This is a genomic window from Dyella sp. 01L423, assembly GCF_056399945.1.
Genome location: NZ_JBFTSI010000004.1, coordinates 225,068 through 282,738 on the forward strand (window position 1 = coordinate 225,068; position 57,671 = coordinate 282,738).

General features: G+C 65.4%; 44 protein-coding genes (1 of these 44 cut by a window edge). 28 read left to right on the top strand and 16 right to left on the bottom strand.

The window, feature by feature from the left end:
- The 3 genes from AC1DMY_RS13640 to AC1DMY_RS13650 form a co-directional block, all read left to right on the top strand.
- Nucleotides 1-307, top strand: the final stretch of a protein-coding gene (locus AC1DMY_RS13640; protein ID WP_477165472.1) for a xanthine dehydrogenase family protein molybdopterin-binding subunit. The gene continues 1,958 nt to the left of window position 1, outside the view; the window shows 307 of its 2,265 coding nt (coding positions 1,959-2,265); its start codon lies off the left edge, out of view; its stop codon occupies nt 305-307.
- A gap of 301 nt (nt 308-608) precedes the next feature.
- Nucleotides 609-2,777, top strand: a complete 2,169-nt coding sequence (locus AC1DMY_RS13645) for a patatin-like phospholipase family protein (protein WP_477165473.1) — start codon at nt 609-611, stop codon at nt 2,775-2,777.
- A 93-nt stretch (nt 2,778-2,870) separates the two neighbouring features.
- The gene (locus AC1DMY_RS13650; protein WP_477165474.1) at nt 2,871-3,452 is read left to right on the top strand and encodes a hypothetical protein; all 582 of its coding nucleotides are present in this window, start codon (nt 2,871-2,873) and stop codon (nt 3,450-3,452) included.
- 83 nt (nt 3,453-3,535) lie between these two features.
- On the opposite strand, the gene AC1DMY_RS13655 is transcribed toward AC1DMY_RS13650, so the two are convergent.
- Both AC1DMY_RS13655 and AC1DMY_RS13660 read right to left on the bottom strand, forming a co-directional pair.
- Nucleotides 3,536-5,455 (bottom strand): hypothetical protein, encoded by a 1,920-nt coding sequence (locus AC1DMY_RS13655; protein ID WP_477165475.1) that lies wholly within the window; start codon nt 5,453-5,455, stop codon nt 3,536-3,538.
- 46 nt (nt 5,456-5,501) lie between these two features.
- Nucleotides 5,502-6,425 (bottom strand): hypothetical protein, encoded by a 924-nt coding sequence (locus AC1DMY_RS13660; protein ID WP_477165476.1) that lies wholly within the window; start codon nt 6,423-6,425, stop codon nt 5,502-5,504.
- A gap of 418 nt (nt 6,426-6,843) precedes the next feature.
- Between AC1DMY_RS13660 and fusA the strand changes: the two genes are divergently transcribed.
- Both fusA and AC1DMY_RS13670 read left to right on the top strand, forming a co-directional pair.
- Nucleotides 6,844-8,883, top strand: coding sequence for an elongation factor G (fusA, locus tag AC1DMY_RS13665; RefSeq protein WP_477165564.1), 2,040 nt, complete (start codon nt 6,844-6,846; stop codon nt 8,881-8,883).
- Between the two features lie 128 nt (nt 8,884-9,011).
- Nucleotides 9,012-9,515, top strand: coding sequence for a GreA/GreB family elongation factor (locus AC1DMY_RS13670; protein WP_477165477.1), 504 nt, complete (start codon nt 9,012-9,014; stop codon nt 9,513-9,515).
- Between the two features lie 172 nt (nt 9,516-9,687).
- On the opposite strand, the gene AC1DMY_RS13675 is transcribed toward AC1DMY_RS13670, so the two are convergent.
- The gene (locus AC1DMY_RS13675; RefSeq protein ID WP_477165478.1) at nt 9,688-10,155 is read right to left on the bottom strand and encodes an SET domain-containing protein; all 468 of its coding nucleotides are present in this window, start codon (nt 10,153-10,155) and stop codon (nt 9,688-9,690) included.
- 185 nt (nt 10,156-10,340) lie between these two features.
- On the opposite strand from AC1DMY_RS13675, the gene AC1DMY_RS13680 reads away from it, so the two are divergent.
- The 4 genes from AC1DMY_RS13680 to AC1DMY_RS13695 all read left to right on the top strand — a co-directional run bounded on the left by AC1DMY_RS13680 (nt 10,341) and on the right by AC1DMY_RS13695 (nt 14,037).
- Nucleotides 10,341-10,823 (top strand): hypothetical protein, encoded by a 483-nt coding sequence (locus AC1DMY_RS13680; RefSeq protein ID WP_477165479.1) that lies wholly within the window; start codon nt 10,341-10,343, stop codon nt 10,821-10,823.
- Between the two features lie 36 nt (nt 10,824-10,859).
- On the top strand, nt 10,860-12,635 hold the full coding sequence (locus AC1DMY_RS13685) for an acyl-CoA dehydrogenase C-terminal domain-containing protein (RefSeq protein ID WP_477165480.1): 1,776 nt from the start codon (nt 10,860-10,862) through the stop codon (nt 12,633-12,635).
- A 175-nt stretch (nt 12,636-12,810) separates the two neighbouring features.
- Entirely contained in the window at nt 12,811-13,284 is a 474-nt protein-coding gene (locus tag AC1DMY_RS13690) for a GNAT family N-acetyltransferase (protein ID WP_477165481.1), read from the top strand.
- 45 nt (nt 13,285-13,329) lie between these two features.
- Nucleotides 13,330-14,037 (top strand): DUF899 family protein, encoded by a 708-nt coding sequence (locus AC1DMY_RS13695; protein ID WP_477165482.1) that lies wholly within the window; start codon nt 13,330-13,332, stop codon nt 14,035-14,037.
- A 9-nt stretch (nt 14,038-14,046) separates the two neighbouring features.
- Here AC1DMY_RS13695 and AC1DMY_RS13700 read toward each other — a convergent pair whose 3' ends face one another.
- Both AC1DMY_RS13700 and AC1DMY_RS13705 read right to left on the bottom strand, forming a co-directional pair.
- Nucleotides 14,047-14,448, bottom strand: a complete 402-nt coding sequence (locus tag AC1DMY_RS13700; RefSeq protein ID WP_477165483.1) for an ester cyclase — start codon at nt 14,446-14,448, stop codon at nt 14,047-14,049.
- Nucleotides 14,449-14,636: 188 nt separating this feature from the next.
- On the bottom strand, nt 14,637-15,401 hold the full coding sequence (locus AC1DMY_RS13705) for a SapC family protein (protein ID WP_477165484.1): 765 nt from the start codon (nt 15,399-15,401) through the stop codon (nt 14,637-14,639).
- Between the two features lie 252 nt (nt 15,402-15,653).
- On the opposite strand from AC1DMY_RS13705, the gene AC1DMY_RS13710 reads away from it, so the two are divergent.
- The gene (locus tag AC1DMY_RS13710) at nt 15,654-16,256 is read left to right on the top strand and encodes an HNH endonuclease (protein ID WP_477165485.1); all 603 of its coding nucleotides are present in this window, start codon (nt 15,654-15,656) and stop codon (nt 16,254-16,256) included.
- A 76-nt stretch (nt 16,257-16,332) separates the two neighbouring features.
- On the opposite strand, the gene AC1DMY_RS13715 is transcribed toward AC1DMY_RS13710, so the two are convergent.
- Nucleotides 16,333-16,755: a low affinity iron permease family protein gene (locus AC1DMY_RS13715; protein ID WP_477165486.1), complete on the bottom strand. Its 423-nt coding sequence runs from the start codon at nt 16,753-16,755 to the stop codon at nt 16,333-16,335.
- Between the two features lie 130 nt (nt 16,756-16,885).
- Here AC1DMY_RS13715 and dxs point away from each other — a divergent pair, with 130 nt between their 5' ends.
- A complete protein-coding gene (dxs, locus tag AC1DMY_RS13720; RefSeq protein WP_477165487.1) occupies nt 16,886-18,775 on the top strand; it encodes a 1-deoxy-D-xylulose-5-phosphate synthase in 1,890 nt (629 codons plus the stop codon).
- A 66-nt stretch (nt 18,776-18,841) separates the two neighbouring features.
- Here the strand turns inward: dxs and prmC are convergent, their stop codons facing one another.
- The 3 genes from prmC to AC1DMY_RS13735 form a co-directional block, all read right to left on the bottom strand.
- Nucleotides 18,842-19,666, bottom strand: coding sequence for a peptide chain release factor N(5)-glutamine methyltransferase (gene prmC, locus AC1DMY_RS13725; protein ID WP_477165488.1), 825 nt, complete (start codon nt 19,664-19,666; stop codon nt 18,842-18,844).
- Between the two features lie 103 nt (nt 19,667-19,769).
- The gene (locus AC1DMY_RS13730) at nt 19,770-21,446 is read right to left on the bottom strand and encodes an FAD-dependent oxidoreductase (RefSeq protein WP_477165489.1); all 1,677 of its coding nucleotides are present in this window, start codon (nt 21,444-21,446) and stop codon (nt 19,770-19,772) included.
- 136 nt (nt 21,447-21,582) lie between these two features.
- The gene (locus tag AC1DMY_RS13735) at nt 21,583-22,500 is read right to left on the bottom strand and encodes a LysR family transcriptional regulator (protein WP_477165490.1); all 918 of its coding nucleotides are present in this window, start codon (nt 22,498-22,500) and stop codon (nt 21,583-21,585) included.
- A gap of 102 nt (nt 22,501-22,602) precedes the next feature.
- Here AC1DMY_RS13735 and AC1DMY_RS13740 point away from each other — a divergent pair, with 102 nt between their 5' ends.
- The 6 genes from AC1DMY_RS13740 to AC1DMY_RS13765 all read left to right on the top strand — a co-directional run bounded on the left by AC1DMY_RS13740 (nt 22,603) and on the right by AC1DMY_RS13765 (nt 28,281).
- A complete protein-coding gene (locus tag AC1DMY_RS13740) occupies nt 22,603-23,832 on the top strand; it encodes an acyl-CoA dehydrogenase family protein (protein WP_477165491.1) in 1,230 nt (409 codons plus the stop codon).
- Complete coding sequence (locus tag AC1DMY_RS13745; RefSeq protein WP_477165492.1) at nt 23,829-24,896, top strand: phosphotransferase family protein; 1,068 nt, start codon at nt 23,829-23,831, stop codon at nt 24,894-24,896. The genes AC1DMY_RS13740 and AC1DMY_RS13745 overlap by 4 nt, the downstream gene beginning before the upstream one ends.
- 3 nt (nt 24,897-24,899) lie before the next feature.
- Nucleotides 24,900-25,589 carry a histidine phosphatase family protein gene (locus tag AC1DMY_RS13750; protein WP_477165493.1) on the top strand — a complete coding sequence of 230 codons (690 nt, stop codon included), beginning with the start codon at nt 24,900-24,902 and terminating at the stop codon, nt 25,587-25,589.
- A gap of 88 nt (nt 25,590-25,677) precedes the next feature.
- On the top strand, nt 25,678-26,448 hold the full coding sequence (locus AC1DMY_RS13755) for an SDR family oxidoreductase (RefSeq protein ID WP_477165494.1): 771 nt from the start codon (nt 25,678-25,680) through the stop codon (nt 26,446-26,448).
- 14 nt (nt 26,449-26,462) lie between these two features.
- A complete protein-coding gene (locus AC1DMY_RS13760) occupies nt 26,463-27,251 on the top strand; it encodes an SDR family oxidoreductase (protein ID WP_477165495.1) in 789 nt (262 codons plus the stop codon).
- Between the two features lie 13 nt (nt 27,252-27,264).
- Complete coding sequence (locus AC1DMY_RS13765; RefSeq protein ID WP_477165496.1) at nt 27,265-28,281, top strand: NADP-dependent oxidoreductase; 1,017 nt, start codon at nt 27,265-27,267, stop codon at nt 28,279-28,281.
- 128 nt (nt 28,282-28,409) lie between these two features.
- Here AC1DMY_RS13765 and AC1DMY_RS13770 read toward each other — a convergent pair whose 3' ends face one another.
- On the bottom strand, nt 28,410-32,537 hold the full coding sequence (locus tag AC1DMY_RS13770) for a hypothetical protein (protein WP_477165497.1): 4,128 nt from the start codon (nt 32,535-32,537) through the stop codon (nt 28,410-28,412).
- A gap of 177 nt (nt 32,538-32,714) precedes the next feature.
- Complete coding sequence (locus AC1DMY_RS13775; protein ID WP_477165498.1) at nt 32,715-35,399, bottom strand: M1 family metallopeptidase; 2,685 nt, start codon at nt 35,397-35,399, stop codon at nt 32,715-32,717.
- A 185-nt stretch (nt 35,400-35,584) separates the two neighbouring features.
- Here AC1DMY_RS13775 and AC1DMY_RS13780 point away from each other — a divergent pair, with 185 nt between their 5' ends.
- Nucleotides 35,585-36,334 carry a response regulator transcription factor gene (locus AC1DMY_RS13780; protein WP_477165499.1) on the top strand — a complete coding sequence of 250 codons (750 nt, stop codon included), beginning with the start codon at nt 35,585-35,587 and terminating at the stop codon, nt 36,332-36,334.
- Between the two features lie 8 nt (nt 36,335-36,342).
- On the opposite strand, the gene AC1DMY_RS13785 is transcribed toward AC1DMY_RS13780, so the two are convergent.
- The gene (locus tag AC1DMY_RS13785; protein WP_477165500.1) at nt 36,343-37,734 is read right to left on the bottom strand and encodes a sensor histidine kinase; all 1,392 of its coding nucleotides are present in this window, start codon (nt 37,732-37,734) and stop codon (nt 36,343-36,345) included.
- 292 nt (nt 37,735-38,026) lie between these two features.
- On the opposite strand from AC1DMY_RS13785, the gene AC1DMY_RS13790 reads away from it, so the two are divergent.
- The 4 genes from AC1DMY_RS13790 to AC1DMY_RS13805 all read left to right on the top strand — a co-directional run bounded on the left by AC1DMY_RS13790 (nt 38,027) and on the right by AC1DMY_RS13805 (nt 46,634).
- Complete coding sequence (locus AC1DMY_RS13790) at nt 38,027-42,973, top strand: ESPR-type extended signal peptide-containing protein (RefSeq protein ID WP_477165501.1); 4,947 nt, start codon at nt 38,027-38,029, stop codon at nt 42,971-42,973.
- Between the two features lie 79 nt (nt 42,974-43,052).
- Entirely contained in the window at nt 43,053-44,942 is a 1,890-nt protein-coding gene (locus AC1DMY_RS13795) for a S8 family serine peptidase (RefSeq protein ID WP_477165502.1), read from the top strand.
- A gap of 141 nt (nt 44,943-45,083) precedes the next feature.
- Nucleotides 45,084-46,028: a DNA-binding transcriptional regulator OxyR gene (oxyR, locus tag AC1DMY_RS13800; RefSeq protein ID WP_477165503.1), complete on the top strand. Its 945-nt coding sequence runs from the start codon at nt 45,084-45,086 to the stop codon at nt 46,026-46,028.
- Between the two features lie 6 nt (nt 46,029-46,034).
- Complete coding sequence (locus tag AC1DMY_RS13805; RefSeq protein WP_477165504.1) at nt 46,035-46,634, top strand: hypothetical protein; 600 nt, start codon at nt 46,035-46,037, stop codon at nt 46,632-46,634.
- An 86-nt stretch (nt 46,635-46,720) separates the two neighbouring features.
- On the opposite strand, the gene AC1DMY_RS13810 is transcribed toward AC1DMY_RS13805, so the two are convergent.
- Entirely contained in the window at nt 46,721-47,254 is a 534-nt protein-coding gene (locus tag AC1DMY_RS13810) for an adenine phosphoribosyltransferase (protein WP_477165505.1), read from the bottom strand.
- A 118-nt stretch (nt 47,255-47,372) separates the two neighbouring features.
- Nucleotides 47,373-47,651, bottom strand: coding sequence for a putative signal transducing protein (locus AC1DMY_RS13815; protein WP_477165506.1), 279 nt, complete (start codon nt 47,649-47,651; stop codon nt 47,373-47,375).
- A gap of 198 nt (nt 47,652-47,849) precedes the next feature.
- On the opposite strand from AC1DMY_RS13815, the gene AC1DMY_RS13820 reads away from it, so the two are divergent.
- From AC1DMY_RS13820 to AC1DMY_RS13835, 4 genes are all read left to right on the top strand, one after another.
- The gene (locus tag AC1DMY_RS13820; RefSeq protein WP_477165507.1) at nt 47,850-49,619 is read left to right on the top strand and encodes a glutamine--tRNA ligase/YqeY domain fusion protein; all 1,770 of its coding nucleotides are present in this window, start codon (nt 47,850-47,852) and stop codon (nt 49,617-49,619) included.
- 24 nt (nt 49,620-49,643) lie between these two features.
- The gene (locus AC1DMY_RS13825) at nt 49,644-50,201 is read left to right on the top strand and encodes a nucleoside deaminase (protein ID WP_477165508.1); all 558 of its coding nucleotides are present in this window, start codon (nt 49,644-49,646) and stop codon (nt 50,199-50,201) included.
- Nucleotides 50,198-50,935: a TVP38/TMEM64 family protein gene (locus AC1DMY_RS13830; protein ID WP_477165509.1), complete on the top strand. Its 738-nt coding sequence runs from the start codon at nt 50,198-50,200 to the stop codon at nt 50,933-50,935. Before AC1DMY_RS13825 ends, AC1DMY_RS13830 begins: the two co-directional genes overlap by 4 nt.
- 165 nt (nt 50,936-51,100) lie before the next feature.
- The gene (locus AC1DMY_RS13835; RefSeq protein ID WP_477165510.1) at nt 51,101-52,945 is read left to right on the top strand and encodes an ATP-binding response regulator; all 1,845 of its coding nucleotides are present in this window, start codon (nt 51,101-51,103) and stop codon (nt 52,943-52,945) included.
- Nucleotides 52,946-52,950: 5 nt separating this feature from the next.
- On the opposite strand, the gene AC1DMY_RS13840 is transcribed toward AC1DMY_RS13835, so the two are convergent.
- Nucleotides 52,951-54,714, bottom strand: a complete 1,764-nt coding sequence (locus AC1DMY_RS13840) for a type VI secretion protein IcmF/TssM N-terminal domain-containing protein (RefSeq protein WP_477165511.1) — start codon at nt 54,712-54,714, stop codon at nt 52,951-52,953.
- Nucleotides 54,715-55,262: 548 nt separating this feature from the next.
- On the opposite strand from AC1DMY_RS13840, the gene AC1DMY_RS13845 reads away from it, so the two are divergent.
- Complete coding sequence (locus AC1DMY_RS13845) at nt 55,263-55,943, top strand: LuxR C-terminal-related transcriptional regulator (protein ID WP_477165512.1); 681 nt, start codon at nt 55,263-55,265, stop codon at nt 55,941-55,943.
- A gap of 167 nt (nt 55,944-56,110) precedes the next feature.
- A complete protein-coding gene (phnD, locus tag AC1DMY_RS13850; RefSeq protein ID WP_477165513.1) occupies nt 56,111-57,118 on the top strand; it encodes a phosphate/phosphite/phosphonate ABC transporter substrate-binding protein in 1,008 nt (335 codons plus the stop codon).
- Nucleotides 57,119-57,129: 11 nt separating this feature from the next.
- On the opposite strand, the gene AC1DMY_RS13855 is transcribed toward phnD, so the two are convergent.
- On the bottom strand, nt 57,130-57,651 hold the full coding sequence (locus tag AC1DMY_RS13855; RefSeq protein ID WP_477165514.1) for a DUF3617 domain-containing protein: 522 nt from the start codon (nt 57,649-57,651) through the stop codon (nt 57,130-57,132).
- Nucleotides 57,652-57,671: the final 20 nt, after the last annotated feature.

Here is a 57,671-nt window from a genome sequence, read left to right on the forward strand (position 1 = left end):
GACCGGACTGGAAGGCCAGGTCGCGGGCGCCACGCTCGATGCGCTGTCCACCGCGCTGAACCTGTCGATCAGCTACAAGGACAGCCAGGTGCAGCAGCGCAACTGGAAGGACTACCCGCTGGCGAACATGGCCCAGTTGCCGGACACCACCGAGGTGATCATCGTGCCGGGCGATCGCGATCCCACCGGCGCCAGCTTCCTGGGCATGCCCACCGCCGCACCGGCCCTGGCCAATGCCGTGTTCCGCGTCAGTGCGGTGCGCGTGCGTCGCTTGCCGCTGCTGAAGGAAATGCTGCGCATGCTGTGACGGCCAGGGAGCCGCCCGGCTCCCGCATGCGTACTGACGAGCAGCCTCACGCGAGATCGGAAGCTCCTCGACACAGAAAGCTTTGTGACGAAACCGTGCACGAAAACATGCAAGATGACAGGCGCATTTGAGTAATTTCACGGACGCGCGGCACGAAATTCTGCCCTAGGATGCCTTCACTTCGGCGCTACTCAAGGTAACGCCGTTTGCGTGCCTGGGGGTAAGAATGCGTCGACGCGCTGGCTGGTTCCTCTTGCTCTGCCTATGTGCCGTGGCGCCTCTCTGGGCGCAGTCCGCACCCATGCCGACGTCGGGCCGATGCATCGGCCTGGTGCTGGGCGGTGGCGGTGCGCGCGGCGCGGCGCACATCGGCGTGCTCGAAGTACTCGAGCGCGAGCACATTCCCGTTTGCCGCATCTCCGGCACCAGCATGGGCTCCATCGTAGGCGGCATGTACGCGGCCGGTTATTCGCCGCAGGAAATGCACGAGATCATCACCTCGCTCGACTGGGATGACTTGTTCTCCGACAACCCCGCGCGCGGCGAACTGCCGATGCGCCGCAAGGATGCCGATTACCGGTATCTGCTCAATTTCGAAGTGGGCTACAAGAACGGCCACATCATCACGCCGGCCGGCGTGGTGCAGGGTCAGAAGCTGCTGCTTTTGCTGCGCCGCCTGCTGATTTCCACCTGGGACGTGCACGACTTCGATCAATTGCCCATACCGTTCCGGGCTATCGCGACGGACATCGTGGCAGGCAAGGCGGTGGTGTTCGGTTCGGGCGATCTGGCCCTGTCGATCCGCTCGAGCATGTCCGTGCCTGGTGCCTTCGCGCCCACCAATGTCGATGATCTGCTGCTGGTCGATGGCGGCCTGATGGATAACGTGCCCATCGACGTCGCGCGCAGCATGGGCGCCACGCAGCTGATCGTGGTCAACGTCGGCTCGCCGCTGGCCAAGCGCGAACAGTTGAGCAATCCCCTGGCCGTGCTCAACCAGATGGTGAGCGCGTTGATGGAAGACAAAACCCGGCAGCAGCTCGCGACGCTAGGCAGCAACGACATCCTGATCACGCCGGCGCTCGGCGACATGAGTGCCGCGGAATTCAATCGCGGCACCCAGGCGATCGCGATTGGCCGCGCCGCGGCCGAAGCGGCCCTGCCCCGGCTGAAGGCGCTGTCCGTGGGTCCGGATGAGTGGGCACAGTTCAACGCGGAGCATCGCCAACGGCAGTTCGACCCGGGGCTGGTCGCCTTCCTGAAAGTGGACGCCTCGCACACCGACACGGCCCAGTTCGTCGACGAGCGCCTCAGCAAGGACGTCGGCCAGACGTTCGATCCGAACAAGCTGGAAGAACAGATTGGCAGCATCTACGGTCGCGGCAACTACCAGCAGATCGATTACCGCCTGCAGCAGCAGGGCAACGATCGCGGACTGCTGATCATTCCACGCGACAAACCGTGGGGGCCGCTGTACGGCAAGGTCGGCTTCGAACTCGACGACGACTTTGCGGGACGCAGCGAATACCTCATTTCCGCCGAAATCACCGCGACCAACCTCAACAGTCTTGGCGCGGAATGGCGCAACACGCTGTGGGCAGGCCGTATCGGCGGTATCGCCTCGGAGTTCTACCAGCCGTTCTGGCAAGGTGCCGGTGGTTACGTCATGCCGTATGGCTTGCTGCGCAATGAGGACTATCCGGTATTCACCAGCGACGGCGACCGACAGCTGGCCGAATACCGCATCAAGCGCCGCTATCTGGGCGTGGAGACGGGCTGGTCGCCATCGACGTACTGGCGGGTACTTGCCGCCTTCCAACGCGGGCGTGACAGCGGCGACCTGCGCATCGGCAGTCCCACCGAGTTTCCGCCCAGCCAGACCGCCGAATACGCGATGACCAAGGTGGGCATCGACTGGGACAGTCTCGACAACGCGCAATTTCCGTCGCACGGCGCCCACGTCAACCTCGACTACGAGTGGTATCGACCCTGGCTCGGCGGCAACGTGAGTGCTGACGTCGTGAAGATCAATGCAGACTGGGTGCCCGACTTCGGCATGGCCGAAAGTCGCTACCACCTGCTGCTTGGTTTGCGCGCATCCAGCACGCTCAACAACGAGAATTTCTTCGAGACCCAGGGCTTCCTTGGGGGCTTCCTCGACCTGTCCGGTTATCCGGAGCGGTCGTTGAACGGCAACCAGTCGGCCATTGCCCGCGCCGTGCTTTACCGGCGCACCGGCCGGATGGATGCCTTGTTCTCCACGCCCATTTACATCGGCGCCAGCCTGGAGGCCGGTAATACCTGGCAAAGCAAGAGCCAGGTGCGGCTCGATTCGCTGATCTACGCAAGCAGCCTGTTCCTGGGCGTGCAAACGCCCCTCGGGCCGCTGTTCCTCGGCTACGGCTACGCCCAGGGCGGCCACAATTCGGTCTATCTCACCTTCGGTTCGCTGCTGCGGCCATCGCCGTGAGCGCCAGCGGCGCAATCGCGGAGTCTCCACGAACCCCACCGCACAATCGGTTTGCCACCCGCCCGTAGGACGGGCCTTCCAGGAGCCATCGCCATGAAAGCGTTGCGTCTGATCGTGATCGTTGCCGGCCTTGTGCTGAGCGCGTGTTCCAACGTCAGCATCACCAACCAGTGGCGCGATCCGTCGTGGCCGGGACCGCCCGCGACCAACGTGGTGGTCGTGGGCATTTCGCGCAGCGATACCATGCGCCACATCTTTGAAGACACCTTCTCGCAACAGCTGCAGGCTGCAGGCATCCAGGCGGCGCCGAGCTATACGCAGATCCCCGCTGGCACCACCGGTGCGATCGGACTGCGCGACCTGGTCAAGTCCAGCGGCGCCCAGGCCGTGCTGGTGACGCGCGTGCAGCGAGTGGAGCAGAAGATCAGCGTCACGCCGACGGGCCCGATGTATGGCGGCTTCTATGGCTGGTACGGCGGCGCGTGGGCCTCGACCCCCGACGTGCAGCAGTACGACCTGGTGACGCTGGAAACCAGCGTGTGGGATCCGCGTTCGGAGAAACTGATCTGGACGGTCACCACGCAAGGCATCGGCATCAACGACATTCCCAAGGCGACCACGCAGCTCGCGCAAGCGCTGATTCCCAAGCTGAAAACCGACGGCATCCTGCGCTGAGCACGCAATGCAGGGGTGGGCTCCGGCGCCAAGCCTGCGCCCACCACGCTAAGCAGGCGCCACCCTCGTGAGGACCGCAGCGATCAGTGGAACTGGTCGCTCGCGGGAACCCACGTCGTGCTGCTGCGCGCAGGACCCACGGGCAGCGTCACTTCGGTCGGACAACCTGGCGGCATGGGGCCACCGGCCACGCGTGCCGCGGCGCATTGGGCGCTGTTGTCGAGCTTCACGGTCGCCATCGTTGGCGCGGCAGCGCCAGGTGCAGGCGGAACCAGAGGATTGGTCGGCGCCAATTTCATCTTGTCGTAGACCACGTCGTCCACCGGTTGTGGCGGTGGATTGCCGTCGCCGCAACCGAACAGCGCCATCGGGAACAGCGGCATCACCACGCATTCCACGCGCACGCCGCGCGGTAGATGGAAGGTGTGGCGCATGGTGGTTTTCTCGACGGCACGGCGCAGTGCCGTGTCGATCGAGCTTTCCCCTTCGGGCGTCCAATCCTTTTCGAAGCGCGTGGGCGTGTAGCCGATGCTAGGCGTGCCGTGCGACATGATTTCGGTATTGCCATGCGGCTTGAGCTGCACATAGGTGCCCACGGCGCCTTCCTGCTCGCCCTGCCCTTTGCCGCCCTGGCCGTTGCTGGTTCCGTTGCCCTTGCCGGGCGGCAAGCCGAGATTGAGCCCCTTGCCACCAGCCACATTGGGCGCCTGGTTCACGCCATTGGCCTGGCCTGGCGTACCCGTGCGGCTGCCCTGCGGCGTCGCGTTGGGCGCGCTGCTCTCGCCGCTTTCGCTGGAGGAACGGCTCGATTCGTTGCTGGCGGTGTTGGACTGTGCGCTGGAGGCGCTTTGCGTCGATGCGTTGGCAGCCGACGTCGGCGCGGCATTCTGCGTCGGCGCGGCCTCCGCAGGCGTCTCCGATAGCTGCGGTCGCTCGATCGTCGGCGGGTTGTCCAGCGCGATGGCCTTGGGTGCCGCCACATCCACGTGCGGCGCCTGCGGATGTTCCAGCGAGGGCTGCGGATTGGGCGGCAACGGCACGGCTTCCAGCTGCGGTTCTTCCGCCACGCGGATCGCTGGCGATTCGATCGTCGGTTGTTCGCGTGGCACGACCGGCGCCACCGGGTTTGGCTGCGGCTGCAGATTCACCGTAGGCGCCGCCTGCGCCGGCAGCGGCACGGCCTGCAGCTCGGGTTCGGGCGGCGACGCCGGAGCTTCGGGACGGGGCACGGCCGCGATGCTCGGCGGCGTGGTAACCGGCACCGCCTTTTCCAGCGCGACGGTCGGTGGCGTAACCACCGGCGCCGATTGCGGTGGCACTTCGGGTAGCGCCAGCGAGGCCGGCGGCTGCACCGGCTGGTTGCCTTCGGCCTGCGGTTTGCGAATCGGCTCGGGCTGGAATTTCGGCGGCACCGGTTTCTCTACCGCCGGCGTTTCCAGCGCGACCTGCGGTGGCTCCGGCGCCGTGGGCACCGGTTGCAACTGTTCGGCAGGCGCCGGCTTGGGCAGGGTCACCGGCGGCAGTGGGGCAGCGGTGATTTCCGGCTTGGGTGCGGTGGCCTTGGGCACGTCGGTGACCACCGGCGTCTGCATGGCCGGCACTGGCACGGGCGAAAGATCGTTGTTGGTGCGCGTGGACGAACTGCTGCGGCGCGCCGTGTGCGGCGCATTGCTCGCGTTGCCCCGATGCACCGGACCCACCTGCTTGGGCGGCGTGCCGCGTACGGGCGGTGGCGGTGGCGGTTCTTCCTTGGGTTTCTCGATCAGGCGCACGACCAGTGGCGGCGTCTCGTCGTTGAGTTCATCCAGTTCGTAGGCAGGTCCCAGGATGATCCCGACCAGAAAAGCCAGATGGACGAACAGCGCGCCAACGAAGGCGATGATGCGCAACCAGCGGTCGCGCGGGCGCTCCGCGCGGCGCCTGCGATAGACGCCCGCGCTCTCCGCCGCCGACTTGGGCGATGGAAGCGTCACTGTCAGCCGGCCCGCGGATTCCCTGTCCATGGGCGAAGTGTAATGGGCAGTGGCGAGGTTCTGAGAAGTCCCTCGATCAACCGCCGTCCTGCGCCGAAGGATGGGATGCCCGTTCCTGCATTTCGGCATCGACCGCGCGCGTCGGCGTGTCGACCGGACAGCCCTGCGGCAGCGGTTTCTCGGCACGATAGATGGCAATGCATTCGGCCACGCTCACCGTCTTGGGTGGCGGCGAACCGGGCGCCAGCTGGCTGGCCGGCGCCATGTTCATGCGCATGTCGCCGTCGTTGGATGGCGGAGGCGGCGGTGGATCGCCACCACAGCCGCCACCCAAGGCCAGCAGCGACACCGAACAGTGGATGCGCACGCCGGGTGCGATGTGGAAGGTGTGCGAGACAGTGCTCTTGTCCACGCCTTTTTTCAGCGCGTCATCGACCGAGCTGCCACCGCCTTTTTGCCAGTCCTTCTCGAAGCGGGTGGCCTTGTACGGCACGGTGGTCGTGTGCTGCATGATCTTCGCATCGCCCTGCGGCATCTGCCGCACATAGTCGCCCTCGGGCGCGGGCGCGGCCGTGCTCGCCGTGGCAGGCAGCGCGGCTTGCCCGGTGGCGTTGTAAAGATCCGGCTGCGGCGACGGCGGGCTGGAGCTGGCAGGCGCCGGCGGCTCGGGCGGCAGACTTACTGTCATGGCGTTCTTCGCCGGCGGCTCGTGCACCAGGGGCCGGTTGACCGGGCGCGGCGGTGGCGCTGGTTCCGGCGGTGGCGGCGGCACCAGTTCGGGCGCGGCGGCCGGGCCAGGCGGCGTGGCCGCGCGGGGTATCAGCCGCACCAGCAACGCACCGGTGCGTTCTTGCTGGGCCCGCGCCGCCGCCTTGCCCAACTGCATTTCGTGCCAGGTCAGCCAGCCGAACAGGACGTGCAGCACCAGCACGATGCCCAGCGCCAGCCAGCGACGCCCGCGGTTGGGCGGAGCCTTTCGCCAGCGCAGCTGATGCAGCATCGCGCGCGTGGGTCCGTCGAGAGGCGCCAGCCCACGCGATGGCGGGCCCGGGGGCGTCCAGCGATGGTGTTCGACCTGCTCGGTGTGCTCGATGGGGAATCTCTTCTGTACTGCGGGGACCGCCGCCGGTCGTCCGGGTCGGCCATGCGGGGATGGGGACTTCTGCTGACCCGCGCAAGCGCCGAGGGTTCCCGGTTGCCCCGTTTGGCGGGTTCATCGCACTGCAACTTGACCCGGAAGGCCATTGGCGAAAATCTACACAAACGGCCAACCCGGCCGTACCCGCCATGACCGCCCCCGCGTCCCGAACGCCTGGACGACCATGACGGCCCGCCATCGTCAGCCGCTCGCGCGGCTTCGTGCGGCGCCGCAGGTCACGTCGGCACGAACCCGCGCCCAGCCATGGGAGGGTCGCATCGTGTCGTACAACACGGAAAACATCCGCAATATCGCGCTCGCCGGACACGCCGGCGCCGGCAAGACCACGCTATTCGAAGCCCTGCTGCACGCCGGCGGCGTGATCCAGAACCAAGGTTCGGTGGAGCGCGGCACCACGCAGTCCGATACGGACGAACAGGAGAAGGCGCGCGGGCATTCGATCGATACCGCCATCGCCAGCATCCCGTTCGGACAGAGCCATATCAACCTGATCGACACGGCGGGCTACGCCGATTTTCGCGGCCCTACGCTGTCGGCTTTCGCCGCGGTGGAGACCGTGGCCGTCGTGGTCAATGCCTCCAACGGCATCGAATACGGCACGCGCCGCATCATGGAGCGGGCGGGCGAACGCAAGCTGGCGCGCGTGCTGGTGATCAACAAGATCGATTGCGACGTGGCAAAGCTCGCGCCGCTGGTCGATGCGCTGCGCGAGGAATTCGGCACGCAATGCCTGCCGGTGAATCTTCCTGCCGAAGGCGGCACCAAGGTGCTCGACTGCTTTTTCCACAGCGACGGCGCCACTGACTTCTCCTCGCTGGCCGAGGCGCACCAGCGCATTCTCGACCAGGTGGTGGAAGTCAACGAAACCGTGATGGGCCATTATCTCGATGCGGGTGAAGGCGACCTCACGCCGCAGGAATTGCACGACGCGTTCGAGCAATGCCTGCGCGAAGGACACCTGGTTCCGATCTGCTTCGTGAGCACGCGCACCGGCGCCGGGCTCAAGGAATTCCTGGAACTGGCCGAACGCTTGCTGCCCAATCCGGCCGAAGGCAATCCGCCGCCGTTCCTCAACGGCGAGGACGAAACGATTGCCGTCAACGCCGATCCCAAGGCACACGTGATCGCCGACGTGTTCAAGATCGTCAACGATCCCTTTGTCGGCAAACTCGGCGTCTTTCGCGTATGGCAGGGCACGGTCAAGCGCGACACGCAGCTGTTCATCGACGACAGCAAGAAGCCCTTCAAGGTGGGACACCTGTTCCGCTTGCGCGGCAAGTCGCACGAGGAGATCGATCAGGCGATCCCCGGCGACATCGTGGCCGTGGCAAAAATCGAGGAAATCCATTTCGATGCGGTGCTGCACGATTCCCACGACGAAGACCGCATCCATCTCGCGCCCATGCGCTTTCCGCAACCCATGTTCGGGCTCGCGCTGGAACCCAAGCACAAGGGGCAGGAACAGAAACTGTCGCAGGCCATCAGCCGGCTGGCGGAAGAAGATCCCTGCTTCCGCGTGGAGCATCACAAGGAACTCAACGAGACCGTGGTGCGCGGACTGTCCGACCTGCATCTGAAGGTGATGCTGGAGCGCATGAAGGAGCGTTACAGCGTCGAAGTCACCACGCACCCGCCACGCATCGCCTACCGCGAAACCATTGCAGGTCGTGCGGAAGGCCATCATCGGCACAAGAAGCAAACCGGTGGCGCCGGCCAGTTCGGCGAGGTGTTTCTTCGCGTGGAGCCACTGGATCGCGGTGCCGGTTTCGAGTTCGTCGATGCGATCAAGGGCGGCGTGATTCCGGGTCAATTTCTCCCAGCCATCGAGAAAGGCGTACGCCAGGCGCTGGAAACCGGCGCCATCGCCGGCTATCCGATCCAGGACGTGCGGGTCACCGTCTACGACGGCAAATACCACGCAGTGGACTCCAAGGAAGTGGCGTTTATCAGTGCGGGCAAAAAGGCCTTCCTCGATGCGATCGGCAAAGCCTGGCCCATCGTGCTCGAACCTATCGTGGACGTGGAAGTGGCCATTCCGGAAGCCAACGTGGGCGACGTCACCGGCGGACTCGCCGGCAAGCGCGCGCGCATCATGGGCACCGATTCGCTGCGTGGCGGCGAGCTGGTGATCAAGGCGCAGGCACCGCTGGCCGAACTCACCGACTACCCCACCGAGCTGAAGGCGATGACGGGTGGCCGTGGCCGCTACAGCCTGGATCTCAGTCACTACGAACCGGTGCCGATGCCGGTGCAGAAGCAACTGGCCGAGGCGTGGAAGCCGCACGTGGACGACGACTGACGCCATGGCCTCGCCTGAACGGGCGCGACCGGCGTCGCGTCCGTGCGTCTCGTTCGCTTGAGGCGCTGAAAATACGCCGCATGTGTTTAATGGAGACGCGCCGAAACACACGGCGCTGGAGGCATGCGATGAGCCGCTCCTTCGTGAAGGATGCGGACGAGTCCGTCGGCGAACGGCTGCCGGATATCCCGCTGAGCGAACACCCCAACGTCGTGACGCCGCGCGGTCTGGCGCAGCTGCGCGCGCGGCTGGTCGCCATGCGCGAACGACGCGATGCGCTGCGCGCCGCCGCGGACACCCTGCCGCAGCAACGCGAGCTGGCCGAGGTGGAGCGTGAACTGCGCTGGCTCAATACGCGGGTCGGCAGCGCGATCGAAATCGACCTGGCGCAACAGCCACGCGATCGCGTGGCGTTCGGTGCGCTGGTGACGGTAGACAGCGATGAAGGCGAGGCGCGCTACCGCATCGTCGGCGAAGACGAGGCCGACGTGGAACACGGCCTGGTAAGCCACGTGTCTCCGCTGGCCAAAGCCCTGCTAGGCGCCCGCGTGGGCGATGAGGTGACGTGGCAGCGGCCGGCGGGGGACCTGGCGATCGAAGTCATTCGGATCGAGTACCCGGTCGACGGATGATGCACGCCCTCACCTGTGGGAGCGCACCCTGTGCGCGACAGGCGCCCGAAGGTACAGGACCAAATCCGGCCGCCGAAATTCGACGCTAAAACAGACTCCTGAGGTGCACCGAAACGCTGCGGTCGCGCACAGGGTGCGCTCCGACACACACAGGGTTACCGCACGCTCAAACTCAGCGCTTGCCCTTCAACAACGTCCCGCTGCACTTGGGCGAGCCGCACAGGCACTGCCACAGCTTCTTCAGGCGTGCGGTGTGGGGCACGTCCAGGGTGATGCCGTAGTCGTAGGTGAGTTCTTCGCCGGGCTTGATATTGCGGATCGCTTCGATCAGCACGCGATCCTTGCGGGCGTTGCCGTTGGCGCTTTCCTCGATCACGGCCTGGCAGTTCGGATCGCAGCTGTGGTTGATCCAGCGCGCCGTGTTGCCCTTGCGGTTGGCGTCGATCAGCCACTCGTCGTTGAGCGTGAACAGGAAAGTGTGGCCGGTTTCGCCGCCATCGCCGTAGAGCACATCGGCCTCGGCGTGGCTCATCAAAGTGCCCTTGTACTCGATGACCTCCTCGCCCTTCTTGATCGGGGCGACGGCAAACACGCCATTGCCATGGATGGGGGAGCGGCGGGCAACGATTCGTCGGGTCATGAGCAAGAGGCAGTGGGGGATGAGCCGGAGATGATGCCTGCTGCGTTGCGCAATGGGAACCTCTGCCGGACCGGTCACGACGGCGACATCGCATTCGCGCTGAGATAAATCCCGGACCGGTTGACCCCGTGGACAGACCGCGAGGTCATCCTGCTAAGATTCAAACAATCGTTTGAGGTGCTTCCATGAAACGACTGCTCGGCTGGGTAGTGCTGCTGGTACTGGTGGCTGGTCTGGTGGCCTGTGGGCCGCCCAAGAAGAGCGTGTTTCCGCCGACGGTGAGCATCCAGGAGATGCGCACCCAGCCCAACGGCGAATGGCGCGTGACGCTGCGCATCCAGAACAACAGCTACGGCTCGATGGATTTCCACTCGCTCGATGGCCAGCTGCAGGTGGCTGAACTGGTACCGGTCCGCCTGCATACGGCGTTCGACCTGGATATTCCCCCGTTCGCCGCCGACGTTACCCAGATCAACCTGCTGCCCACGCCCGAAATGACCGCCGCGCTCAAGGCCGCCGCTGTCAAAGGCAGTGCGGGCAGCGTGCCCTACAGCGTGACCGGCACGGCGAACGCCAAACCCGAGCAGGAAAAAGACGTTCGCGATTTCAGTTTCCACGGCAATGACTGGCTGTCGCCGGTGCCGGGGATCCCCAACACCTGGCGCTGATGTCGGCGCCTGCATGACCCACGAAGGAACTCTGCCATGACGATCTACAAGGCCCCCCTCGACGACCAGCGCTATACCCTCTTCGACGTGCTCGGCGCCGAAGCCGTGCTCACCAAGCTGCAGGGCGGCGATGGTCACACGCGCGATCTGCTGGACGCCGTGCTGGAGGAAGCCGGTCGCCTGAGCGAAGCAGTGCTGGCGCCGTACAACGCCAGCGGCGATGAGGAAGGCTGCCACTTCGACAAGGCCACCCACACCGTGACCACGCCGAAGGGCTTCAAGGAAGCCTTCAAGGCCTTTGCCGAAGGTGGCTGGACCGGCCTCATCCAGGCCGAGCGCTTCGGCGGCCAGGGCCTGCCCAACGTGATGGGCACGGCCACCAGCGAAATTTTCCAGGGCGGCAACCTGGCCTGGAGCTTGTATCCGCTGCTGTCCGAAGGCGCCTGCCATGCGATGGAAATGCACGGTACCCAAGACCAGCAGGACACCTACCTCAAGCCGATCGTCGAAGGCCGCTGGACCGGCACCATGTGCCTGACCGAGCCCCAGGCCGGCTCCGACCTGGGCCTGCTCAAGACCCGCGCCGAACCCGGCGACAACGGCAGCTACAAGATCACCGGCACCAAGATCTTCATCAGCGCCGGCGAGCATGACCTGGCGCAGAACATCGTCCATCTCGTGCTGGCGCGCCTGCCCGATGCACCGGCCGGCAGCCGCGGCATTTCGATGTTCATCGTGCCGAAGTTCAAAGTGAATGCCGATGGCTCGCTGGGCGAGCGCAATACCGTCGCGGCTGGCGCCATCGAGCACAAGATGGGCCTGCGTGGTTCGGCGACCTGCGTGATGAATTTCGACGCCGCCGAAGGCTTCCTGATCGGCGCGCCGCACAAGGGTCTGGCCGCCATGTTCACCATGATGAATGCCGCACGCCTCGGCGTGGGCGTGCAGGGCCTGGCGCTGTCCGAACGCGCGCTGCAGAACAGCACCAACTACGCACGCGAGCGTCTGCAGGGTCGTGCGCTGTCGGGTCCGAAGTTCCCGGACAAGCCGGCCGACAACCTGATGGTGCAACCGGACGTGCGCCGCATGCTGCTGACCCAGCGCTCGCTGGTCGAAGCCTCGCGCGCGCTGCTGCTGTACACCTCGCTGCAGACCGACGTGGAAGCCCGCGGCGCCGATGAAGCCACGCGCAAGCAGGCCAGCGACCTGGTCGCGTTCCTGATCCCGATCGCCAAGGGCGTGGTCACCGAGCTCGCACAGGAGTGCACCAAGGAAGCGCTGCAGGTCTACGGTGGCCACGGCTACATCGCCGAGAACGGCGTGGAGCAGTTCGTGCGCGATGCCCGCATCATCACCTTGTACGAAGGCACCACCGGCATCCAGGCCGCCGACCTGCTGGGCCGCAAAATCCTCCAGTTGCAGGGCACCGGCTTCAAGCTGTTCCTGCAGGAGATCCTCGCGTTCTGCCAGCAGCACGCACAGGACGCCTCGCTCGCCGGCCTGATCGGCCCGCTCGCCAAGCACGCCAAGGAATGGGCCGACCTCACCCTGGCCCTTGCCCAGCGCGTGCAGGCCAACCCGGAAGAACTGGGCGCCTCCGCGATGGATTACCTGTACTACTCCGGCTACATCACGCTGGCCTATATGTCGGCACGCGGTGCGGCGGCGCTCGCCAACAGTAGCCGGCAGGAAGCGTTCAAGCAGGCCAAGCGTGACAACGCGACCTTCTACTTCGCCCGCATCCTGCCGCGCAGCCTGACCCACAAGGCCGCCATCGAAGCCGGCGTGGATACCATCCCCGCTATCGCCTGATCTGATCCACCCAAGGCCCCTCCACCACGGAGGGGCCTTCTTCTTTGTGTGGGAGCGCACCCTGTGCGCGACGGGCGACAAACCGCAGGAGCCCCTCTTCACATTCCCAGGACTACCGTCCCGACGCCCCTGGGTGTAGAAAACCATCTTCTCTCGCTAATCCGGTTGGTCCCGCATGAGCGACACCAGCTATCTGATCCGTCTGGCCGAGGACGACGACGACTTCATCCTTGGCCTGGTGCCCCGTTTCGTGGACTTCAACCTGCCGCCGTGGCGGCGACGCCACGAGTGCATCGAAGGCATACGCAAAGACCTCAGCCGCCATCTGGATGAGCAGCCGGCCAACAGCTTTTTGTTTGTGGCCGAAGACAGCGACGGCGTCGCGGTGGGCTTCATCCATCTGCAGAAAACCCAGGATTACTTCACCGGCCGCAGCAACTGCCACATCTCCGATCTTGCCGTGGCCGCCCAGCACGAAGGCCGCGGGGTGGGTCGCGCCCTGCTCGATCACGCCGAAAGCTGGGCCCGCGAGCATCGCTGCCAGTTGGTGACGCTGGCGGTATTCCCCGGCAACGAACGCGCACGCGCCGTCTACGAAAACGCGGGTTACGCCGCCGACCTGCTGCGCCTGGCCAAGCCCGTGCGTTGAGCGACGGTCGCCATGCGCGCGGCTACCGCACGATGGGAGACAAGCATGACCGAATCACTGCACACCGTTCGCTTTCCTGGCGAAAGCCCCGCCTATCGGGTCGCCCGCGATCGACTGCTGCGGGCGGAAATGGAATTGCGGCGACAAACCGAAGCCACCGCCGCGCTGCGTCGCGCGCTGCCGCTGGGTGGCGTGGTTCCGGTGGACTACGCCTTCGACGACGAAGGCGACACGCCGATCGATACCGACATCGAACGCCAGACGCGCCTGTCCGATCTGTTCGCCGATGGCAAGGACACCCTGGCGATCTACAGCTTCATGTTCGGGCCGGCCATGTCGGCGCCTTGCCCCTCGTGTTCGTCGATACTCGATGCGCTCGACGGCGAGATGCCGCATCTGCGGCAACGCGTGAATGTAGCGGTGGTGGCGAAGTCGCCGATCCAGCGCATCCGACACTTCGCGCGCGATCGCGGCTGGCGGCAGCTGCATCTGCTGTCGTCCGCGCACAACACGTACAACACCGATTACCACGGCGAAAGCGCCGACGGCAGGCAGATGCCCGCGCTGAATATTTTTCTGCGGCGCGATGGCCAGGTGCATCACACCTGGTGCAGCGAGTTGATGTTCGTGCCGCCGGAACCAGGACAGGATCCGCGTCATGTCGATGCGATCTGGCCGCTGTGGAACCTGCTCGACTGCCTGCCGGAAGGCCGCGGCGCCGACTGGCGGCCCAGCCTTACCTACGACGTCTGAAGGCGATCCTCACGGCGGCGGCAAGCTCATCTGGGCAAACATCGACGTCGTGTCGCGCACGCCCCAGCGGCGCTCGATGTGGCCTTCCTTCACCACGAACCATTCCATCGCCAGCACTTCGTAATCCTTGCCGGTGACGGGTCCGCCGCGGAACGATTGCACCGAACGCCCGCGCTCGGTGTAGCGCACGACGACGGTGTCTCCTTCGGCCACCACGGCATCCACTTCCAGACTCATCTGAAAGCAGCGCATCAGCTGTTCCCACAGCGGACGCGCCTTCTCGATGCCGCCCCAGCCCAGCGCGCCATGAATCAAGGCATCGGGCGCGAACAACGCGCACACGCCATCGAGGTCGCCGCGATTGAAAGCGTCGACATACGACATCACCACGCGTTTGTTCTGCTCGGACATGCCCGCCCCGTTGTGGGGATCGCGTCGGCGGCGCCACGCAGCCCCGTTCGAGCCAAGCATATCGCCCGGCCCTGCAAGAATGGCGTGAGGATGCCGGACCTCGCCGGGCGAAAGCACCGATCTGCCGCAGCGCGTTGCGCGCCGCGGACAACGTCACGGCGCCCACAGGCGCCGTGACGTCGGTTGCATCAGTTCAGAGCGGAGGAAGCGGCCTGTTCGGCCTGCTCGCGCTCGCTGAGGCGCTGCGACACGCGGTCGATGTTGCTCAACGACAGCAGATGCGCGTAGATCCAGCCAAACACGCCTTCGCGCAGGAACTCGTGCGTGGTCTTCTCGTCGAGCTGGCGCAGCTTGTCTTCATTGACCACGAACAAACCGTTGAGGTTGATGGACTTGCCATCCTTCTCCAGACGGATGTTGCGCGGCTCGAGCAGCTTGTGCTTGCGCAGCTGTTCCATGAACCACTGCGTGCGCGACACATGCTGCTGGAACTCGCCGAGGAAACGCACGGCGTTGTTCAGCACTTCGCTCTCGCTGCCGTCGTCCTTGAACAGGACTTCGCCCTCGGTAGTGTTGAAGCCTTCATAGGCTTCGTCGAGGAACACGGTGAAGTCGTCGCCTTCGGCGCCCACCGGCTTTTCGGCCAGCACAAACGGGTAGCGGCGGATGAAGGCCGGGATATAGGCGTTCGGCGCCCAGTGACCTTGTTCGTCGATGAACAGGTTCTCGTTCTCGCGCAGGCCAAGCAGGGCCATGGGGCCTGCGTCTTCGACGGTCACGCCGCCAAACAGGATCGGCAGGTCGCGCGCGGCTGCGGGGAATTCCACGCCGGTCAGCGGCACCGAGTGCACGGAGCCAGCGAACTTGAGGTTCGGGATCGGCTTGATGCGCAGATCCTTGTGTTCAGTGCGGTTGAGCGGAACAGGACGCTCGTAGAAAAGAACTTCAGCCACGTTAATACCTCTCCCCAGCCGCGCCGGGGTCGCCACCCAGGCTCCCCCTCCCAAACCCGGCCTCGGGTCTACAAATGAACGGACACTATATCAGCGCTTCCGCCGACACGAGAACACCCGGTGGGCACGCCTTCCCCTGCCCTGACAACCATTTGCGTGTGTTCTGTCATGGATTTGGTCTATCCTCGGCGTCATACGAGCATCTTTGCGGCACCCGAACGTTCATTCCCCTGGGTTGAAGGACGGTTTTGCATGCTGATGGAAGTACCTGGCCGCGTTGTCGATCTTCATTCGACCCGCGTGCTGTCGTTGGACGCCGCCGGCAGAATTCTCGACTGGATCAGCTGGCAGGAGGCGGTTTGCCTCTATGTTCGCGACGCCGTGGCCTGGACGCTTGGCGACCCCTGCCTGACGGTGCATGGCGGCCATAACCGCCTCAGCGGGCTGCAAAGCACGCTATCCCTGCACCCCATCATTGCCAGCACCGGCCACTGCCGCGACCACGCCATCGATCCCTCGCCGGCGCTCACCAATACCGCACTGTTCGCCCGCGACCGCTATCTGTGCATGTATTGCGGCCAGCGCTACAGCCGCGGCGAACTGACCCGCGACCACGTGCTGCCGATCTCCAAGCAGGGCAAGGACAGCTGGGAAAACGTGGTGTGCGCCTGCCTGGCCTGCAATCTGCGCAAGAGCAACCGCACGCCGCAGCAGGCCAATATGCCGCTGCTGGCGGTGCCGTACCGCCCGAGCTGGGTGGAGCACCTGATCCTGTCCAACCGCAACATCCTGGCCGACCAGATGGAATTCCTGGTCAACCACCTGCCGCGCGATCGCCGCGAGCATATGGTCTGAGAGCCGCTCGTCATTCCGGCGCAGGCCGGAACGACGGCGAGGGAAACAATCGTGGACGCGAGAGTTTGAATCCCCTCTAAGGCGTTTCGCTCTCATCCCCGAAAGGATCGTCCTCATCCTCGATGCGCTGCAGCTCGGTGCGCGCCTGCTCTGCCAATCGGCAGTAGCTGCGGCGGATGCGTTCGAGGATGACCTCGTCCAGTTCTTCCAGGTTGAGCAAGGCGTTGTGCGCCTGTGAGCTGCGAATCAGCTCGTCCAGCTTGATCTGCACGGCGGTCGAATCCCGGTTCTGGGTGTTCTGGATCAGGAACACCATCAGGAAAGTCACGATGGTCGTGCCCGTGTTGATGACCAGCTGCCAGGTGTCGCCGAAGCCGAACATCGGCCCGGTGACCGCCCAGGCCACCACCACCAGCACCGCCAGGACAAAGGTCACCGGGCGACCGGAATAGTGGGCGACGGCTCCGGCGAACCGCTGGAAAGCCTTGCGTGTGCTCATGGGAAGGCCCTGGCTGAATGACTGTGCCGGAGCCTCGCCCGTGCCGTGTCAGCGCCATGTGGAGGCGCAGCCCGCAAGAATTCATCCGGCCGCCCTTGCCCCGCCTCCCCGCTGGGCCAACAATACGCCAATGAACGACCTGTCCCGCTACCCCCATCTGGCGCCCATCGAGACGCCGGCCGACCTGCGCAAAGTGTCCGACGACGAGCTACCCCTCGTCGCCGAAGAGCTGCGCCAATACCTGATCGAAGCCGTGGCCAGCTCCGGCGGCCATTTCGGCGCCGGCCTTGGTGTGGTGGAACTGACCGTCGCGCTGCACCACGTGTTCGACACGCCGACCGATCGTCTGGTGTGGGACGTCGGCCACCAGTGCTATCCGCACAAGATTCTCACCGGCCGTCGCGACCGCATCACCACGATCAAGAAGAAGGACGGCCTCGCCCCGTTCCCGCGTCGCGAGGAAAGCGAGTACGACACCTTCGGCGTCGGCCACTCGTCCACCTCCATCTCGGCGGCACTGGGCATGGCCATCGCTGCGCAGCGCAAGGGCGACCAGCGCAAGGTCGTCGCCGTGATCGGCGATGGCGCGATGACCGCCGGCATGGCCTTCGAGGCGCTCAACCATGGCGGCGACGTGGAGCCGAACATGCTGGTCGTGTTCAACGACAACGGCATGTCGATCAGCGAGAACGTCGGCGCGCTGACCAAGATGGCTGCGCGCGCCATGAGCAGCCGCCGGCTCAACGCGCTGCGCGAGCGCGCCAAGCGCGCCATCCCGAAGCAGTCGTTCTTCGGCCGCTTCTTCAAGCGCTGGGAAGAACACGCCAAGGGTATGTTCGTGCCCAGCACGCTGTTTGAAGAGCTGGGCTTCCACTACACCGGCCCGATCGACGGTCACAACATCCCGCAGCTGCTCACCGCGCTGCGCACGGTGAAGAACCTGCCCGGCCCACAGCTGCTGCACGTGATCACCACCAAGGGCAAGGGCTACGCGCCCGCCGAGCAGGCGCAGATCGAATACCACGCCGTGGGTCCGTTCGATCCGCAGGCCGGCCTGGTCAAGAAAGCCGGCCCGTCCAAGCCCACCTACACCGATATTTTCAGCGACTGGCTATGCGACATGGCCGCCGCCGACGAGCGCCTGCTGGGCATCACGCCCGCCATGCGCGAGGGCTCGGGCCTGGTGCGTTTTTCCAGGGAATACCCGCAGCGCTACTTCGACGTGGCGATTGCCGAGCAGCACGCGGTGACGCTGGCCGCCGGCATGGCCTGCGAAGGCGCCAAGCCGGTGGTGGCGATCTACTCCACCTTCCTGCAGCGTGCATTCGACCAGGCCATCCACGACGTCTCGATCCAGAACCTCGACGTGACCTACGCGATCGATCGCGCCGGTGTGGTCGGCCCCGATGGCGCCACGCACTCGGGCAGCTTCGATCTGTCGTTCCTGCGTTGCCTGCCGAACATGGTGGTGATGGCGCCGGCGGACGAGAACGAATGCCGCATGATGCTCACCACGGGCTTCCAGTATCACGGCCCCGCCGCGATCCGCTATCCGCGCGGCACCGGCCCGGGCGTACCGCTGCAGCAGGAACTGGAAACGCTGCCGATCGGCAAGGCGGAACTGCGTCGCCGTGGTCATGGCCTCGCCCTGCTCAGCTTCGGTGCGATGTTGGCGCCGGCCGCGGAGATTGCCGCGGAGATGGATGCCACCCTGGTCAACATGCGCTTCGTCAAACCGCTGGACGAGGCGATGATCCTCGAGCTGGCGCGCACCCACGATGCGTTCGTGACGCTGGAAGACAACGCGATTGCCGGCGGCGCGGGCAGCGGCGTGGCCGAGTGCCTGGCTGCGCACGGCATCGTCAAGCCGATCCTGCACCTGGGCCTGCCGGACGCCTACCTGGAACACGGCAGCCGCGAAGAAGTGCTGACCATGGCTGGGTTGGACCTGCCGAGCATCCGCCGTGCGATCCGCGCCCGCTTTCCGCAGGTGGGCTCGCGCAGCCAGATCACGGCCTGATCGGTTCGATCACCGACGTTCGATGAGAACGCCGCGCACTGCGCGGCGTTTTCATTTGGACGTCCATCACGCCCCGGGCCAGATCCCGCCGCTGACGCGGTCGCGCTGCTCCAGATCCTGCTCGGTGAATACATCGCGGTAGCCCGCGGCGGACAACACCTCGCGCACGGCCGGCCCCTGGTTCCAGCCGTGTTCCATCAACAGCGAGCCACCGGGTTCGAGATGGTCGCGCGCCTGCGCCACGATTTGCCGGATGTCGTCGAGGCCATCGGCCCCGGCAGCCAGAGCCGACGACGGCTCGAATCGCAGATCGCCCTGCGCGAGATGTGGATCGCCCGCTTCGATGTACGGGGGATTGGAGACGATGAGTTCGAATCGCTCGTCGGCCAGCGCCGCCAGCCAGTTGCCGTGCGCAAAACGGACGTTGTGGATGCCGTGCTTGGCGGCGTTGCGCTCTGCCACAGCGAGCGCATCGGCGCTTGCATCCGTCGCCACCACGAACGCCGTAGTGCACTCCCGCGCAATCGCCAGCGCAATCGCACCGCTGCCAGTGCCCAGATCCGCCACGCGCATCTTGGCGGTCATGCGCGCGAGGGCGAGCTCCACCAGCAATTCGGTTTCCGGCCGCGGAATCAGCGTGGCCGGCGTGACTTCCAGGTTCAAGGTCCAGAAACCGCGATGGCCCGTGATATACGCTACCGGCTCGCCATCGCGGCGGCGCTGCACCAGCGTGTCGAATGCCTTTACCTGGGCTTCGTCCAACTCGTCGTCGGCATGCGCGATCAGCCAGCTGCGTGGCTTGCCCAGCACGTGCAGCAACAGCAACTCGGCCTCGAGTCGCTCGCCGAGCACATCGGCGGCATCGGCGACGATCGCGCGTACTTCAGCCACGGTGACAGCTCCGGTCGCATGCAGGGAAATGACTAACGGGCGACCAGGCCGACATGGCGGGCTTCCAACACAAAGGAAGCCACAGTGTAGAGCCTATACCGCCTCAGACCGCCGTGGGCGAGAGATAGCGATGCACCGCCTGGATCACCACCGAGCCTTCGCCCACGCCAGACGCCACCCGCTTCACCGACCCCGAGCGCACATCGCCGACGGCGAAAATGCCGGCCTTGGTCGTCGCGTACGGCGATTCAAGGATATGACCCTGGTCGCAACGACCGGTAAGCACGAATCCCTTGTTGTCGAGCGCGAGGCAATCCTTGAGCCAGTCGGTATTGGGTTCGGCGCCGATCATCACAAACACATTGCTGCAGGGTCGCGTGGTGGGCTCGCCGCTCTCGCGTTGCAGCCAGGTCACGCGATGAAGACGACCGTCCCCTTCGAGCCCTACGATTTCGCAATGCGTATGCAAGGTGATCGATGAAGACTGCAGGATGCGCTGCACGAGATAGTCGGACATCGTGGCGGCCAGACCCGACGAGCGCACCAGCACGTGCACGTGCGATGCGATGCGCGACAGGAATACCGCGGCCTGCCCTGCGGAGTTGCCGCCACCGACGACGATGACTTCCTCGTTCTTGCACAATTGCCCCTCCATCGCGGTGCAGGCGTAATGGATGCCTGCACCCTCGAAATGCTCATAGCCCGGCACATCGAGTTTGCGATAGCGCGCGCCGGTAGCCACGATCACGGCGCGTGCCTGCACGCTCTGGCCGTCGTCGAGCAACAGGCGATACGGCTTCACCGAACAATCGATGCCTGCGGCCTGCCGCGAGATCGCCAGGCGGGCACCGAACTTCTGCGCCTGCGCCTGCGCGCGACCAGCCAACGCCTGTCCCGAAATACCGGTGGGAAAGCCCAGATAGTTCTCGATCTTTGACGAGGTACCGGCCTGACCGCCCGGCGCCACGCCTTCCACCACGATGGTGGAAAGACCTTCCGACGCGGCGTACACGGCGGCGGCTAAACCCGCGGGACCCGCGCCGGCTACGGCGACGTCATAGACGAAATCGGGATCGATGGTTTCGGTAAGCCCTAGTTCGTCGGCCAGTTCGGCGGTGGTCGGGTTCTGCAGGAAGCAACGCTCCGGGCAGATCACCACGGGCAACTGGTCGAGCGTGAGCTGGAAGCATTCGATGAAACCGCCCGCGTCGGGATCGGTCTCCGTATCGATCAGGCGATGCGGATAGCCGTTGCGCACCAGGAAGCGTTCAAGCCGCAAGGTATCCCCGCTATGCCCCGGCCCCACCAGGATCACCCCGCCGAAACCGGCCCGGATCAGGCCCACGCGCCGCAAGATGAAGGCACGCATGATGATCTCGCTGATGTCCGCTTCGGCGGCCACCATGCGACGAAAATCGTCGGCGTGTACGCGCAGCACGCGGCTGTCCATCGCCACGCGGGCCGAGGCCACCACGGCGCGGCGATTGAACATGTTCATTTCGCCGCTGAACTGGCGCGCCGCATACATGGTGAACACGCTCGACTGACCGTGCTGGTCCACATCGAGGATCTCGACCAGGCCGTCCAGCACCAGGAAGAAATCCACGCCGCGCTCACCTCGCTGAAACAGCATGGTGCCGGCAGCAACGTTTTCCTCGTGACCATAGGCTGCGATGCGCCGGACCATGGCCGGATCCAGACGCGGAAACATCTGCTCCTTGCGGTTCATCGGATCGGTCGGGTCGTAGACGACCTCGGGTGCTGGCGACTGCTCGGACATGCAACACACCTCGTCATGGGGGCGGCCCGGCAGCAAGCGACCAGGCACGTCCTTCAGGTCATATCAGCGCGTTCGGCGCGGGTCGCGCGGCGCTGCTACACGCATCGTGCGCCGCTACGGTGTCGCTCGCAAGTCATTACGGCGACGCCTGCATGGCGGCGGTGATCGACTTGACGAGGCGTTCACGAAACCATCGATGTGCCTGGTCGTTGTCCTTGGAATCGTGCCAGTAGGCGAGGATCGGTATGGCCTTGATGCGCACCGGCAACGGCTGCATGGCGATGGGCAGGAGCACGGCGAGGTGATCGGCGTACGCCTTGGGCACAGTGAGCAAGAGGTCGCTGGCCGCGGTGATCTGGCATGCCGAAAAGTAGTGCTGCGCCACCATCCGCACTTCGCGGAACATCCCGTTCTGGCCCAGCAGGGTATCGAGCGCACTAGCCTCGCCCAGTGGAGAGACGGTCACGTGCTGCGCAGCGAGATAGTCCGCGCGGCGCAGCGAGCGCGACCGTGGATGGTCGCGGCGCATCACCACCACCAGCGTCTCATCCAGCAGGCGCCGGTGGGAAATATGCTCGCCGGCACGCAAGGGCCGATCCACCGCCAGATCCAGTGCGCCGGTGCTCAACTCGCGCTCCACCTCATCGGCGGCCACCCGCCGGCTCACCACGCGCACACCGGGCGCGTCTCGACCGATGCTGTCCATCAGTCTGGGCAAGGCGATCGATTCGAGGATGTCGCGAAAACCGATCACGAACTCCATCTGCAGCCGTGCTGGGTCGAAGCTGGGCTGCGCGTGCGCGCTGGCCATCAGGCCTTTGAGGTGCCCCTGCACGGCCGGCATCATCGCGCGCACCTTGTCGGTGGGCAGCAGGCGATTGCCCTGCCGCACGAACAGCGGGTCATCCAGCTGATCGCGCAGGCGACGCAAGGCGTGGGTCACCGCCGGCTGGGTCAGGTGCAGCACCCTCGCTGCTGCGCTCACGCCGCCTTGCGTGTAGATCGCGTCAAGCACGCGGAACAGATTGAGGTCGATCCGGCTGTCACGTTCCATGCTCGAACCCATTCATATGGTTAATGGCTACCCATAAAGTATATTCATTTCAATAATTGGCTGTCTGAGGCGTACGCTCCCTGGGAGTTGAGGAGCACAGCCATGGATTTCGCCCCTACCGAACGCACCCGCGAACTCACCGAACGCCTGCAAGGCTTCATGCGCGATGCAGTGCTTCCCGCCGAGCCCGTCTACATGGCGCAACTCACCGGTAGCGCCGACTATCGTCAGTGGCGCCAGCCCCCGGTGATGGAACAGCTCAAGTCGCGCGCACGCGCCGCCGGCTTGTGGAACCTGTTTCTGCCCGACCTCGAAGACGGCCCGGGCCTGGGCAATCTGGACTACGCGCCGCTCGCCGAAATCATGGGCCACTCCTTCATCGCGCCCGAAGTGTTCAATTGCAACGCGCCCGACACGGGCAATATGGAAGTGCTGCATCGTTACGGCTCTGCCTCTCAGCGCGAACAATGGCTGGAGCCGCTGCTGCGCGGCGAGATCCGCTCCGGCTTTGCGATGACCGAACCTGATGTAGCGTCCTCGGACGCCACCAACATGTGCGCCACAGCCACCGTCGAAGGCGACGAGATCGTCTTGAACGGCCGCAAATGGTGGACCACTGGCCTCGGCCATCCGCATTGCCGCTTCGTGATCTTCATGGGCCTGAGCGATGCGCAGGCCGAACCGCATCGCCGCCACAGCATGGTGATCTGCCCGCTGGATGCGCCGGGCGTGCACATCGAACGCATGCTGCCGGTCTTCCACGACTACCACGAGCCCAGCGGCCACGGCGAGCTGCACTTCGCCAATGTGCGTCTGCCATTGACCAACGTGATACTCGGGCCTGGCCGTGGTTTCGAGATTGCACAGGGACGCCTCGGGCCCGGCCGCGTGCATCACTGCATGCGTGCGCTCGGTGCCGCGGAACGTGCGCTGGCGCTGCTATGCCAACGCGCGCAGACCCGTGTGGCCTTTGGGCAGCCACTGATCAGGCTCGGCGGCAACGCTGACATCGTCGCCAACCTGCGCATGGCCATTGAACAGGCTCGGCTGCTCACGCTGAAGACCGCATGGGTGCTGGACACTCAAGGCAGCAAGGCCGCGCTGAGCCTGATCTCGCAGATCAAGGTAGTGGTGCCGGCGGTGGCACAACAGGCTGCCGATGCCGCGATCCAGATTCATGGCAGCGCCGGCCTCACCGACGATTTCCCGCTCGCCCAGCTTTACGCCTATGCACGCGTGCTGCGACTCGCCGACGGTCCGGATGAAGTGCATCGCGCGGTGGTCGCAAAGATCGAAGCCAAGGCCCAACTCGCCGCAGGACACCACGCATGACCGCCACTCCGGATCAGGCGCGCGCCGTGCGCGAGGAAGACGCCTTTGATATCGATCGCGTCGATGCGTTTCTCAAGCAACATATCGATGGCTTGGTTGGCAGTCCCAGCGTCAGGCAATTTCCGGGCGGCGCTTCCAATCTCACGTATCTGCTGAGCTACTCCGACCGCGAACTCGTGCTGCGACGCCCGCCGCGCGGCGCAAAGGCCAAATCCGCGCACGACATGCTGCGCGAGGCGCGCGTGATGGGCGCGCTGAAAGCCAGCTACGCCTATGTGCCGGCAATCCTCGCGCGCTGCGACGACGACAGCGTGATCGGTCAGGACTTCTACGTGATGGAGCAGCTGAGCGGAACGATACTTCGCCGCGACCTCTCCGCCGAACTTGGGCTCGATCGCGACGGCGTGCGCGCACTGTGCCTGGGCTTCATCGATCGGCTGATCGAACTGCATCAAGTCGATGCCACCCAGCCCGGCCTCAAGGAGCTCGGCAAGGGCGAGGGCTATATCGCACGCCAGTTGGCCGGTTGGAGCGAACGCTGGCGCCAGGCGGCCATCGAAGGCTCCGATCCCTGCGAGGACGTCATCGCCTGGCTCGATGCCCGACAACCCGCGCGAGACAACGCGAGCTGCGTGATCCACAACGACTTCCGCTTCGACAATGTGGTGCTCGCCAGCGACAACCCACTCGACATCATCGGCGTGCTGGATTGGGAACTGGCCACGATCGGCGATCCGTTGATGGATCTGGGCAGCTCGCTCGCCTATTGGGTGCAGGCCGATGACGACGCGGTGTTCCAATCGTTCCGCCGCCAGCCCACCCACGAGGCCGGCATGCTCACGCGCCGCGAAGTGGTCGCCTACTACGGCGAACGCACGGGCATGGATGTGTCGGACTGGCGTTTTTACGAGGTTTTCGGCCTGTTCCGGCTGATGGTGATCATCCAGCAGATCTACCGGCGCTATGCGCTGGGGCAGACCACCAACCCGCAGTTCGCCGGCTTTGGCGACGCGGCGCGCTATATGGGCATGCGCTGCCGCCGCATCATGGCGGCGAAGGACTGACGCATGCGTGAGCTGCTGTTGATCCGGCACGGACAAGCGAGCTTCCATGCGGAGGACTACGACCAGCTGTCACCGTTGGGCGAACGACAGTCGGTGCTGCTGGGCGAATGGATGGCCGAATGCGGCGCGATGCCGGATCTCGTGGCGATGGGTCCGCGCGCGCGTCATCGCGACACGGCGCTGCCCTGTCTGCGTACCGCGGGCGTCGATGTGTCACCGATCACCCTGCCCGGCCTCGATGAAGTGGACCACCTGGAATTGCTCGCACGCCTGCGTCCCGAACTGACCGGAGCCGGCGCGCTGCGCGCTGCGATGAAGCAGGAAGCCGACCCGTATCGCGCTTTTCAACGCCTGTTCGTCGATGCGCTCCAGCGCTGGACCGGCGGAGAGCACGATGCCGACTACAGCCGCAGCTGGCAGGGCTTCCGCCGCGGCGTGCTGGACGCGCTCGAACAGCTCATCCAATCGCCAGCCAACACGATCTGGGCGTTCACCTCGGGCGGTCCCATCGCCGTGATAACCAGCGCCCTGCTGCAGGCCCCGGAGACCAAGGCCTTCGATCTCAGCTGGTCGCTCGTCAACACGGGGGTGACAAGGCTTCGACTAGGCTCGCGCGGCGCTCAGCTGGCGACATACAACACCTGGCCGCATCTGGAACGCACGCGTGACGCATCACTGGTGACGCTGCGATGAAACAGTCGCCTCCATGCGTCATTCGCTCAATCAGCGACAACCAACATCGCAATACCCGGACTGGACCTCTCTCAGGAACCCTCACTCCATGACCACCGCCAACACGTTCGACCTCACCGGCAAGATCGCCATCGTCACCGGCGCGAGCCGCGGCATCGGCGCCGAGATCGCCAAACTGCTCGCCGCCCATGGCGCGCACGTCATCGTCTCCAGCCGCAAACAGGCCGACTGCCAGACCGTGGTTGATGAGATTGTTGGACTGGGCGGCAAGGCAGAAGCGGCTGCCTGCCATATCGGCGAGATGGAACAGATCGATGCGCTCTATGCGCACGTAGAGAAAACGCACGGCCGCCTGCACATCCTGGTCAACAACGCCGCGACCAATCCGTACTTCGGCCACATCCTCGACACCGATCCCTCGGTGTTCCAGAAAACCGTCGATGTGAATATCCGCGGCTATTTCTACATGTCCACGCATGGCGCGCGCCTGATGGCCAAGAACGGCGGCGGCTCCATCGTCAACGTGGCCTCGGTGAATGGCGTGGTGCCGGGCTTCCAGCAGGGCGTCTACTCGATCACCAAGGCGGCGGTCATTTCCATGACCAAGGCCTTCGCGGTGGAATGCGCGGAGCAAGGCGTGCGTTGCAATGCCTTGCTGCCCGGCCTCACCGATACGAAGTTCGCTTCGGTGCTGGTGAATACGCCAGCCATCCTCAAGCAGGCGCTGGCCCACGTGCCGATGCGGCGAGTGGCGCAGCCGTCGGAGATGGCGGGGGCGGCTTTGTATCTCGCGTCCGATGCCGCGTCCTATACGACGGGTTCTGTGCTGAATGTCGATGGCGGCTACCTCTGCGTCTGACCCAAGGAAAATCTATGAGCCAGCTACAAAATCGACGCGTCGCGGGCAAGCGCGCCTTCGTCACGGGAGCCGCCGGCGGCCTTGGCACCGCGATCGCGCGCATGCTGGCGCGGCATGGCGCCAAGGTCTTCGTCACCGACGTGAACGCCGCTGCCGTCGCGGCACTCGCCGATGACATCAATCGCGAGGCGGGCGACACCGTCGCCTGGTCCAGTGCACACGATGTCAGCGACGAGGCTGCCTGGAAAGACACGCTGGCGCAGGCGGCGCAAGCCATGGGCGGCGTATCGGTGCTGGTCAACAATGCCGGCGTCGGTTCACTGGGCGGCGTGGAGCAGATCGAGCTGAAGGAATGGCGCCGCGTGATGGGCATCAACCTGGAAGGCGTCATGCTCGGCTGCAAGCATGCGATGGCGCATCTGCGCGGTGCGCAGCCGGGCTCGATCATCAATATTTCATCGCTGGCCGCTTACAAGACCGATCCAAGCTTTACGGCGTACAACACGTCGAAAGCCGCCGTGGCTGCGCTCACCAAATCTGTTGCGGTGGATTGCGCGCATCAGAAGATCGACGTGCGCTGCAATTCCATCCACCCGGCCTTCATACGCACCGGTATCGTCGAGGCGATCTTCGCCAGCATGGGCGAGGCAGATGCCACGCGCCGGCTGGCACGCGTCAACCCGATGAATCGCCTGGGCGATCCCGATGACGTTGCCTATGCGGTGCTTTATCTAGCCTCGGACGAAAGCCGCTTTGTCACCGCCGCCGAACTGATGGTCGATGGCGGCGCCCGCGCCGTCTGACCTGGAGACCACCATGAGCTTCAAGAATCGCCAGCTGCTGTTGAAGACCCGTCCCGAAGGCCTGGTCAGTCTCGATCATTTCGACCTGCACGAAACCACCACCGCCGAACTGACGGATGGTCAGGCCTTGGTGAAGGTGTTGTATCTGTCCATGGATCCCACCAACCGCGTGTGGATGAGCGACGTCCCGCAGTACATGCCGCCGGTCGCCATTGGCGAGGTGATGCGCGGCCTGGGCATCGGCCGCGTGGTGGCGTCGAAGTCCGCCAACTATGCAGTGGGCGATCTGGTGCAAGGCCTGGTGGGCTGGCAGGACTATGCCCTGCTCGATGAAAACAAGATGGGCTACTGGGTGAAGTTGCCGCCCAAGCCGCCCGTCGCACTACCTACCCTGCTCGGCGCCTGCGGTTTCAGCGGCATCACCGCGTACTACGGCCTGGATGAGATCGCGCCCGTGCAGGCTGGCGAAACGTTGGTGGTTTCCGCCGCGGCCGGTTCGGTGGGTTCCATCGCCGGACAGATCGGCAAGCTGCGTGGCGCACGCGTGGTCGGCATTGCCGGTGGCGCGGAGAAATGTCGACACCTCGTTGAGGAACTCGGCTTCGATGCCGCGGTCGACTACAAAGCCGACGATTTCAAGCAGAAGCTCGCAGCCGCCACGCCCGACGGCGTGCACGTCAACTTCGAGAACGTCGGTGGCCCGGTGATGCGCGCCGTGTTGTCGCGCATGGTCAACGGCGGCCGCGTGGCGTTGTGCGGACTGATCGCCAACTACGCCGGCGGTGGACGTGGGCAAGACGATTACAGTGTGATCATCGTGAAGCGACTGACGGTGCGCGGCTTCCTTGCCTTCGATTACAAAGATCAGGCGCGCGCGGTGCGCGATCTGGTCGGCTGGGTGGTCAGCGGCAAGATCAAGGCCGGCGAAACCGTGGCCGATGGGCTGGAAAACGCGCCGCTGGTGCTCAATCGGCTGTTCGATGGCAGCCATACGGGCAAGCTGGTGTTGAAGGTGAGTGACGACGACTGAGCTTGCGTGGGTCGCGCACAGGGTGCGCTCCTACAAGGTCGCGAGGCACCCTGTGGGAGGGCACCCTGTGCCCGACAGCCACCTGCACGAAAACGAAGCGCCCCGGCCTGCACCGGGGCGCTTCTGCTTTACGGCGTTGCTTCCGGCACCGGCGGTGGTTCGACAAGCTTGGGCTTGCGCGCCCGCCAGTAGCCTCCATGGCTCCATGCTTCAAACCCCCAGCGCAGCCAACCAATCAAGCCATTGGCCAGCCACAGCGCCCACAACAGCATGGCGATCTTATAGACCCACAGCGACACGCTCAGTACGCCGCCCTGCGGCAGAACGTTGTCGGTCTGATCGGCAAACCAGTTGAGTTGCCATGCGGTGGATTCGTTGCCGTTCACATGCATGTCGGGCAGACCGAGCAGGCCCTTGGGCACGGCGGAGATCAGCACGACGATGGCCACCAGCGTAACGACGCTCAGCGCGATCTGCGCGAGGTTGAAGCTGGCACGATAGCGCTCTGGAAGGACGTGGCGCGCACGCAGTCCCAAGAGGATCAACCATGCGACCACTACCGCGTACGCACCCCACGCGAATGCCGAAAAACCCAGCCCCAACAGCAGCCACTGGTGAAAGCGCAGCGGCGTGGGCGCGTAACGGGCCAGCAGCCATGCGGCCAGCAGCAGCACGATGAGCTGCGACCAGTACAGCACGGCCGGACCCATGCGCGGCCCCCAGGTCCACAGCACCCAGCGGCTTTCGGGGAGCGTGTGGCGCAGCTGGATATTCGCAGCCGGTGCGTTCAACTCGAACAGCGGCGTGCGCGTGCCAAACGCCACACCTTGCGGCTCACGCAGGCGCAACGTGTAGACATGCGTGCCCGGCAGCAGCGGCAGGCTGAGCTTGTCGTCGCGTATCGCCAGACTCAAGGCGATGGCATCACGCCTGGCCTCCAGTAGTTCAGCCCCCTTCGGCAAGCCGATGGCGTGCTCGCCACCGCGCGTGCTGCGCGCCGTGAGCGTGAGCAGGGTTTCCGTCGTGCGGTCGCCTGCGCGGCTTTCCACGTCCACCCGGTCGAAGGCCAGGCTGTCGCCGGCGATGGCCTTGGGTTGCGTTACCGCCACACGCAGGCTTTCACCCGGCAGAGGCTGGAAGCGCAGGCCCTCATCATCCTGGCTGGACGGCACGCCCGTGGCATCCAGATGCCACATGGGCGAGGACTGCAGCACCCACGTTTCCGCGCGTTCGCCCAGTCCGGGGGCGGTCAAGGCGAGCAGGTCGGCGCGATCCAGACGGCTCGTCCAGCTCTTGCTGTTCTCGCTGGCATTGAAGGTGACGCCCAAGCGGCCATCGTGCACACGTGCGTCGTCACCCAGCGGATGCTCGCCGGGCAGCAGCGGCAGGTCCAGGCTGAAACCGCCCTCGTTGGGGGCGATGCGTTGCACCGTATTGCGTACGGTCCACTCGCTGCCCAGCACCAGCGTGCGTGTGAGCCGCACATACGGCGGGAATGCCTGCGTCATGGCGGTGGGTGTGCTGCCGTCTTCCATCACACGCACGCGATTGAACGTGAGGCTATCGCCGAGCAGCCGGCCGTCGGCTACGCCATCGGGTTTCCAGCCGCTGCCGTTGAACACGATGTGCTGCGGGCGCAGCGGGAAATGCAGCGTCGCGACGTCGGCCGACGATGCGCTGTAACGCAACGCCACGTGATGCACGCCACGCTCCAGCCTGACCAGTACGCCATCGTCGTCGCGCGTCAACGCAGCATCTCGATTGTCGACAGCCACCGACTGCAACATCAACACCGGGCCACCCAACGGCAACGGCACAGCGACGTCGGCACCGGCGTGCATCTCCATGTCCACGACGAGCTGATCGCCATTCGCCTGGAACGTGGCCTGCGCCACGGCCACGCAATCAGGCGCGCACTTGGGCGCTTCGGTGAGGCGGTTGCGCAACTGCACGAGCATGCCGTCGTTCGGCGTGGCTTGCGCGTGGACACCGTGCGGCACCAAGGCAAGCACCAGCAAGGCCGTCGCGCCACCGCGGATGCGCAGACCGCGCCACTGTCCCTGCAGCGTTGGCCACAGGCGCGAGGCAAGTCTGGCCAGCAGCATGATCAGCAGAGCCAGCATCGCTGCGCGCAACAGGCGAACCAGCCATGCGGGGGCAATGACCAGTCGCGTGGTTTGATCGACCGTGACCGGACCCGACCAAGCGAGGCGATAGTCGTTGCCGACATCCCAATCGGGCGTGCCGCGGCCGGCCTGGATGATGCTGCGGGCGTCCGACTCCTGCCCCACATTGATCAGCGAGCCGGTGACGGTGACTGACTCCAAGGAACGCTGAGGTTTTACCTTCTGCAGGATCATTGGCGGTGGCTGGCCGCCAACGATGCCCGCGAGCGGTGCGGCAGGCGCCATCATCGCCGGTGCGGCTTCTTCCGAAACTGGCGCTCCCGGTGGCGGCGGCGGTGGTGCGGGTGGAGCGTTGTACTGCGCCTGTTCCACCATGTCGACCCGTGCATGGAGGCTACGACTTGCATCCGGCTCGACGCCGCTTTGAATGCGCCCTTCTTCCAGCTGTGGGTGCAGCGCATATTCCATTTGCGTGGCCGCAAAGGGCAGCGTCCACAGCACGGCGGTCACCAGCAGCGCCATCGCACCGACCCGCGGCGCCCATTTCAACCGGCCTTCGGGCAACGCACGCATCAGCAACGCCAACGCAAACGCCAGCGCCAGCGTCCAGCGAGGCGCACCTGCCTCGTGTTGTGCGAGGGCGAGAAAGCCGAGCGCAACAATTGCCCACGGCCAACCCAGCAAGCGCCCGGCGAGTAGCGCAATAAGCGCCACCACGAACAGGTCGAGCAGGCTCCACTGCGCCACCCAGGAATCGGGCGAGTGATCGGCACCCGATGCACCGATCAGGCGATAGCCATAGGGCAGGTGCAAGGTGGTCTCGATGTTCTCCAACGGCAGCAACCAGCCGCCCGCAGGCGCGCTACCGCGCTCGGGCAACCGCAGGCCTGCCGTGAGGTTGAGCCGCGCGTCGCGAAGTTCGACGCCGCTGCGGCCGTTGCCGCCATCGGTCACCAGCAAGGGGCGTTCCGGTTGCGATGCGTTTTGCAATTGCCAGGGCGCAGCCACATCCAGCCGCTGGCTGCGGCGCAATGTGCCGGTCAGGCGATCGGCGGCGGCAAAGCCTTTGCCATCGAAATCAAGCCACAGCTGGCGGTGTAGCGTGAGCTGATCGCCCTGCCCGCCTTCACCACCGCGCGTGCCTTGTTCGATGCTGAGGCCGTGGTTCGCATCGAGGGCGAATGCCGGCAGATCCACCCACAGGCCAGGCACATCGGCCTGGCCTGCGTCGGTAGGCTGTCCTTCGACGCGCGTGGTGCGAAACGAGAGGTGGTCCTCGTAACTCCAGATTTCCTGGGCGGGCCAAGGGGCGCCTGGCAGGTTCAGACTGATCTGTTTTGGCACTTCGGTACTGCGTGCGCCCAAGGTGATTGCCCACTGGCCGGGACGCAGCTGCACGCGAAGGCGTCCGTCACTTTCCAGTCGTGCCGGCAAGCCGCCTTCGATAAACGTGGCGATAAAGCCTTTGGGCAGGACCGGTCCGAGCAGTTGTTCGCGCGAACTGCCGGTGACATTGAGTTGCAGCTCGGTCTGCAGATCGGCCGGCATGCCATCTTGCAGTCGCCGGAACACGCGCATGGACAAGGCATCGGCCAGGCGCTGGGCTTCAGCGGCCTCGCCCAGCGTCAATTGCGCGCCGTTGCGTTCGACGCGCGTCACGGCAGTGCCGTCCAGGGTCAGCGTGACGAGACCGATGGAAACAGGCACTTCCAGGCGCGCTGGTCGGTTATCCCAGGGCAGTGTGCCGTGCAGCGCATAGTCACCCGGCTCAAGCAGCAAGGCCGGCTTTTCGTCGTGGTCCAGCACAACCATCGGCTTGCCGTTGACACTCACCTGCTGCGGCCAGTTGCGCTCGTCACCGGGCAACGCCACCCAACTGCGCCCATCCACATGGACGTCCAGACTGAAACGGGCGCCGGTCTTGCCGGCATCCAGCGTGAGTCGCCCGGGCCATGCACACTGTCGGTCTGCCGTAGTGCCGTTGGTGGTCGTGAGCACCGGACAGGCGTGCTCCGGCACCTCATGCAACACCCAGTCCTGCCAGTCCTTCAACGGTGGAGGTACGTCCTGCGCCATGGCTGGCGCGATAAACAACACGAGCGGGCACAGCCATTCCCACGGACGACGCATGTCTCTCTCCCTGACTACCCGGGTGGGCCGGCTCAGTGTAGGTGCCGGCAGAAGGTGGCGGAAAGCACCCTCGTCAGGTCTAACGGGCCAACCGGAGAAAAGGGTTCGAGGCCGTGCGAAAAAAAACCGGGCGGCTTGCGGCCGCCCGGCTGGGTAACACTCACTTGCCCCTAAACCTCAGCGCAGGATCGCGGCGGCGTCCTGCTTCTGCACCAGGGCGTGGCACAGCAAGGTGGATTCGCTGGCCTGGGCCAGGCCACGCTCGGCGCCGCTCACGTCCTTGGCGCGATCCTTGAAGAACGCCTGCAGACGATCGGCTTCGTCCTGCGAGCAGCCGCCGCCACCGACGAGGTCGGGCAGTCGACCGCCGGAGAAGCTGCCGGTACGGTCCACGATCCTGTCGTAGTTGGTGGTGGTCCACTGCCACGACGCATCGCGCTCGGTGCGGGTGTCACGGCTGCCGTGCAGCAGCATCGACATCTCGCCGACCTTCACTTTCTTGTCGAGGGCAAAGTTGCGCACCTCCAAGGTCAGCGCCGGATCGTTCGCTTCCGCCAGACCATCGAGCATGGCGTTGCGCAGGGCCGGATCGCTGGTCTGCGGTACTTCGGCGATCAGTGCGTCCACGGCCGGCTTGCCGCGTTCCTGCACGGCCACGCCCAGAGAGGTACCCAGCAGATCCGCATCGGCGGCCGCAAAGTCCAGACGTCCGTCGGCCTTGCGCTTGAGCGCGGCATCACCCTGCTTGAGCAGTTCCGCGCGCACTTCCGGCAGCTTCACCGTCAGCGCGAGCTCGTCGGCCAGCGTGCTGCGCAGCAGGGAGTCGCTGTCCGCCTCGTTGGCCTTGCGCTGGTAGCCCAGCTGCTGCATGCGCGGCAGATAGGCGGCCTTGGCCCAGGCGGCGAGTTTGGCGCGCTCGGCATCCGTCTGCGCCAGGTTGCGGTAGATCCAGTTGAAGGTGGTCAGCGGTGCGGTGGCCACTTCGCGGGTCTTGGAGGCGGTCAGCGGCTTCAGCGCGGCGAGCACGTCGCCCGCGTCGATATCACCGTGCTTGAAGCTGGCGTAGACCGCATCGGCATAAGCCAGCTGTTCGGCGTCGTCGAGCTTGCCGATCTGCTTGCCGAGGTTGCTCAGGTCGCCCTTGGCCATCGCGAAGCGGTAGTAGCCGCTGCCGTTGGCATTAGGCAGCACCCACGTGCCCTTGCTGGCGCCCTCGAGCACCATCGAGCCGGTGGCCTGGTCGAGCAGTTCGCAGCTCACCTTGCTGCCGCTGGCGGTGCCATAGCGCACGCACATCGGCACGCCCCACACCTGCTTGTCGTCGCCCTTGCTGCCGGTCGGCAAGTAGCGGCTCTGGCTGAGCTTGAGCACGGTCTTGCCGCCTTCCTGGGTCAGCTGGGTCTGCACGTAAGGCACGCCCGGCTGGTTAAGGAAGCTCTTGAACGCCTGTTTGAAGTTGTCGCCCTTGTCGGCCGCCTTGGCGATGGCGTTGATGAGATCGTCGGCCGTGGCGTTGCCGAACTTGTGCTCCTGGATATAGGCGCGCATGCCCTGCTGGAACGTCGCCTCGCCGACGTAGCCTTCGAACATGCCCAGCACCGCCGCACCCTTCTGGTAGGTGATGCTGTCGAAGGCGGTTTCGATGTCGCCATTGCCGGTGATCGGCTGGCGGATCTTGCGCGTGGTGACCAGGCTGTCGCCGTTCATCGCACCCTGCGCGCCGCGCACGCGGTCGAGATCGGCGCGGTATTCCGGATGCACCTTCTGCGTCACCTTCTGCTGCATCCAGGTGGCGAAGGCTTCGTTGAGCCACAGGTCGTCCCACCAAGCGAGCGTAACGGTGTCGCCCGTCCACTGGTGGGCCAGCTCATGCGCGGTGACGTTGAACGAACCGCGCACGTAGTTGGCCGGGGAATCCGGATCGATCAGCAGCAGCCAGTCGCGGAAGGTGACCAGGCCCGCGTTTTCCATCGCACCCGCGGAGAAATCCGGCGCGGCCAGCAGGTCGAGCTTGTCCCACGGATAGCCGAAGCCGTAGTAGTCCTCGAGCGTGTGGATGATGCTCGGCGTTTCGCCCAGCACATGCTGCAAGCGATGGCCTTCGCCCTTGGCGGCCACGCCGCGCAGTTCCAGCGCATCGGCGCGGTACGGGGTGGAGGAAATGTCCGGACCCTTCACCACGTCCCACGGACCCACGCCGAAGGCGACCAGATACGTCGGCAGCGGCTTGGTGGTGGAGAAGGTCAGCCGCTTCCAGCCGTCGCCGGCCTTCTCTTCCTTCACCTGCTTGGTGTTGGCCACGCCCGCTTCATCGTTGGGGATGGTCAGGCGGACATCAAACGGCGTCTTGAAGCCGGGCTCGTCGAAGCCGGGGAAAGCGAAGCGCGCGCTGATCGGCTCCATCTGCGTCATCGCGTACGGCTGGCCTTCGTGGCTGACCTTGTACAGGCCCTGCAGCTGCTGGTTGAGCGGCGCGGTGTAATTGAACGCCAGCGTCAGCTCCTGCGGCTTGAGCGTGCCGCCGAAATCGATGCGCACCACGCCTTCCTTCGGCGCCACTTCCACGTACTTCGCCGCGTGCGCCTTGCCCGCCGCATCGGTCACGGTGACCTTGCTGACCTTCAGCTCACGGCCGTGCAGCCACAGGTGATCGGACGCCTGGGTCAGCTTCACCTTGATCACGGTGGTGCCCGAGAAGTCCTGCTGGCGCGGGTCCACCTTGAAGTCGAGCTGGTAGGACTCCGGCTGGGCCCAGCCCGGCAGGCGGCCGTGGGGCTGGTCGTCGGCGACAGGCGCCGCGAGGGCCACGCCGCAGCAAGCTGCGAGGGCAGTGAGAACGAACGGACGGACAAAACGGCGCATGCGCAAAGGCTCCCCTGGGTAAGACAAACGCCGACCCTAGGTGCTGCCGTGACTTTGGACACAGTGCCAAAAGGCATGAGCGGGCCTGACTGCACAAGGCAGATTCCCAGCTACGGCCAAGATCTTGCGAAAGCCCGTCGACAGCTTGTTATAGTCGTAGGAAATCTCCGACTGGGGCGTCATCGATGAAGGATTCCGTGCAGACCCACGCCCCGCGACAGCCGCCGCGGATGCCGCGTGTTGCCGTGCTGGAAGACGATGCCGACCTGCGCGAAGACATCCTGCTACCCGGTCTGCGTGACTTCGGCTTCGAGATCACCGGCGCGGGCACCGCCGCCGAACTCTATCGGCACATGCTGCGGCAGCCGTTCGACATGATCGTGCTGGATATCGGCCTGCCTGACGAGGATGGCCTCAGCGTAGTACGTCACCTACGCGAACTGTCAGACATGGGCATAGTCATGCTCACCGGTCAGCGCACACGCGAGGACCGCATCCGCGCACTTAGCGATGGTGCAGATGCCTACCTGGCCAAACCCGCCGACGTGGAAGTGCTGGCTGCCACCTTGCACAGTCTTTCACGCCGCATGCAGGGCCGCCCGGCGCAATCGCAGGCGGTGACGCCGAAGGCCGAGGGTCATTGGCATCTGGATACGGACGGCTGGTGCCTGGTGGCGCCCTCAGGCGCCGTGGTGGCACTCACCGTGCCCGAGCGCAGCGTGCTGCACACCTTGATCGACCGCGCCGGCGCACCGGTCGGACGCGAGGCGCTGATCGCGGGACTCACCAGCGACGTCTACGATTTCGATCCGCACCGGCTCGACATGGTGATCCATCGCCTGCGCCGCAAAATCAGCGAGCAGACGGGTGAAACCGCGCCGCTGGTGACGGCGCGCGGTGCCGGCTACATCTTCGTGACTGAAACGCCGCACTGAGGCCCGGGTTACGCCGTCAGCTGCATCGGTGCCACCGCAGACACCGTGAGCGGCAGGCGTATGCGGAAGGTGCTGCCAAAACCGAGCGCGCTGTTCACCTCGATCTCTCCGCCCGCAGCGGAGACCAGATCCTTCACCACGGCCAGCCCCAGTCCGGTGCCGCTTTCCGCCGGCTTGGTGGTGAAGAACGCTTCGAACACGCGCGCGGATACCTCGTCGCTCATGCCGATGCCGTCGTCCGCGAGCGTGACTTCGACAATGTCGCCGTGGCCGTGCACGCCCATCATGAAGCTGCCGCCCTCAGGCATGGCATCGCGCGCGTTGGCGGCCATGCTGAGCAGGACGAGTTCGAACTGCGTGCGATCGAAGCGGATCGACTGCGGCCCCGTGGCCGGTGACAACTGCACGCGAACATTGGCGTCGAACAACTGGCACACCATCGGCAGCAGCTCGCGCAGCGCTTCGCCGGCGTCGAACACTTCCAGCTGGGTGACTTCCTGGCGGCTGAATCCCAGCAGGCGCCGCGTGATGCTCATGCCTCTCGCCGCCGCCTTCTCCACGCCCTGCAGCGCGGCGAGCAAGCCCTTCGTGCCGCTATCGGCCAGGCGTTCGCGTCGCTGCGTATAACCCAGGATCACGCCCAGCACATTGGAAAAATCGTGGGCGACGCCGCCGGCCACGCGCCCCACCGTCTGCAGCTTCTGCGCATGGATAAGCAGCTGCTGCGCCCGTGCGCGGTCGGTCATTTCGCGGTGCAGCCGCTCGTTGACCACCTGCAGCAATTGTCCACGCGCATTGGATTCGGCCAGGCTCTCGCGCAGCGCGGCGATGGTGCGGTCCAGCACGATGGCGACCACGGCGTAGCTCATGGCCATGGAGACCTTCTTGCCGATGGGAATATCGATGCTGCCATGCCCCCACTGCCGCCATACATCGGACATCGTCCCAAGGGCGAACACCACCATCAGCACGGCATACACGGTCCACAGCGCGCGCCGGCCCAGCACCAGCCCGCCAAGCCCGAGCAACAACAACGGGAAAGGGTCGTTGGACAAGCGGTCCAGGCCGATCAAGGCATACGCCCAGGCGGCGGAGAACAGCATCACGCCCAGATACAGCTTCACGGCCGGGCGAAACTCGCCCCGCCGGATAAGGTAAAGGCTGAACCACGCCGCCGCCATCATCAGCACATCGGTGAGCATGTCCGCGACCAGGCCGGGCGCGCTCATGCTGTGCCTGAACGAGGTGAAGAACAGGTGCACCACCTTGTTGATGGGCATCAGCACGCCCATCGCAATCAACAGCACCTGCACGAACGGTGCATTGCGCCGATCCACCGGGTCGGCCACGGGCACCCGAGCCAACCACGCATTGATGGCCTTGAACCACTGTCGGACCACGCGCTCTCCCCAGATCGCCTGTTTCCCCCCGCAAGTTGTCGCATGCCCGGGGCCCGTGAGCAAGCGTGAATTTGGGTGAAGTTGCACAACACCACGAAACCTCACGTGGAAAAGCGTGCGTGACTGCACACCGCACGATGGCCAATGCTCTCCCTGACGATTTACTGACGCGAGACGTCTAGACGTCCAAATGTCGTCGATGCGGCTGGGGAGCCTGTCGGCGATGTGTACCGCCATGAGAACGAGCTGGCGCCAGGCGCCAACCATCGGTTCATCCATCGGGGAGTTTGTCGTGAACAAGATCCACAGCAAGATCTGGAGCAAGTCGCTCCAGCGGCTCGTTGTTGCCTCCGAACTGGCCAAGAGCGACGGCAAGGGCCGCGCGAGCCGCCGCCTGCGTGCCGCCCTGGTCTGCGGCATCGCCATGGCCGCGCCACTGGCGACCCACGCCGCCGACGCGGGCAAGACCGTGCAGGCGACGCAGGTGGCGCCCCTCGACGCCAATGTCCCGGTGGGCACGGGCTACTACCAGGCGACCGGTGCGGGTGACGGTACGGACGACGCGCAGGCAGTGGGCAATACCGCCGCGGCCGCCGGCGCCTCCGCGCTGGCCGCAGGCGACGACAGCACCGCCGTGGGCGCGCGCAGCACCGCGCTGGGGGCTGCCTCCACGGCCTTGGGCGCAGATAGCCTCGTGACGGCAGACCGGGGCACGGCGGTCGGCAGCAGCGCCAATGCGCTTGGCGTGCAGTCCACCGCGATGGGCAACCAGAGCTATGCGCTGGCCGACTACAGCACCGCGCTGGGCGGCGGCAGTTTCGCCATGGGCATCGGTGCCACCGCACTCGGCAATGGCTCGAATGCTTTGGGCGAATACGCGGCGGCGTTCGGCTACGGCAGCGTCGCCAGCGGCGACAACAGCGTGGCCTCGGGCTCGGGCGCGCAAGCACTGGGCGCATCATCCACGGCGATCGGCAGCAACAGTCTGGTCGACCGCGACGGTGGCACCGCCCTTGGCGCGGGTGCGCAGTCGTACAACGGTGGCATCGCCATCGGCAACAACACGATCAACAACGCGGCGCTGGGCATCGCACTGGGCAACGGCGCGCAGTCCAATGGCGCCTTTGGCGTGGCCGTAGGTGCCAATGCCGAAGTGAACGGTCCGTTTGGTTCGGCCATCGGCACCTTCGCGGCCGCCGATGGATGGCAGAGCACGGCGCTGGGTGCAGGCGCGTGGGCACAGGGTTTCAATTCGCTCGCCGTCGGCACCGGCGCGCTTGCCGCCGATGTGGCGGCGGCCATCGGCACCGGCGCGAACGCAGCGGCCGGCTCCACGGCGGTCGGTAATGACTCCATCGCCGGCATCAATATCTACGACAACGATGGCAACGTGATCGACACCAAGTCGGGCACCGCTGTCGGCCAGGGCGCGTACGCCACCGGTGCCAGCAGCACCGCCGTCGGCGGCATCTCCAATGGCTCGTGGTCGTCGGCAACCGCTACGGGCGACAACGCCACGGCGGTGGGCGCAGGCTCGCTGGCCGGCGCCGATGCCAACACCACCACCAGCGGCAGCAACACCACGTCACTCGGTGCTGAAGCCTGGGCCACCGAAGATGGCGCCAGCGTCGTGGGCTACAACAGCTACGCGCAGGCCGTGAACAGCACCGTGCTGGGCAGCAACGCCTGGACCACGAAAGATGCCAACAACAGCGTGGCGCTTGGCGCGGGCTCGCTCGCGGATCGCGCCAACACGGTATCGGTGGGCGCGTCGGCGGACTGGACGGATTCGGCCGGCGTGATACATCCGGCAAACACGCGCCAGATCGCCAACGTCGCGGCCGGCACCGAAGACACTGATGCGGTGAACGTGGCGCAGTTCAATGCTGTGGGCCGCTACATCAAGGTCAACGGCACAGGTGACGGCAGCGACGATGCGCTTGCCAGCGGCGATCTGTCGATGGCGGTCGGTTCCGGCGCAGCCACTTATGCTACCGGCGGCACAGCCTTGGGCACCGGCGCGGTGAGCGTGGGCGAGTTTGGCACCGCGACGGGCTATGCCGCTCTCGCGCTTGGCGATCACTCCTCCGCTTATGGCGAGAATGCGCAAGCCTTGGGCGTCGAGTCCACCGTCGTCGGCAGCAACAGCGTGGCCGACTACGATCAGAGCACCGCCATCGGTGCGAATGCGCAAGACCATGGGGCTGGTTTCGCAGCGGGCTATAACGCCGTCAACAACGGCTCCGCGGGCGTTTCGATCGGCAACAACAGCGTGACCAATGGTGCGTACGCCGTATCGATCGGTTTCCGCGCCACCACCAATGGACCTTTCAGCACGGCGGTAGGCGGCTTCGCACTGGCCGATGCGTGGCAGTCCAGCGCGTTCGGCATGGGCGCGTATGCGCAGGCCTGGGAAAGCACGGCGCTGGGTTCGAATGCGTACGCCAGTGGCGGCTATGCAACGGCGGTTGGCGCAGAGAGCTCCGCGTCCGGTCAAGCGAGCGTCGCCATCGGCAGCATCTCCAGCTTCTTTGGCGGTGCGACGAGTGCATCGGGCGATTACGGCACCGCGGTCGGCTCCGGTGCCATTGCTGCAGGCACGAACAGCACGGCACTGGGCGTCAACGCCCTCGGTGGCATCGACGCCAACTCCACCACCAACGCCGACTACACCACGGCACTCGGTTCCGAAGCATGGGCGACCGAAGACGGCGCGACGGTCGTTGGCTACAACAGCTACGCACAAGCTGTGGACAGCACGGTGCTCGGCAGCAATGCGTGGACCACGAAGGACGCAACCAACAGCGTCGCGCTCGGCGCCGGGTCGCTGGCCGATCGTGCGAACAGCGTATCGGTCGGTGCATCTGCGGACTGGACCGATAGCGCAGGCGTGGTGCATACGGCCGTCAACCGCCAAATCACCAATGTCGCCGCGGGCACCCAGGACACGGACGCCGTCAATGTCTCGCAACTCAATCAGCTTGCCGGCAGCGCCAGCCACTATCTGCAGGTAACGGGTACGGGCGACGGCTCGGATGATGCGCTCGCCGCGGGCGATCTCTCGCTTGCCGCGGGTTCCGGTGCAGCCACCTATGCCACCGGCGGCACCGCCGTCGGCACGGGAGCGGTGAGCTTTGGCTTGTTCGGCACGGCCGCCGGTTTCGGTGCGCTGGCGATGGGTGATCACTCCTCGGCCTACGGCGAGAACGCGCAGGCCATCGCCAATGCCTCCACGGCGGTGGGCAGCAACAGCCTGGTCAACGACGACAACGGCACCGCCATCGGCGCAAACGCGCAGTCGTACAACGGCGGTGTCGCGGTGGGTTACAACGCCGTCAACAACGCCGGCAATGGCGTATCGATTGGCAACAACACGCAGGCCAACGGCGCACTGAGCGTCGCCATCGGCGCGAGCGCTCAGAGCAACGGTCCGTTCTCGACCTCGGTGGGCACCTTCTCGCTCGCGGATGCATGGCAGTCCAGCGCCTTCGGCATGGGCAGCTACGCCGCTGCATGGGAAAGCACGGCACTGGGTTCCAACGCGCAAGCCCAGGGCGGTTACGCGACAGCCGTGGGCGCCGAAGCGTCCGCCATCGGCAACTCAAGCACCGCGGTGGGCAGCATCGCCGGTTTCTTTGGCGGCGGTGCGAATGCGTATGGCGACTTCTCCACCGCGATCGGTGCGGGCACGAATGCCAACGGCCTCAACAGCACGGCGCTCGGCGTCAACGCACTGGGCGGCATGGACGCCAATTCGACCACCAATGCCGATTACACCACCGCCCTCGGCTCCGAAGCGTGGGCGACCGAAGATGGCGCCACGGTGGTGGGCTACAACAGCTACGCCCAAGCCGTGAACAGCACCGTGCTCGGCAGCAATGCGTGGACCACCAAGGACGCCACCAACAGCGTTGCACTCGGCGCCGGTTCGTTGGCCGATCGCGCAAACAGCGTGTCGGTCGGTGCGTCTGCGGACTGGACGGATAGCGCGGGCGTCGTGCACACAGCCATCAATCGACAGATCACCAATGTCGCCACCGGTACCGAGGCGACGGATGCGGTGAATCTCGATCAGATGAACCAGGCGCTTTCCGGCGTCTCGGCAGGCGTCAATCCGCTGGGCGTGACCTACGACGACACCGGCAAGGCCAGCCTCTCGCTGGCCGGCGCCGACGGCACCGTGATCCACAACGTGGCCGCCGGCGTGGCCGACAACGATGCGGTGAATGTCGCCCAGCTCGCGCAAGCCACCGGCAGCACCAGCAACCTCGGTGGCGCCCTGGCAAACGTGTTGGGCGGCAATGCCAGCTACGGCGTCAATGGCTTTACGCCACCGTCGTACCTGATCCAGGGCGCGACGTATCAAAACGTCGGCGATGCGCTGTCGGCACTCGACACCGCCGTTGGCGGCGCGATCACCAGCATCAACAACCTGGGCGACCGGGTGAGCCAGCTGACTGGCGGTCCGGCCATGGGTGACGGCAACGGCCTGGCCATCGGACAGGGAAGCGTGGCCACGGATGGCCGCGATACCGCCGTGGGCAACGGTGCCGTGATCGGTGCCGACGGCAGCACCGCGCTGGGCAACAACGCCACGATTTCGGCAAGTGCCACCAATGCCGTGGCCGTGGGTGCGGACAGCAACGTCACCGCCGCTTCCGGTACCGCGCTTGGACAGGCCGCTTCCGTCACCGCGGCCAATAGCGTGGCGCTCGGTGCGAACTCGGTGGCCGATCGCGCCAACAGCGTGTCGGTCGGCAGCGTGGGTGCTGAGCGTCAGATCACCAACGTGGCTGCAGGCACCGCGGCGACGGACGCGGCCAATGTCGGCCAGGTGAACGAAGCGCTCGCCACCGCCAAGACTTATGCCGATGCCGGCGACCAGCAGACGCTCAACAGCGCCAAGGCGTACACCGATTCCAAGCTCACCAACAGCGTCAGCACCAGCGACTTCAACGCCTTCAAGGATCAGGTGAACGACCAGTTCCATACCGTCAACACCCGCCTTGATCGCGTCGGCGCGATGGGCTCAGCCATGGCCGGCATGGCGGGAGCCATTGCTGCCGCACCAGGCACCGACAACCGCATCAGTGCGGCGGTCGGCGGCTACGGCGGCCAGGGTGCGCTCGCGGTCGGCTACGCACACCACCTGCCGGGCAATGGCGCCGTGATCGTGGGCGGCTCCATCGCTGGCGGCGGTGAATCCAGCGGCACGGTCGGCGTCAGCTTCGGCTGGTGACGATTTCCTGCGGGCCGGCCGCACACGGTCGGCCCGTTGTCTTGCAGACCCACGTCCATGTCATTCGGGGAATTCATTCATGTCCTATGCCTGCCTTTACCGGCGCGTCGCGCTGGCCGCTGCCCTCACTCTTGCCCTGCCCGCTGCGTTTGCCGGCACGGTCTTGCCCGCCAAGGACGCGCACAACCGTTTCATCGTGACCTACAAGGTCGGCAGCTCGCCGCGCAGCAATAGCGCGGTGGCCGTGCAGAACGCCGCGGCTGCACTCACCCGCGGCGGCATCAAACTCACCGCCACGCGCATGCAGTCGGCACCGGTGAGCTACCAGCGCAAGCTCGGCACGGGCAGCGACCTGGTGCGCACCAGCCGCAAACTCAGCGTGGCCGAAGCCAATGCCTTCATGCAGCAGCTGGCCGCCGATACAACGGTGGAAAGCGTCCAGCCCGACGTGCTGATGCACAAGCTGGACGATGCGCCGATCACGCCGAACGACTCGTTGTACAACTACCAGTGGCACTTCCGCGCGGGCGACGGCACGCAGGAAAAGATCGGCACTGATGTCAGCTCGTACGCGAACCTGGGCGGCGCCAATGTCGCCAAGGCCTGGAACCTCGCCGACGGTCATGGCGTGACGGTGGCCGTGCTCGACACCGGCATCACTCATCACTCCGACCTCGACTTGTCGCTCGCCGATTCGGGCTACGACTTCATCAGCGATGCCTTTGTCTCCGGTCGCGCCGATGACACGCGCGTGCCTGGCGGCTGGGATCTCGGTGACTGGACGACGGATGCGATCTACACCGATCCGGCCACCGGTTGCGTGGATGCATCGCAGGCGGAGGACAGCAGCTGGCACGGCACGCATGTATCCGGCACGATCTCCGAGCTCACCGGCAATAGCGCCGGCATGGCAGGCATCGCGAACAAGGCGCGCGTGCTGCCGGTGCGCGTGCTCGGTCACTGCGGCGGTTATACCTCGGACATCGCCGACGCCATCACCTGGGCTTCCGGCGGCCATGTCGACGGCGTGCCGGACAACACCACGCCGGTGCAGGTGATCAATATGAGCCTCGGCGGCTCGGGCACCTGTTCCGCCAGCGATGTGACTGGCCAGGCGATTTCTGGCGCGGTGAGCCGCGGTGTCGCGGTAGTGGTGGCGGCAGGCAACAGCAACGATGACGCTGCGTATTATTCGCCCGCCAGCTGCCCCGGCGTGATCACCGTGGCGTCCAACGGCATCGCCGGCAAGCGCGCGTTCTATTCGAACTTCGGCACGAACGTGACGCTTTCCGCACCGGGCGGTGGCGTGTATCCGAATGACGCCAGCAGCGGCAGCGCGCCGGTGAAGGCGGGCTTTGTGTGGTCGACCGTCAACACCGGCACGCACGAGCCCGAGGCGGAAGGTTACGGCGGCATGGCCGGGACCTCGCAGGCGACGCCGCATGTCGCCGGCGTAGTCGCCTTGATGGCCAGCGCACGCATGGCGCTGAGCCTGCCTGCACTCACGCCGGCCCAGGTGCGCAGCGTGCTGGTGAGCACCACGCGCGCGTTCCCGTCGAAGCCGGACCAGGCGATCGGCAGCGGCATTCTCGATGCGTATGCCGCGGTGACCAAGGCGGTGAATCCGAACACCACCGATCCCACGGCTACGCAGCTGGTCAATGGCACGCCCGTCACCGGCGTTACCGGTGCGGCCAGCGATACCGTGCTTTATGCGCTCGACGTGCCGGCCGGCGCACGCAGCCTCAACCTGCGCACCCTCGGCGGCACCGGCGATGTCTCGCTGTTCGTCAAGGTGGGCACGGCGCCGTCGGTTACCGGTTCGGATGCCACCTACAAGTCGGTCAAGCCCGGCAACTCCGAGTCGGTGGTGATCAGCGCCCCGACCGCCGGCACCTGGTACATCCGCGTGGTCGGCGTGAGCGACTTCAGCAAGCTCACCGTGATCGGCAGCTTCGTGACCCCGTAACGCCCTGCAACCCTTGCCCTGCCCCAGTAGGCGCCCCGGCAGTGATGCCGGGGCTTTTTTTTGGGAGGCGCCAGGCATTGCCTAAGACGATCAACAACCCCACAATCATTGACGAGACCTATCACAAGAACCTCACCCCCAATGAACCTGCGCGACCTCAGCTACCTCGTTGCACTCGCCGAACACCGCCATTTCGGTCGCGCGGCGGAAGCCAGTTTTGTCAGCCAGCCCACCCTGTCCACCCAGATCAAGAAGCTGGAGGACGAGCTGGGCGTTGCGCTGGTCGAGCGCACGCCGCGCAAGGTGCTGCTGACCGAAACCGGTCGCGAGATCGCCCGCCGCGCGCGCGGCGTGCTGTCGGAGATCGACGAGATCAAGGCGATCGCGCAACGCACGCGCGATCCGGAATCGGGCACGCTGCGGCTGGGCATTTTCCCCACACTGGGACCGTATCTGCTGCCGCATCTGGTACCGCTGGTCCGAAAGAATTTTCCGCGACTGGAGTTGCTGCTGGTCGAAGAAAAAACCGAGCAGGTGATCCGCATGCTGCGCGAAGGCTCGCTCGATGTAGGCATTCTCGCGTTGCCGCTGCACGAAGACAGCTTGCACACGCAATTCCTGTTCGAGGAACCCTTCGTGCTCGCCGTGCCGGAAGATCACCCGCTGGGACTCAAGCACAAGCGCCTGAAGCTCGACGATCTGGCCGACGAAAGCCTGCTGCTGCTTGAGGACGGTCACTGCATGCGCGATCAGGCGCTGGAGGTGTGCCAGCTCGCCGGCGCCGGTGAACGTTCCGGTTTCCGTGCCACCAGCCTGGAGACTTTGCGCCAGATGGTCGCCGCGAACGTCGGCATCACCCTGCTCCCCACGCTCGCCATCAAGCCGCCGGTGGCACGCACCGACAACGTGCGTCTGCTGGAATTCGCTGGACGTGCGCCGAGCCGCCGGATCGCCCTTGTGTGGCGCAAGAGTTCGTCGTTGGGCACCTTCCTCAAGCGCTTTGCCGAAGTGATCGGCGACCTGCCGGAAGGTCTGCTCGAGCCGGGCATTGTCGACGGCAAACCCGCGGTAAAGCCGGGACGCTGACGCGGTATGCAGCGCTTCATCCTGGTCGGCCTGCTGCTGATTGCGTTGCTCGGCGGCTTCAACTGGTGGCGCCATCGCGCCGTCACGCACGCGCCTGGCATGCTGGCGACCGAGGCGCCGGCGCAGATCGACCTCGATGGCGGCGTCACCTTGCAACGCGGCGACTTCAGACTGCAGACGCGTGCGCGCTTCGAGCTCACCGCGCGCGTACTGTCACGCGAAAACTATCGTTTCGATGCCGGCGCAGCGCTGGCGCCGGTGGATCTCGCGCTGGGCTGGGGACCGATGTCCGATAGCGAGGTGTTGTCGCAAATCCAGGTCAGCCAGGGCAATCGCTTTTATCACTGGCACGTCGATCATTTTCCGATACCGCGACGCGAGATCGAACAATCCAGCGCCAACATGCACATGATTCCCGCCGACGACACCGCGCGCCGCGAGCTGGACCATGTGCGCGCGGGAGAAGTGATCCACCTGCAGGGCTTTCTGGTCGATGCGAGTCGTGCCGATGGCTGGCGCTGGCGGACGTCGATGACGCGCGACGATACGGGCGATGGGGCGTGTGAGCTGGTTTATGTGGAGAGTATCGAGCCGGTTTCGCCTTGAGGCGAAGAGCGTCGCGCACAGGGTGCGCTCCCACAGTGGGTGCCGCAGATTGTGGGAGCGCACCCTGTGCGCGACACCCGTACGCCTCAGTACCGCAACAACGCCTCCAACGGCGCGCTGCCATCGTGCCACCGCTCGCGCCCCTGCAAGCTGGCAAGCTCGATCACCACACTGGCACCCACCAAATGCGCACCAAGTTTCAACACCAGCGCACGCGCCGCGGCCAACGTGCCGCCCGTAGCCAGCACATCATCAACCAGCAACACGCGTTCGCCCGGGCGCAAGGCATCGTTGCGCGCCTCCAGCCGATCCACGCCGTATTCGAGCTGGTAATCCACCGACACCACCGGCGGCGGCAGCTTGTTGGGCTTGCGCAGCGGCACAAAGCCCGCGTGCAGTTTCTGCGCCAGCGCCGCGCCGAAGATGAAGCCACGCGATTCGATGCCGCATACCGCCTGCACCGCACTGCCCTGCCAGGGTTCGGCCAGCGCATCGATGCAGCGGGCGAAGCCGCCGGCATCGGCCAGTAGCGGGGTGATGTCGCGGAACATCACACCGGGCTTGGGAAAGTCCGGTACGGCGCGAATCAATGACGCGATCTGTTGCAGCGTGACATCCATGGGGTGTGACTCCTTAGCGCCCGGGCGGCAACCCGGCAGGGTACCGTGCCACGCGAAACGGCCCGGGGCGACATGACAAACGGAATACCGGCAGCGCCGGCGGGGGGAACGCAGCCGTTCAGCAGAACGCCGGCAACGGGGCGTCGGGGTCTTCGTCGGGGTCGTTCAGGGCCAGCCGGGCCTCCTGCAGATCCCGCTCAACCTCGCGCACCACTTGTTCGGCGGCCGCCAGGCTGGTTTCGGGCACCAGCACGGCTACGTAGTCCAGGGCAGGTAGTTGTCCCACGGCCCCGGTAAGGTATTCGCCGGAGACGAACGCCGGGATCTCGGCGCGCTCCAGCGCGTCCTTCACCAGGTGGGCGTCGATCAGGCTTTCGGCTCGGTAAGCGATACGCATGCAGCCACGCTACCCCTGCGGCGATATTCGGGCAAGCTCTGCTTGAGCGAGTGTTGCCGGGGGGAAGGCCGCGGTTCACCGAGGATAGCGGCCTGTTCCCTGCCCCGGCCAGCCGCTGAAAAACCGCCGAAACACCCCCACCTACGGGACGAGGTAAACTTCACCGTTTCCGCCACCGCGACCGAGCCTAGATTCCCGATGTCTACCGAAAACGCCGCCGTTGAACCCACTGCCTCGACCGCTGCCCCGCAGACCGAGGGTCAACGCGACTTCATCCGCCAGATCATCCGCGAAGACCTGGCCACCGGTAAGCATCACGCCATCCGCACGCGCTTCCCGCCCGAGCCCAATGGCTACCTGCACATCGGCCACGCCAAGGCGATCTGTCTGAATTTCGGCATCGCCAAGGAATTCACCGGCTGGTGCAACCTGCGCCTGGATGACACCAATCCCGGCAAGGAAGATCCGGAGTTCGTCGAAGGCATCAAGGACGACGTGCGCTGGCTGGGCTACGAATGGCACGACCTGCGCCACGCCTCCGATTACTTCGAAGTGTTCTACGACTCGGCCATCAAGCTGATCAAGGACGGCGTCGCCTACGTGGACGACCTGAGCCCGGAAGACATGCGCGGCTATCGCGGCACACTCACCGAGCCGGGCCGCAACTCGCCGTTCCGCGAGCGCAGCGTGGAAGAAAACCTCGACCTGTTCCAGCGCATGCGCGCCGGTGAATTCGCCGATGGCGCCAAGACGCTGCGCGCGAAGATCGACATGACGTCGGGCAACATGAACATGCGCGATCCGGCGATCTACCGCATCCGCAAGGTGACGCACCAGAACACCGGCGATGCGTGGCCGATCTATCCGATGTACGACTATGCGCATTGTCTTTCCGATGCGCTGGAAGGCATCACGCATTCGCTGTGCACGCTGGAATTCGAAGACCACCGCCCGTTGTACGACTGGTTCGTCGACAAGGTGGATCTGGTCAACCATCCGGAGCTGTGGCAGCACCTGCGCGAAGGCGGTTTCCGCACCGAGCCGGCCAAGCCGCGACAGATCGAATTCTCGCGCCTCAACCTGTCCTACTCCATCACCAGCAAGCGCAAGCTCGCCCAGCTGGTGAACGAAAACCTGGTTGATGGCTGGGACGATCCGCGCATGAACACGCTGCGCGGCCTGCGTCGCCGCGGCTTCACGCCGGGCGGCCTGCGCCTGCTGATCGAACGCCTTGGCGTGAGCAAGCAGAACAGCATCATCGACTACTCGATCCTCGAGAACTGCATCCGCGAAGATCTCGACGCCACCGCGGCCCGCCGCATGGCCGTGCTTGATCCGCTCAAGCTGGTGATCACCAACCTGCCGGAAGGCCACGAAGAACAGCTCACGTTCTCCAATCATCCGAAAGACGAGAGCTTCGGCACGCGCCACGTGCCGTTCTCGCGCGAGCTGTGGATCGAACGCGAAGATTTCGCCGAAGTGCCGCCGAAGGGTTTCCATCGTTTGAAGCCCGAAGGCGAAGTGCGCCTGCGTGGCGTGGGCATCGTCAAATGCGACGAGCTGGTGAAGGACGCGGACGGCAACATCGCCGAACTGCGCTGCTCGCTCGACCTGGAATCGCGCCAGGGCATGCCGGGTGCCGACCGCAAGGTGAAGGGCACCATCCACTGGGTGAGCGCCAGGCACGGCGTCGCCACCGAAGTGCGTGTGTACGACCGCTTGTTCAACGTGGCCGATCCGGACGATGAAACGGACGGCAAGACCTGGATCGAACATATCAACCCGGACGCCAAGCGCGTGGTCACGGCATGGCTGGAGCCCGCCGCGGCGAAGGTCGATCCGGAGCAGCGTTTCCAGTTCGAACGTCTCGGCTATTTCGTCGCCGATCGCGTCGATCACCGCTCGGACAAGCCTGTTTTCAACCGCACCGTCACCTTGCGTGACGCGTGGGTCAAACAAGCTGGTTGATATCCGCGTCACAAGGAACGTTGCATGCTGCGTCAACAGATACACCTGACCCTGCCGCCGTGGATCGACGAAGTGGTCGATACACAGAAGCGCTACATCACTGACGAGGAACGCGTGGCTCTCGCCATCGAACTCTCTCGTTTGAACATCGAGCGCAGCCATGGCGGCCCGTTCGGTGCGGCGGTGTTCGATGGACAAGGCCGCGTGGTCTCGGTGGGCGTCAATCGCGTGGTGCCGCAGACGTGTTCGGTCGCGCACGCCGAAATGATGGCGTACATGAGCGCGCAGCAGCGCCTTGCCGCGTTCCGGCTCAATGCGGACGGTGGTCGCTATGCGCTCGCCACCAGTGCTCAGCCGTGCTGCCAGTGTTACGGCGCCACCGTGTGGGCCGGCGTGGATGAGTTGCTGATCGGCGCGCGAGCGCAAGACGTCGAAGAACTCACCGAGTTCGACGAAGGCCCGCTGCCGGCTGACTGGATCGGCGAGCTCGAGAAGCGTGGCATCGCCGTGCGCCGCGACATTCTTCGCGACGAGGCGCGCAGCGTGCTGGCGACCTACGGTCAGAGTGGACAGCACTATTGAGCCGCCTGCGCGCCGCTCTACCGCTGATCCTGCTGGTGTTCGCCGGCATCGCCTTGTTCAGCTCGGGCCTGATGGATCGGCTGCATCCGGAACAGCTGGTCCAGCACCAGGACCAGTTGCGCCAGGAGATCGAAACGGCGCCGTGGCTTAGCCGCATCACCTACATCGGCCTGCTCACCTTGGCCATGTCCACCGGCATCCCCGGCACGGTGATCATCATCATCGCTGGCGGTTTCGCCTTCGGCGCGGTGGAAGGCAGCATCTACTCGTCCATCGGACTCACCCTGGGCACGCTGATCCTGTTCCTGGCCAGCCGCTATGCCTTTGGTGCGGGGAGCAAGCATCCGCCCGCCCTGGTGGACAAGCTGCACCATGGTTTCGAGCGGCATCCGGTGGCTTACACCATGTTCTTGCGCTTTGTGCCGATCGCGCCGTTTGGTCTGATCACGGTGGCGCTGGCCTGGCTGCGCTGTCCGTTGTGGCTGTTCATGGGCGCCAGTTGGCTGGGCGGTACGGTCTCGCTGATCTTCGAGACATCCATTGGCTCTGGCCTTGGCGCGGCTTTGGCGCGGAGCCAAGGTCATTTCGGCCCGGAGTTGCTGATGCAGCGCGGCGTGTGGATGCCGCTCACCGCCATTGCGGTGCTGGCCCTAGTCCCGTTGCTGGTCGAACGCTTTACCAGCCGCCGCCGCAAGGCAGCGCTGACGACCCGGGCGGGCCATCCTCCAGAGTAAGGCCGACAAGCGCCATAGCCCGTTCGTAGGCCCCCAGTCGGCCTGCTGCCTGACGCGGAAAATCGCGCTAGGCTGGCCCAGCCTGACGCATGCAGCGTGCAAGGGGACGTAATGGGTGCAGGGGTCAACTCCCGGACAGTGCAATGGTGGCGTCGCACGTCGCTGATGCAGCGGCTTGCCCTGGTGACCCTCATCCCGACTTTGGTCACCGCCACCTTGCTGGTGGCCATGCTGGCGCCGCAGCAAGTGATGACCTTGCGCGGCATGGCACAGAACACCGCCGACGCCATCGCGACGCAAGCGGCTTCGGTCACTGCCGCACCCTTGCGCGACATGCAGCGGCGCGAACTGGTGCGCATCGCCGAATCCATCAGCGACCTCCCGCATGTTGCCCGCGTGCAGATTCGCGCCGCCGACGGCGAGATCCTGGCCGACAGCCTCGGCCGCAGCGGCGCCGACAACAACGAAGGCCTCACCGTGGTGCGCGATGTAATCGACAGCGAGCGCCCGGGGCAACCCGTGCTTGGCTCGGTCGTGGTCGACGTGAGCCTGCGCGATGCGATTGCGATGCAGCAGGCCAGCCTCCGTCACGCACTCGTGGCGTTGGTGATCAGCCTGTTCGTGGCCGCCATCATCGCGTGGCAGGCCGCGCGCTGGATCAGCGCCCCGCTGCGCCGCCTGGTCGATGCCGTGCATCAACTGGGTCGCGGCGACCGGCATGTGGAAGTGGAAGTCACCGACCAGACGGAAATCGGCGAACTGCAACGCGGCTTCAACAGCGCCGCCATGGCGCTGTTCGACGTGCAGCGCGGCATGGAGCGCGAGATCGAGCACGCCACTGTGGAACTGGCCCGCAAGAACGCTGCGCTCGAAGCAGCCAGCGTGGCGAAGGCGCGCTTCCTCGCCGCGGCATCGCATGATTTGCGCCAGCCGCTGTATGCGCTGACCCTGTTTTCATCCTCGCTGGCCGAGGACGAACGCGACCCGGTCCGCCTGGATCGCATCGCGCACATCCAGGAATGCGTGGAAGCACTCGATCATCTGTTCAGCGAACTGCTCGACCTGTCGCGCCTGGAAACCGGCGCCATGCAGATCGAAATCGCCGAGTTCCCGCTCGACCAGGTATTCCAGGAAGTCAGCCGCAATTTCCGCATGATCGCCGAGCAGCACGGCCTGCGGCTGATCATGCGCACCACCGATCTGTGGGTGCGCAGCGATCGCACCATGCTCTCGCGCATCCTCAACAATCTGGTGAGCAACGCATTGCGCTATACCAGCCGCGGCGGTGTGCTGGTGGTGGCGCGCCAGCGTGCCGACGGCACTGCGCGTGTGGATGTGTGGGATACCGGCAGCGGCATTGCGCCTGAACACCAGATGCGTGTGTTCGATGAGTTCTACCGGGTCGAATGCCATAGCAACGAACACGACGTGGGTCGCCGGCGCGGACTGGGCCTGGGACTGGCCACCGTGCAACGCCTGGCAGAATTGCTCGACACGCGGGTGGAGCTCAAATCCAAGCCCGGACGTGGCAGCGTCTTCAGTTTCCATCTGCCCGAAGTGCCCGCGCAGCACATCGCGGTGAGCGTTGAAGAAGCTTCACCCGATGTGTCGGGCATGCGCGTGCTGGTGATCGACGACGAACCCGCCATCCTCTCGGGTATCCGCTACCTGTTGAGCAGCTGGGGCTGCGAAGTGGCGGTGGCCGAGGATCGCGTGCAAGCGTTGCAGGCGGCGGAAGACTGGAACGTGCCTCCGGATATCGTGATTTCCGACCTGCGCCTGCGCGACGGCGAAAGCGGCCTGGACGTGTTGGCCGCGCTGGATGCGCATTACCAGATCGACGGCAATCCGCCGTTCGCGCGCCTGCTCATCACCGGCGAAACCCGCAGCGATCGCCTGCGCGAAATCATGGCCGCGCGCATACCCGTGCTCTACAAACCAGTGTCGCCGGAACAGCTGCGCGAAGCACTGATGGTCGCATGGAGCGCCTCGCGAGCCACCACCGCCTGAACCGCTCAGCCTTTGGGAGCGACGCGGCGCGCCAGTACGCGGTCGGCCGGAAGAAAACGATTGAACAAGTCGTCGACGAAATCACCGTTGGGCGCATCGCTGCGCGAGCCACCGGTCACGTACAGACCCTGCCAGTGCAGACGGCGCTCGCCATGGACTTCGTTCGCCTGAAGACGCTCGAGGAAGCTGCGCAATCCGCGCTGCACGCCATATAGGGACTGCAGGAAGGCAAAGGCCTCGCGGCGTCGACGTGGATCGCGCTCGCTCGCCAGCACGGCCTGGGCGATCGCCAGCAGGCGATCGGAGACGGCGTCGGCGTGGGATTCCACGCGCGCATCGAGCACGCCGTCCTCGATCACTGCGGCGTGACGCCAGCCCAATACGCGGCGGAACACCGACAAGGGTAGCGCCGAGCGGAACGCCGTATGGCCCGGCAAGGCCTCAAGCCCAGTCACGACCACATACACCGGCAACTGCAATTGCAGGCGGCGGGTGGCCTCATCGGCAAGACGATGCAGGCGATCGGCATGGGCAGCGACGGCGCCGTCGGGCTCGCGCAGGCTCTGCGCGGCGATGCAGATCACCATGCCATCCAGCGGAAGCTTGCGACGCTCCTTGGCCAGCAGGGCCAGCGCCTTCGACCACGGCGCATCGCCATCACCGATGGTGGCGTGGGGGTGCGAGAGCCTCGGCCCCGGCTCGATCGCCACCAGCGCACGGAACACCCACCAATGCCATGGCCGCGTGTCATTGGCTCGCGCCAGTTCGCGCGCATGCGGCGCAGCGGCAGCGGCCTGCAACAACGAACGGACATCCGCCGCGCTGTCGCCCACAAACAGCAGCCAGGGGTGCCGCGACAGCTGTCGCCAGCGGCCACGACGGCGAAATGGATGCAGGATGGCGCCACGCAGGCGGCGGGCGGCGTCCTTCACCGCGGCCGAGATGCTGCCGATGCCATAGCCTGCTTCGGTGCTGTCGGCCACGCGGGTATGGGCGCGCATCATTACCAGGGATTGCCAGGCCAGCACGCTGATCCAGCCCACCACCGCCAACACCGCCACGATGATGCTGCTGGTGAACCAGGCCTGCTCGGACAAGGCATGGCTGAAAAGCGGCGCCACGAAAGCCACGAACACCAGCACCACCACCAGCGCCGCCACCAGCTGCGCGAGACGGCGCCCCATCCAGCTCACCGGCAGGCGCAACACGGGAGAACCGGGTGTCATATAAGGTTGCGGCGTCACCGATTCGCGCTGCAAGGACTGCAGCAGGTTCGCCGCACCGGCGCTGGCCGGACAATAGAGCGCCTTGATGCGTCCCAATTCGCCGCTGTCGCCCTGCTCGTAGTAATACTGGCCGGCGAATCCCAGCAACAGGGCCATGCTGAACACTTCGCGGACTTCGTCTTCGCCGCTGCCAAGCCGTCCGAGCTGATCGAAGAATTCGGTGGCTGCCCCACCGGTGCGAAACAGCGTCTGCTGCAGCGGCGTCACCTGCCGCCAGCCGCCGTGGCGCGTGACTACCTCGTCAAACCATGCCGCGACGGCAAACGCCGCCAGCTCGACCTGGGCCAGCTGCTTGCCGCGAGCAAACGCCGCGCCGCGGCTTTGTTCCACCAGGGCGACCGCGCGAGCGTGCACGGACGGCAATTCGTCGTCGGAAAGATTCTGGCTGGTGGCCTGCTCGTCGATCAGCAGGCCATATGCGAACAGAGGCGCAAAACATTCCAGCAGCCGCATGGCACCTATAGCCGTCAAAGCCTGTTGCATGTCGCTCCATTGCCCCTGCCGGACCACGCTGCCGCGCCGGACGGGGATGAGCGCCGAAGTCTACGACGATACACGTCGTCGTGCCGACCATGCAGTGCCCGCCAGGAGACCCAGCCCGAAGAACCGGAGACGAGTGCGTCCCCGGGGAAGAAAGCCATCCATGGCGAACCGGCCGTCGCGGGCATTGAATCCCGCATGCCGGAGGTTCCAACGGGTTTCGGGGGAGGACTGGGCACAGCACGCAGTGGCTCAGGCAGGCCGGTGGCGCGTCGCGTGTCGTTCATCAAGTACCAAGTCTCTCGGTATGCGGTGGATCGTGCCAACGGCTTGCACGACCCGAACGCTCCGCATGCCACCCAGCGGCGGTATCGATGAGCGATTCCCCCGATCGCGGCGGCATTTTCACGATTGGCGCCGCAGGGGGCCATATCTCGTTGAGGCTATGCCGTTCGTACGCGCTTTGTGGTTGCCGCGCGAACGGGCTGGGGCTATGTTGCGTAAGCGGACGTGCGGTGATGGGATTACCGTACAGCGCCATGGGGAATGAGATGCGCATATTGATCGCAGACGACCATCGGCTGATCGTCGAGGGTGTCAAGCTCAAGCTAGCCGAGCTAGGGCCGGACACAGATTTTGTGATGGCCATGGATATGGCTGAACTACGCGAGGCCATCCATTCACCGGAGGCGCCGTCGCTGTCGCTTGCGCTGATCGACCTGGCCATGCCGGGCGTCCAGGGCAGCGAGCATCTGGCCGAAGTGATCGAACATCTACCCCACGTGCCGGTGATGGTGCTGTCCGGTTCGGAGGACGGCGCGCTGATGAAGAGCCTGCTGGCCATGGGCGTGCAGGGTTTCATTCCCAAGGCGTATTCACCCGATGTGATGCTCTCGGCCGTGCGCCTGGTGTTGTCCGGCGGCGTCTACGTGCCGCCGCTGCTGTTGCAGGAGCGCGTGGACGGCACGGTGCCGACACCGCCGCCTGCCACGGCCTCGCAGGCGGCCCCTGGCGCCGACTCGCTGGAAGAGCGACTGCGCAAGCTGCTCACCGAACGCCAGATCGATGTGCTGCGCCTGCTCTCGCAGGGCAAGCCGAACAAGCTCATCGCCCGCGACCTGGGGATCAGCGAAGGCACAGTGAAGATCCATCTGGCGGCGATTTTCCGCGCGCTCAACGTACGCAACCGCGTCGAGGCCGTGGTGGCCTCTCGCCGCATCAGCGGCATCTGATCGCCACGCCTCTACGCCGACGGCAGCCACGCCCGCCTATGCGCCTCGCTCCGGATGCATCTGCACAGAACACGTCAGGCGGACAGTTTTCGCGGCCCATCGGCAAAGCTGCGGTGCCAAAGGCCCCCATCGCCGGCCCGCGCATCGCGGCAAACCGGCGCGGATTGATGAGGCTGCTGCGCGCGGCCTGCCTGCTGATCGCCGTCCTCAGTGCGTCGGCCACGGGTGCCGAGGCGCCGCAGAACAGCGGCCACATCAACGCGCTCACCTTCGGCATCCTGCCGATCGGCGGCCCGTCCGAATCGCTGGCCGCCTGGCGGCCCATGCTGGACGACCTCAGCCGTACGCTGCACCTGCCCATCCGCAGTCTCTCGGTCAGCACGTATGAGGGACTGGGCCAGGCGATGGCCGAGGAGCGCGTGGACTTCGCCTTCGTCTCGGGGCGGCTGGCGCTCGACGCCGTCACTCACGACCGCATGCAGGTCATCGCCCAACTGACGCGCAGCAACGGTTCGCGTGGTTATTACTCGGTGCTGCTGGTGGCCAAGGATTCGTCGATCCGCAACCTCGACGACCTGTTCCGCCAGCCGGGCAAGCTGCGCTATGCGCGCGGCGAGGTGCTGTCGGTCTCGGGCTATCTCGTGCCCGAGACCCAGGTCTTTGCCAATCGGCGACTGGACTCGGACACCTTCTTTGCCGGCGTGACCGTCGACAATCACCAGAACAATGCGCTGGCAGTGGCCAACAACGAGGCCGACGTCGCGTCCAACAATACCGCCGACATGGAGCGCTTTGCCGAGCGCTTTCCCGACCAGTACGCACGCCTTCGCGTGCTATGGACGTCCAGCCTGATTCCCCACGCCGTGGTGGTGATCCGCACCGACCTGCCGGCGGAACTGCGCCAGCGGGTGGCCGCGGCGCTCACCTCCTATGCCAAGGGCAGGAACGCCCAGGCGGAACTGGCCAAGCTGCATCTGATCCACGACATCAGCGGCTTTTCACCGGCCGGCAACGAGACCCTGGTGCCGTTTGCCGACATCGAATTCAATCTCGATCGCCGCCGCGCCTATAGCGCGCAATGGGTGAGCGATGCGGCGATGCAGACGCGGCTCAAGAAAATCGATGCCGAACACGAGGCGCTGGTACGCAAGTTGATGGCGCCCAGCACCCCGTAGCCATCGCCGGCTTAGTGCCCCGGCATGTCCTTGATGTTGAAGGTCTGCCCATTGGGCATGATCATGTCGCCGGGCTTCTGCCCCGCCGCGCACTGGCCGATCCAATGGCCGCTGCTGGTCATGGTCATCTCGGCATGACCCATGATCGCCGGGTCGTACTTGATGTGGCCCTGCGTCGAATACGCCGAGTCGCCTTGATAGTCGGTCTCGCTGTGGCTGGTCATATTGACCTCGCCATTGGGCGAATTGATCTTGCACACGGCATCGGTGATCACTTTGTTGCCCTGCACGTCGATCTTGAACTTGCTGCACATCTGGCCGCTCATGTGCGTGCCCATCTTGTACATGGCGGTATCGGTGTCGGCGTCCAGGCAAGCCTTGGTCGTCTGCGCCTGCCCGCCCATGCCGGAGGTCTGCATTTCCCACAGGCCAGGCTTGCGCTTGGGGATATTGGAGGGAATGTCCTGCGCCAGGGCAGCACTGGTGAGACCCAGCAGGGAAACGGCAATCAACCAGCGACAACGTGAAGACATGGAGTTCTCCGATCCGCCCG

Bases quoted from the DNA above. Each gene is read 5' to 3' on its own strand.
- AC1DMY_RS13755 (WP_477165494.1), top strand. From the start codon at position 25,678: ATGACCACCGCCAACACGTTCGACCTCACCGGCAAGATCGCCATCGTC.
- AC1DMY_RS13650 (WP_477165474.1), top strand. From the start codon at position 2,871: ATGAAAGCGTTGCGTCTGATCGTGATCGTTGCCGGCCTTGTGCTGAGC.
- AC1DMY_RS13775 (WP_477165498.1), bottom strand. From the start codon at position 35,399: ATGCGCCGTTTTGTCCGTCCGTTCGTTCTCACTGCCCTCGCAGCTTGC.
- AC1DMY_RS13765 (WP_477165496.1), top strand. From the start codon at position 27,265: ATGAGCTTCAAGAATCGCCAGCTGCTGTTGAAGACCCGTCCCGAAGGC.
- AC1DMY_RS13835 (WP_477165510.1), top strand. From the start codon at position 51,101: ATGCAGCGGCTTGCCCTGGTGACCCTCATCCCGACTTTGGTCACCGCC.
- AC1DMY_RS13760 (WP_477165495.1), top strand. From the start codon at position 26,463: ATGAGCCAGCTACAAAATCGACGCGTCGCGGGCAAGCGCGCCTTCGTC.
- AC1DMY_RS13805 (WP_477165504.1), top strand. From the start codon at position 46,035: ATGCAGCGCTTCATCCTGGTCGGCCTGCTGCTGATTGCGTTGCTCGGC.
- AC1DMY_RS13645 (WP_477165473.1), top strand. From the start codon at position 609: ATGCCGACGTCGGGCCGATGCATCGGCCTGGTGCTGGGCGGTGGCGGT.
- AC1DMY_RS13730 (WP_477165489.1), bottom strand. From the start codon at position 21,446: ATGTCCGAGCAGTCGCCAGCACCCGAGGTCGTCTACGACCCGACCGAT.
- oxyR (WP_477165503.1), top strand. From the start codon at position 45,084: ATGAACCTGCGCGACCTCAGCTACCTCGTTGCACTCGCCGAACACCGC.
- AC1DMY_RS13675 (WP_477165478.1), bottom strand. From the start codon at position 10,155: ATGACCCGACGAATCGTTGCCCGCCGCTCCCCCATCCATGGCAATGGC.
- phnD (WP_477165513.1), top strand. From the start codon at position 56,111: ATGAGGCTGCTGCGCGCGGCCTGCCTGCTGATCGCCGTCCTCAGTGCG.
- AC1DMY_RS13750 (WP_477165493.1), top strand. From the start codon at position 24,900: ATGCGTGAGCTGCTGTTGATCCGGCACGGACAAGCGAGCTTCCATGCG.
- AC1DMY_RS13820 (WP_477165507.1), top strand. From the start codon at position 47,850: ATGTCTACCGAAAACGCCGCCGTTGAACCCACTGCCTCGACCGCTGCC.
- AC1DMY_RS13685 (WP_477165480.1), top strand. From the start codon at position 10,860: ATGACGATCTACAAGGCCCCCCTCGACGACCAGCGCTATACCCTCTTC.
- AC1DMY_RS13795 (WP_477165502.1), top strand. From the start codon at position 43,053: ATGTCCTATGCCTGCCTTTACCGGCGCGTCGCGCTGGCCGCTGCCCTC.
- AC1DMY_RS13700 (WP_477165483.1), bottom strand. From the start codon at position 14,448: ATGTCCGAGCAGAACAAACGCGTGGTGATGTCGTATGTCGACGCTTTC.
- AC1DMY_RS13840 (WP_477165511.1), bottom strand. From the start codon at position 54,714: ATGCAACAGGCTTTGACGGCTATAGGTGCCATGCGGCTGCTGGAATGT.
- AC1DMY_RS13670 (WP_477165477.1), top strand. From the start codon at position 9,012: ATGAGCCGCTCCTTCGTGAAGGATGCGGACGAGTCCGTCGGCGAACGG.
- AC1DMY_RS13745 (WP_477165492.1), top strand. From the start codon at position 23,829: ATGACCGCCACTCCGGATCAGGCGCGCGCCGTGCGCGAGGAAGACGCC.
- AC1DMY_RS13715 (WP_477165486.1), bottom strand. From the start codon at position 16,755: ATGAGCACACGCAAGGCTTTCCAGCGGTTCGCCGGAGCCGTCGCCCAC.
- AC1DMY_RS13815 (WP_477165506.1), bottom strand. From the start codon at position 47,651: ATGCGTATCGCTTACCGAGCCGAAAGCCTGATCGACGCCCACCTGGTG.
- AC1DMY_RS13655 (WP_477165475.1), bottom strand. From the start codon at position 5,455: ATGGACAGGGAATCCGCGGGCCGGCTGACAGTGACGCTTCCATCGCCC.
- AC1DMY_RS13680 (WP_477165479.1), top strand. From the start codon at position 10,341: ATGAAACGACTGCTCGGCTGGGTAGTGCTGCTGGTACTGGTGGCTGGT.
- AC1DMY_RS13825 (WP_477165508.1), top strand. From the start codon at position 49,644: ATGCTGCGTCAACAGATACACCTGACCCTGCCGCCGTGGATCGACGAA.
- AC1DMY_RS13695 (WP_477165482.1), top strand. From the start codon at position 13,330: ATGACCGAATCACTGCACACCGTTCGCTTTCCTGGCGAAAGCCCCGCC.
- AC1DMY_RS13735 (WP_477165490.1), bottom strand. From the start codon at position 22,500: ATGGAACGTGACAGCCGGATCGACCTCAATCTGTTCCGCGTGCTTGAC.
- AC1DMY_RS13690 (WP_477165481.1), top strand. From the start codon at position 12,811: ATGAGCGACACCAGCTATCTGATCCGTCTGGCCGAGGACGACGACGAC.
- AC1DMY_RS13810 (WP_477165505.1), bottom strand. From the start codon at position 47,254: ATGGATGTCACGCTGCAACAGATCGCGTCATTGATTCGCGCCGTACCG.
- AC1DMY_RS13845 (WP_477165512.1), top strand. From the start codon at position 55,263: ATGCGCATATTGATCGCAGACGACCATCGGCTGATCGTCGAGGGTGTC.
- AC1DMY_RS13780 (WP_477165499.1), top strand. From the start codon at position 35,585: ATGAAGGATTCCGTGCAGACCCACGCCCCGCGACAGCCGCCGCGGATG.
- AC1DMY_RS13740 (WP_477165491.1), top strand. From the start codon at position 22,603: ATGGATTTCGCCCCTACCGAACGCACCCGCGAACTCACCGAACGCCTG.
- AC1DMY_RS13855 (WP_477165514.1), bottom strand. From the start codon at position 57,651: ATGTCTTCACGTTGTCGCTGGTTGATTGCCGTTTCCCTGCTGGGTCTC.
- AC1DMY_RS13660 (WP_477165476.1), bottom strand. From the start codon at position 6,425: ATGCTGCATCAGCTGCGCTGGCGAAAGGCTCCGCCCAACCGCGGGCGT.
- dxs (WP_477165487.1), top strand. From the start codon at position 16,886: ATGAACGACCTGTCCCGCTACCCCCATCTGGCGCCCATCGAGACGCCG.
- AC1DMY_RS13710 (WP_477165485.1), top strand. From the start codon at position 15,654: ATGCTGATGGAAGTACCTGGCCGCGTTGTCGATCTTCATTCGACCCGC.
- AC1DMY_RS13770 (WP_477165497.1), bottom strand. From the start codon at position 32,537: ATGCGTCGTCCGTGGGAATGGCTGTGCCCGCTCGTGTTGTTTATCGCG.